At 65.3% G+C, this 56,702-nt stretch carries 50 protein-coding genes, 1 tRNA gene, 1 other RNA gene and 1 pseudogene (1 of these 53 only partly in view); 25 read left to right on the top strand and 28 right to left on the bottom strand.

The genetic code is table 11. From position 1 onward, the window contains the following. Window positions 1-1,683: hypothetical protein (locus tag MSIMFI_RS28900; protein ID WP_191496773.1), on the top strand; the 1,683-nt coding region annotated here is incomplete at its 5' end. Between the two features lie 43 nt (window positions 1,684-1,726). On the opposite strand, the gene glpK is transcribed toward MSIMFI_RS28900, so the two are convergent. Further along, entirely contained in the window at window positions 1,727-3,244 is a 1,518-nt protein-coding gene (gene glpK, locus MSIMFI_RS07710; RefSeq protein WP_191496772.1) for a glycerol kinase GlpK, read from the bottom strand. Window positions 3,245-3,351: 107 nt separating this feature from the next. On the opposite strand from glpK, the gene MSIMFI_RS07705 reads away from it, so the two are divergent. Both MSIMFI_RS07705 and MSIMFI_RS07700 read left to right on the top strand, forming a co-directional pair. Further along, window positions 3,352-4,824 (top strand): glutamate--cysteine ligase, encoded by a 1,473-nt coding sequence (locus tag MSIMFI_RS07705; RefSeq protein WP_191496771.1) that lies wholly within the window; start codon window positions 3,352-3,354, stop codon window positions 4,822-4,824. Between the two features lie 20 nt (window positions 4,825-4,844). Further along, window positions 4,845-5,537 carry a class I SAM-dependent methyltransferase gene (locus MSIMFI_RS07700; protein WP_191496770.1) on the top strand — a complete coding sequence of 231 codons (693 nt, stop codon included), beginning with the start codon at window positions 4,845-4,847 and terminating at the stop codon, window positions 5,535-5,537. A 190-nt stretch (window positions 5,538-5,727) separates the two neighbouring features. On the opposite strand, the pseudogene MSIMFI_RS29975 reads toward MSIMFI_RS07700, so the two are convergent. The 13 genes and pseudogenes from MSIMFI_RS29975 to MSIMFI_RS07635 form a co-directional block, all read right to left on the bottom strand. Next, window positions 5,728-5,850 (bottom strand): annotated as a pseudogene (locus MSIMFI_RS29975) (PPE domain-containing protein); the annotation flags it as partial. A 345-nt stretch (window positions 5,851-6,195) separates the two neighbouring features. Then, complete coding sequence (gene egtE / locus MSIMFI_RS07690; RefSeq protein ID WP_191496768.1) at window positions 6,196-7,368, bottom strand: ergothioneine biosynthesis PLP-dependent enzyme EgtE; 1,173 nt, start codon at window positions 7,366-7,368, stop codon at window positions 6,196-6,198. Beyond that, window positions 7,365-8,330: an L-histidine N(alpha)-methyltransferase gene (gene egtD / locus MSIMFI_RS07685; RefSeq protein WP_191496767.1), complete on the bottom strand. Its 966-nt coding sequence runs from the start codon at window positions 8,328-8,330 to the stop codon at window positions 7,365-7,367. Before egtD ends, egtE begins: the two co-directional genes overlap by 4 nt. Beyond that, window positions 8,327-9,049 carry an ergothioneine biosynthesis protein EgtC gene (egtC, locus tag MSIMFI_RS07680; protein ID WP_191496766.1) on the bottom strand — a complete coding sequence of 241 codons (723 nt, stop codon included), beginning with the start codon at window positions 9,047-9,049 and terminating at the stop codon, window positions 8,327-8,329. The genes egtD and egtC overlap by 4 nt, the downstream gene beginning before the upstream one ends. Next, on the bottom strand, window positions 9,049-10,338 hold the full coding sequence (egtB, locus tag MSIMFI_RS07675) for an ergothioneine biosynthesis protein EgtB (RefSeq protein ID WP_191496765.1): 1,290 nt from the start codon (window positions 10,336-10,338) through the stop codon (window positions 9,049-9,051). Before egtB ends, egtC begins: the two co-directional genes overlap by 1 nt. Next, window positions 10,335-11,642 carry an ergothioneine biosynthesis glutamate--cysteine ligase EgtA gene (gene egtA, locus MSIMFI_RS07670; RefSeq protein WP_191496764.1) on the bottom strand — a complete coding sequence of 436 codons (1,308 nt, stop codon included), beginning with the start codon at window positions 11,640-11,642 and terminating at the stop codon, window positions 10,335-10,337. Before egtA ends, egtB begins: the two co-directional genes overlap by 4 nt. 150 nt (window positions 11,643-11,792) lie before the next feature. Beyond that, complete coding sequence (locus MSIMFI_RS07665) at window positions 11,793-12,440, bottom strand: sensor domain-containing protein (protein ID WP_191498072.1); 648 nt, start codon at window positions 12,438-12,440, stop codon at window positions 11,793-11,795. Between the two features lie 92 nt (window positions 12,441-12,532). After that, a complete protein-coding gene (locus MSIMFI_RS07660; RefSeq protein ID WP_191496763.1) occupies window positions 12,533-13,981 on the bottom strand; it encodes a catalase in 1,449 nt (482 codons plus the stop codon). Between the two features lie 172 nt (window positions 13,982-14,153). Further along, entirely contained in the window at window positions 14,154-14,564 is a 411-nt protein-coding gene (locus MSIMFI_RS07655; protein ID WP_191496762.1) for a hypothetical protein, read from the bottom strand. A 115-nt stretch (window positions 14,565-14,679) separates the two neighbouring features. Beyond that, entirely contained in the window at window positions 14,680-15,024 is a 345-nt protein-coding gene (locus MSIMFI_RS07650; protein WP_191496761.1) for a hypothetical protein, read from the bottom strand. Window positions 15,025-15,088: 64 nt separating this feature from the next. Next, window positions 15,089-16,201 carry a DUF4185 domain-containing protein gene (locus MSIMFI_RS07645; RefSeq protein WP_396820164.1) on the bottom strand — a complete coding sequence of 371 codons (1,113 nt, stop codon included), beginning with the start codon at window positions 16,199-16,201 and terminating at the stop codon, window positions 15,089-15,091. 23 nt (window positions 16,202-16,224) lie between these two features. Next, window positions 16,225-17,274, bottom strand: coding sequence for an aspartate-semialdehyde dehydrogenase (locus tag MSIMFI_RS07640; protein ID WP_191496760.1), 1,050 nt, complete (start codon window positions 17,272-17,274; stop codon window positions 16,225-16,227). Then, window positions 17,275-18,540 (bottom strand): aspartate kinase, encoded by a 1,266-nt coding sequence (locus MSIMFI_RS07635; RefSeq protein ID WP_191496759.1) that lies wholly within the window; start codon window positions 18,538-18,540, stop codon window positions 17,275-17,277. A 281-nt stretch (window positions 18,541-18,821) separates the two neighbouring features. Between MSIMFI_RS07635 and leuA the strand changes: the two genes are divergently transcribed. After that, window positions 18,822-20,867, top strand: a complete 2,046-nt coding sequence (gene leuA, locus MSIMFI_RS07630) for a 2-isopropylmalate synthase (protein ID WP_191496758.1) — start codon at window positions 18,822-18,824, stop codon at window positions 20,865-20,867. Between the two features lie 83 nt (window positions 20,868-20,950). Here the strand turns inward: leuA and MSIMFI_RS07625 are convergent, their stop codons facing one another. From MSIMFI_RS07625 to MSIMFI_RS07615, 3 genes are read right to left on the bottom strand one after another with little or no spacing between them, the layout of a single operon-like run. Next, window positions 20,951-21,514 carry a TetR/AcrR family transcriptional regulator gene (locus MSIMFI_RS07625; RefSeq protein WP_191496757.1) on the bottom strand — a complete coding sequence of 188 codons (564 nt, stop codon included), beginning with the start codon at window positions 21,512-21,514 and terminating at the stop codon, window positions 20,951-20,953. Then, window positions 21,514-21,963: a hypothetical protein gene (locus tag MSIMFI_RS07620; RefSeq protein WP_186245188.1), complete on the bottom strand. Its 450-nt coding sequence runs from the start codon at window positions 21,961-21,963 to the stop codon at window positions 21,514-21,516. Before MSIMFI_RS07620 ends, MSIMFI_RS07625 begins: the two co-directional genes overlap by 1 nt. A gap of 38 nt (window positions 21,964-22,001) precedes the next feature. Then, entirely contained in the window at window positions 22,002-22,991 is a 990-nt protein-coding gene (locus MSIMFI_RS07615) for a DEDDh family exonuclease (protein WP_191496756.1), read from the bottom strand. A gap of 105 nt (window positions 22,992-23,096) precedes the next feature. On the opposite strand from MSIMFI_RS07615, the gene MSIMFI_RS07610 reads away from it, so the two are divergent. Then, the gene (locus MSIMFI_RS07610) at window positions 23,097-24,326 is read left to right on the top strand and encodes a Mur ligase family protein (protein WP_191496755.1); all 1,230 of its coding nucleotides are present in this window, start codon (window positions 23,097-23,099) and stop codon (window positions 24,324-24,326) included. Beyond that, window positions 24,319-25,026 carry a type 1 glutamine amidotransferase gene (locus tag MSIMFI_RS07605; protein ID WP_191496754.1) on the top strand — a complete coding sequence of 236 codons (708 nt, stop codon included), beginning with the start codon at window positions 24,319-24,321 and terminating at the stop codon, window positions 25,024-25,026. The genes MSIMFI_RS07610 and MSIMFI_RS07605 overlap by 8 nt, the downstream gene beginning before the upstream one ends. Here the strand turns inward: MSIMFI_RS07605 and MSIMFI_RS07600 are convergent. The 3 genes from MSIMFI_RS07600 to MSIMFI_RS07590 form a co-directional block, all read right to left on the bottom strand. After that, on the bottom strand, window positions 25,012-25,830 hold the full coding sequence (locus MSIMFI_RS07600) for an endonuclease domain-containing protein (RefSeq protein ID WP_224770111.1): 819 nt from the start codon (window positions 25,828-25,830) through the stop codon (window positions 25,012-25,014). The genes MSIMFI_RS07605 and MSIMFI_RS07600 overlap by 15 nt on opposite strands. Window positions 25,831-25,927: 97 nt before the next feature. After that, window positions 25,928-26,539 carry a recombination mediator RecR gene (recR, locus tag MSIMFI_RS07595; protein WP_186245197.1) on the bottom strand — a complete coding sequence of 204 codons (612 nt, stop codon included), beginning with the start codon at window positions 26,537-26,539 and terminating at the stop codon, window positions 25,928-25,930. 11 nt (window positions 26,540-26,550) lie between these two features. Next, window positions 26,551-26,949 (bottom strand): YbaB/EbfC family nucleoid-associated protein, encoded by a 399-nt coding sequence (locus MSIMFI_RS07590; RefSeq protein WP_191496753.1) that lies wholly within the window; start codon window positions 26,947-26,949, stop codon window positions 26,551-26,553. 98 nt (window positions 26,950-27,047) lie between these two features. Between MSIMFI_RS07590 and MSIMFI_RS07585 the strand changes: the two genes are divergently transcribed. Continuing rightward, the gene (locus MSIMFI_RS07585; RefSeq protein WP_186245201.1) at window positions 27,048-27,809 is read left to right on the top strand and encodes an Rv3717 family N-acetylmuramoyl-L-alanine amidase; all 762 of its coding nucleotides are present in this window, start codon (window positions 27,048-27,050) and stop codon (window positions 27,807-27,809) included. Between the two features lie 5 nt (window positions 27,810-27,814). On the opposite strand, the gene MSIMFI_RS07580 is transcribed toward MSIMFI_RS07585, so the two are convergent. Then, window positions 27,815-28,252 (bottom strand): SRPBCC family protein, encoded by a 438-nt coding sequence (locus MSIMFI_RS07580; protein ID WP_191498069.1) that lies wholly within the window; start codon window positions 28,250-28,252, stop codon window positions 27,815-27,817. 82 nt (window positions 28,253-28,334) lie between these two features. Here MSIMFI_RS07580 and MSIMFI_RS07575 point away from each other — a divergent pair, with 82 nt between their 5' ends. Continuing rightward, window positions 28,335-29,711, top strand: coding sequence for an FAD-binding oxidoreductase (locus MSIMFI_RS07575; RefSeq protein ID WP_191496752.1), 1,377 nt, complete (start codon window positions 28,335-28,337; stop codon window positions 29,709-29,711). Further along, window positions 29,708-31,015, top strand: coding sequence for a class I SAM-dependent methyltransferase (locus MSIMFI_RS07570; RefSeq protein ID WP_191496751.1), 1,308 nt, complete (start codon window positions 29,708-29,710; stop codon window positions 31,013-31,015). The genes MSIMFI_RS07575 and MSIMFI_RS07570 overlap by 4 nt, the downstream gene beginning before the upstream one ends. Before the next feature lie 18 nt (window positions 31,016-31,033). Here the strand turns inward: MSIMFI_RS07570 and MSIMFI_RS07565 are convergent, their stop codons facing one another. From MSIMFI_RS07565 to ffs, 3 genes are all read right to left on the bottom strand, one after another. After that, window positions 31,034-32,782 (bottom strand): DNA polymerase III subunits gamma/tau, encoded by a 1,749-nt coding sequence (locus MSIMFI_RS07565; RefSeq protein ID WP_191496750.1) that lies wholly within the window; start codon window positions 32,780-32,782, stop codon window positions 31,034-31,036. Between the two features lie 107 nt (window positions 32,783-32,889). Beyond that, window positions 32,890-34,179 (bottom strand): aminotransferase class I/II-fold pyridoxal phosphate-dependent enzyme, encoded by a 1,290-nt coding sequence (locus tag MSIMFI_RS07560; protein ID WP_191496749.1) that lies wholly within the window; start codon window positions 34,177-34,179, stop codon window positions 32,890-32,892. Window positions 34,180-34,225: 46 nt separating this feature from the next. Then, window positions 34,226-34,322, bottom strand: an RNA gene (gene ffs, locus MSIMFI_RS07555) — signal recognition particle sRNA small type. A gap of 58 nt (window positions 34,323-34,380) precedes the next feature. On the opposite strand from ffs, the gene MSIMFI_RS07550 reads away from it, so the two are divergent. Together MSIMFI_RS07550 and MSIMFI_RS07545 are read left to right on the top strand one after the other, a co-directional pair. After that, window positions 34,381-34,466, top strand: a tRNA-Ser gene (locus MSIMFI_RS07550). 92 nt (window positions 34,467-34,558) lie between these two features. Next, a complete protein-coding gene (locus MSIMFI_RS07545; protein ID WP_191496748.1) occupies window positions 34,559-35,437 on the top strand; it encodes a hypothetical protein in 879 nt (292 codons plus the stop codon). Here MSIMFI_RS07545 and MSIMFI_RS27920 read toward each other — a convergent pair whose 3' ends face one another. Further along, on the bottom strand, window positions 35,438-36,178 hold the full coding sequence (locus MSIMFI_RS27920; protein ID WP_224770110.1) for an enoyl-CoA hydratase/isomerase family protein: 741 nt from the start codon (window positions 36,176-36,178) through the stop codon (window positions 35,438-35,440). A 150-nt stretch (window positions 36,179-36,328) separates the two neighbouring features. Here MSIMFI_RS27920 and MSIMFI_RS27915 point away from each other — a divergent pair, with 150 nt between their 5' ends. The 3 genes from MSIMFI_RS27915 (at window position 36,329) to MSIMFI_RS07530 (ending at window position 39,944) form a co-directional block, all read left to right on the top strand. Then, entirely contained in the window at window positions 36,329-36,769 is a 441-nt protein-coding gene (locus tag MSIMFI_RS27915; RefSeq protein WP_224770242.1) for a lipoprotein LpqH, read from the top strand. Window positions 36,770-36,867: 98 nt separating this feature from the next. Beyond that, window positions 36,868-38,586, top strand: a complete 1,719-nt coding sequence (locus tag MSIMFI_RS07535; protein WP_191496746.1) for an ATP-binding protein — start codon at window positions 36,868-36,870, stop codon at window positions 38,584-38,586. Beyond that, complete coding sequence (locus tag MSIMFI_RS07530; protein WP_191496745.1) at window positions 38,583-39,944, top strand: CHAT domain-containing protein; 1,362 nt, start codon at window positions 38,583-38,585, stop codon at window positions 39,942-39,944. Before MSIMFI_RS07535 ends, MSIMFI_RS07530 begins: the two co-directional genes overlap by 4 nt. A 4-nt stretch (window positions 39,945-39,948) precedes the next feature. Here MSIMFI_RS07530 and MSIMFI_RS07525 read toward each other — a convergent pair whose 3' ends face one another. Next, window positions 39,949-40,338, bottom strand: coding sequence for a hypothetical protein (locus MSIMFI_RS07525; protein WP_191498068.1), 390 nt, complete (start codon window positions 40,336-40,338; stop codon window positions 39,949-39,951). Between the two features lie 45 nt (window positions 40,339-40,383). On the opposite strand from MSIMFI_RS07525, the gene MSIMFI_RS07520 reads away from it, so the two are divergent. The 6 genes from MSIMFI_RS07520 (at window position 40,384) to MSIMFI_RS07495 (ending at window position 47,772) form a co-directional block, all read left to right on the top strand. Next, window positions 40,384-41,712 carry a hypothetical protein gene (locus MSIMFI_RS07520; RefSeq protein ID WP_191496744.1) on the top strand — a complete coding sequence of 443 codons (1,329 nt, stop codon included), beginning with the start codon at window positions 40,384-40,386 and terminating at the stop codon, window positions 41,710-41,712. Continuing rightward, entirely contained in the window at window positions 41,709-42,851 is a 1,143-nt protein-coding gene (locus MSIMFI_RS07515; RefSeq protein WP_191496743.1) for a hypothetical protein, read from the top strand. Before MSIMFI_RS07520 ends, MSIMFI_RS07515 begins: the two co-directional genes overlap by 4 nt. Before the next feature lie 17 nt (window positions 42,852-42,868). Next, complete coding sequence (locus MSIMFI_RS07510; RefSeq protein ID WP_191496742.1) at window positions 42,869-43,924, top strand: NAD(P)H-dependent amine dehydrogenase family protein; 1,056 nt, start codon at window positions 42,869-42,871, stop codon at window positions 43,922-43,924. Window positions 43,925-43,958: 34 nt separating this feature from the next. Then, window positions 43,959-45,770: a PPE family protein gene (locus MSIMFI_RS07505; RefSeq protein WP_191496741.1), complete on the top strand. Its 1,812-nt coding sequence runs from the start codon at window positions 43,959-43,961 to the stop codon at window positions 45,768-45,770. Between the two features lie 326 nt (window positions 45,771-46,096). Further along, window positions 46,097-46,726, top strand: coding sequence for a cutinase family protein (locus tag MSIMFI_RS07500; protein ID WP_224770241.1), 630 nt, complete (start codon window positions 46,097-46,099; stop codon window positions 46,724-46,726). A gap of 62 nt (window positions 46,727-46,788) precedes the next feature. Further along, window positions 46,789-47,772, top strand: a complete 984-nt coding sequence (locus MSIMFI_RS07495) for an SDR family NAD(P)-dependent oxidoreductase (protein ID WP_191496739.1) — start codon at window positions 46,789-46,791, stop codon at window positions 47,770-47,772. Here the strand turns inward: MSIMFI_RS07495 and MSIMFI_RS07490 are convergent. Beyond that, complete coding sequence (locus tag MSIMFI_RS07490) at window positions 47,769-47,915, bottom strand: hypothetical protein (RefSeq protein ID WP_191496738.1); 147 nt, start codon at window positions 47,913-47,915, stop codon at window positions 47,769-47,771. The genes MSIMFI_RS07495 and MSIMFI_RS07490 overlap by 4 nt on opposite strands. 724 nt (window positions 47,916-48,639) lie before the next feature. Between MSIMFI_RS07490 and MSIMFI_RS07485 the strand changes: the two genes are divergently transcribed. From MSIMFI_RS07485 to MSIMFI_RS07465, 5 genes are all read left to right on the top strand, one after another. Continuing rightward, a complete protein-coding gene (locus tag MSIMFI_RS07485) occupies window positions 48,640-50,445 on the top strand; it encodes an FAD-dependent oxidoreductase (protein ID WP_191496737.1) in 1,806 nt (601 codons plus the stop codon). Beyond that, window positions 50,442-53,645: an MFS transporter gene (locus MSIMFI_RS07480; protein WP_191496736.1), complete on the top strand. Its 3,204-nt coding sequence runs from the start codon at window positions 50,442-50,444 to the stop codon at window positions 53,643-53,645. Before MSIMFI_RS07485 ends, MSIMFI_RS07480 begins: the two co-directional genes overlap by 4 nt. Window positions 53,646-53,776: 131 nt before the next feature. Further along, complete coding sequence (locus MSIMFI_RS07475) at window positions 53,777-54,592, top strand: TIGR04255 family protein (protein ID WP_191496735.1); 816 nt, start codon at window positions 53,777-53,779, stop codon at window positions 54,590-54,592. Beyond that, window positions 54,589-55,266: a hypothetical protein gene (locus tag MSIMFI_RS07470; protein ID WP_191496734.1), complete on the top strand. Its 678-nt coding sequence runs from the start codon at window positions 54,589-54,591 to the stop codon at window positions 55,264-55,266. The genes MSIMFI_RS07475 and MSIMFI_RS07470 overlap by 4 nt, the downstream gene beginning before the upstream one ends. A 188-nt stretch (window positions 55,267-55,454) precedes the next feature. Then, on the top strand, window positions 55,455-56,270 hold the full coding sequence (locus MSIMFI_RS07465) for a hypothetical protein (RefSeq protein WP_191496733.1): 816 nt from the start codon (window positions 55,455-55,457) through the stop codon (window positions 56,268-56,270). A 73-nt stretch (window positions 56,271-56,343) separates the two neighbouring features. Here the strand turns inward: MSIMFI_RS07465 and ligD are convergent, their stop codons facing one another. Continuing rightward, window positions 56,344-56,702, bottom strand: partial view of a non-homologous end-joining DNA ligase gene (gene ligD, locus MSIMFI_RS07460; protein ID WP_191496732.1) — the end only. The gene runs 682 nt beyond the window's last position; only the last 359 of its 1,041 coding nucleotides appear in the window; its start codon lies off the right edge, out of view; the stop codon is at window positions 56,344-56,346.

The following is a 56,702-nucleotide window of genomic DNA, read 5'->3' as shown; positions in this document are numbered from 1 at the left end:
GCCGTGACCGCCGGCGGGCAGATCTACGGTCGCGGCGGCGACGGCGGCTCCGGAGGTGTCGGCGGCGCTGGCGTCCCCGGGGTGGACGGCACTGGCGGCGGCACCGGCGGCGACGGCGGACATGGCGGCTACGCCGGGCTGATCGGCGACGCCGGCGCCGGCGGCAACGGCGGCGCCGGCGGCACCGGCGGCGACGGGAACAACGCCATCTTCCCCCTCGGCAACGGCGGCAACGGCGGCAACGGCGGCCTCGGCGGTCGAGGCGGCGCTGGTGGGCAACTGTACGGTCTCGGCGGCGACGGCGGCATGGGCGGCGCCGGAGGCGTCGGCGGCGCCGGCGCCGGCGCCGGTCAGAGTGGCGACGGCGGCAACGGTGGTGCCGGTGGTGGAGGCGGCAACGCCGTGCTAATCGGTAGCGCCGGCGCCGCCGGCCACGGCGGCGCCGGAGGTATTGGAGGCGACACTAGCTCGGGCACAGCCGGCGACGCCGGCAATGGGGGTTCCGGAGGCACGGGCGGCGCTGGTGGGCGCCTCTTCGGCGATGGCGGCAAGGGCGGCGACGGCGGAGACGGCGGCGACGCCGGACTGGCAGTTACCGCTGGCGGTGGCGGCAGCGGCGGCTCCGCCACGGTCGGTGGAACCGGCGGAGACGGCGGCAGTGCCGGACTATTCGGCTACGGGGGTTCCGGCGGGTCCGGTGGGATCGGCGGCAAGGGTGTCTCAGGTGGCGGTCTCGGCGGTAACGGCGGTCATGGCGGCAGTGGCGGGTCGCTCTACGGCAATGGCGGCTCCGGCGGCAGCGGTGCGAGCGGCGGAAGCGGCGGCGACGGCGGCAGCGCCGGACTAATCGGCCACGGGGGTTCCGGCGGGGCCGGTGGGATCGGCGGCAAGGGTGTCTCAGGTGGCGGTCTCGGCGGTCATGGCGGTAACGGCGGTAACGGCGGCAGCGGCGGGTCGCTCTACGGCAATGGCGGCTCCGGCGGCAGCGGTGCGAACGGCGGAAGCGGCGGCGACGGCATCTCAAACGGCGATGCTGGTGCCGGTGGCGATGGAGGTACCGGTGGCAACGGCGGCAACGCCGGGCTACTTGGCAATGCCGGCGCCAGCGGCGCGGGGGGCAACGGCGGCGCCGGCGGCGGCCCGGAAATGCCTGGCAGCGGCGGTAACGGCGGCAACGGCGGAAACGGCGGCAACGGCGGAAGCGGCGGCAACGCCGGACTGCTATTCGGCGGCGTCTCCGGCGGCGGAAACGGCGGCAGTGGCGGCAATGGTGGACACGGTGGGGTGTTCGACAATGGCGGCAACGGCGGTACTGGCGGCATCGGCGGCAACGCCGGCAACGCCGGACTGCTCGGTGACGGCGCCCGTGGCGGCGATGGCGGCCACGGTGGCGGCGGTGGACCCGGAGCCTTTGGCGGAAACACCGGCACCGGTGGCGGTGCCGGCGCGGGAGGTAACGGCGGCATCGGCGGGCAGATATACGGCAATGGCGGAGCCGGCGGCGACGCCGGCGTTCCCGGGATCGGGGGCAACGGCGCCACCGGCGGCACGGGCGGTAACGCCCAGCTGATCGGCAACGGCGGCAACGGCGGTAACGGCTCGGGCGGCCAGCCCGGAGGCGCCGGAGGCAGGCGTGGGCAGCTGGACGGCCAGGATGGGCTGAGCGGGTTGACGTTGACGTAGCCGGTGGGCTCGCCGCCAATCGGTGCCGCCGTCGGAATCGGTACTAGGAAACGTCGACCCAATCTAGGGTCCGCTGCACCGCCTTGCGCCAGCCGGCGTATCCCGCGGTTCGCTGCTCGTCGTCCCACGTCGGCGTCCACCGCTTGTCCTCTTGCCAGTTGGCCCGCAGGTCGGAGGGATCGGCCCAGAAACCAACGGCCAAACCCGCCGCGTAGGCGGCACCCAATGCGGTGGTCTCGGCAACCACCGGGCGCACCACGTCCACGCCCAACACGTCTGCCTGGATCTGCATACATAAGTCGTTGCCGGTGATACCGCCATCGACCTTCAGTACCTCAAGGCGCACACCGGAATCCGCCTCCATGGCGTCCACCACGTCACGACTCTGGTAGCAGATCGCCTCCAGCGTCGCGCGGGCCAGGTGTGCGTTGGTGTTGAACCGCGACAGCCCGACGATCGCGCCGCGTGCATCGGATCGCCAATACGGGGCGAACAACCCGGAGAACGCCGGTACGAAATAGACCCCGCCGTTGTCGGCAACCTGACGCGCCAGCGACTCGCTCTGGGCCGCGCCGCTGATGATGCCCAGCTGATCGCGTAGCCATTGCACCGCCGACCCCGTCACCGCGATCGAACCCTCAAGTGCGTACACGGGTTTGGCGTCTCCGAATTGGTAACAAACGGTGGTCAGCAGGCCGTTTTTCGATCGCACGATCGTTTCGCCGGTGTTGAGCAGCAAGAAATTGCCGGTGCCATAGGTGTTTTTCGCCTCGCCTGCGGCCAGGCACACCTGACCGACCATAGCCGCATGCTGGTCGCCCAGGACTCCGGTAATGGGTACCTCGCCCCCGACGGGCCCGGAATCCACCGTGACACCGTAGGGCTGCAGCGGCGACGACGGCTCGATCGCGGGCAGCATCGCGCGTGGGATGGAGAAATAGGACAGCAGCTCGTCGTCCCAGTCCAGCGTCTCGAGGTTCATCAGCATGGTTCGGCTGGCATTGGTCACATCGGTGACGTGCACGCCACCGCGCGGGCCGCCCGTCAGATTCCACAACACCCAGGTATCCGGCGTGCCGAACAGAGCCTCGCCGCTTTCAGCGGCCGCGCGCACTCCATCGACGTTCTCCAAGATCCACTGCAACTTCCCGCCCGAGAAGTATGTGGCCGGAGGCAACCCGGCCTTACGGCGGATCACATCGCCGCGTCCGTCTCTGTCCAGCGCCGAAGCGATGCGATCGGTGCGGGTGTCCTGCCAGACGATCGCGTTGTAATACGGTCTTCCGGTACGCCGATTCCATACCAGCGTGGTCTCACGTTGGTTCGTAATGCCCAACGCCGCAATATCTTTCGACGAGAAGTTGGTCGTGTTCAGCACCGTTGTCAGCACCGAGGCGGTGCGCTCCCAGATCTCGACCGGATTGTGTTCAACCCACCCCGCGCGAGGCAGGACCTGCTCATGCTCGAGCTGGTGACGGGCCACCTCGGCACCGTCGTGATCAAAGATCATGCAGCGCGTGCTGGTGGTGCCCTGGTCGATTGCGGCTATGAATTCGGCCAACTGCTCTCCTACGAGGTGAGATCGGACACTGCTGCTACTTAATCGTCCATCATGGTTTACCCGAGACCTACTTGCGTAGTGGACGGTAAACCTGTTGCATCGGCTGTGTGGGCGAAGAGGTAAAGCGCACCACGTATAGCCGCGCACATCGGCGGGAATACCGGCGCAAGGTACGGCTGTGCTTAGACGTCTTCGAAACGATGCTTGCCGAGTCCAGCTTCGACGCCGACCAGCCGCTCACGGGCATGGAGATCGAATGCAACCTCGTCGACGCCGACTATCAGCCCGCCATGTCGAATCGGTACGTGCTCGACGCCATCGGGGATCCGGCCTACCAGACCGAATTGGGCGCTTACAACATCGAATTCAATGTGCCGCCCCGGCCGCTCCCAGGACACACCGGCCTCGACCTCGAGAAGGAAGTACGCGCCAGCCTCAACGATGCCGAGCGCAAAGCTAGCTCCAGCGGAGCTCACATCGTGATGATCGGCATCCTGCCCACGCTCATGCCGAAACATCTGACCCAGGGCTGGATGAGCGAATCAACACGGTACACCGCGCTCAACAAATCCATCTTCAGCGCACGCGGCGAATATATCCCTATCAACATCTCCGGCCCGGAACCACTGAGCTGGCAAGCCGCGTCCATCGCGCCCGAATCCGCCTGCACCAGCATGCAATTGCATCTGCAGGTAGCACCGGCGGATTTCGCCGCCAATTGGAACGCCGCCCAAGTGCTGGCCGGCCCACAGCTTGCGCTCGGCGCCAACTCGCCTTACTTCTTCGGCCACCGGCTATGGTCGGAAACCCGAATCGAATTGTTCACCCAATCCACCGACACCCGGCCCGAGGAACTCAAGACACAGGGAGTGCGACCCCGGGTCTGGTTCGGTGAACGGTGGATCACTTCGGTTCTCGATCTGTTTCAGGAGAACATCCGCTACTTCCCGTCGCTGCTACCCGAAGTGTCCGACGAGGACCCGGTCGCCGAATTGGCCGCCGGACGCACCCCTCAGCTGTCCGAATTGCGCCTCCACAACGGCACCGTGTACCGATGGAACCGGCCGGTGTACGACGTTGTGGACGGGCGCCCCCATCTACGGTTGGAGAATCGGGTGTTGCCGGCCGGACCGACCGTCGTTGACATGCTGGCGAATTCGGCCTTCTACTACGGCATGGCACACAGCCTGTCCCGAGCCGACCCACCGCTGTGGACAAGGATGAGTTTCGCTGCGGCACAGGCAAATTTCCTGACAGCGGCCAAGCAGGGTATTGATGCTCGGCTGGCCTGGCCGGGCCTGGGCGAGGTGACCGCTAGGGAACTGGTGTTGGGCACATTGCTGCCGCTGGCCCACGAAGGATTGCGGCGACGGGGTGTCGATGCTGAGGTACGCGACCGGTTTTTGGGCGTCATCCAGGGCCGCGCTCAGACCGGCCGCAACGGCGCGAGCTGGCAGGTATCCACCGTGCAGACCCTGGAAGACCGCGGACTGAGCCGGCCCGCAGCGCTGGCGGAGATGCTGCGCCGCTACTGCGAACACATGCACGCGAACGAACCGGTCCATACTTGGCCCCTCTAACCGTGAGTAGGTTGGGAGACATGTCACCCGAACTACTGGACTGGGACGAGGTCTATAAGGGGCAGGGCGCCTTTGCAGGTCCACCGCCGTGGAATATCGGTGAGCCACAGCCCGAGCTGGCCGCGTTGATCGCGGCCGGAAAGGTCCGCAGCGACGTGCTGGATGCCGGATGCGGGTTCGCTGAATTGTCGTTGGCGCTGGCCGCCGACGGCTATACCGTGGTGGGCATCGATATCACGCCCACGGCCATTGCGGCGGCCACCAAGGCGGCGCGGGAGCGTGGGTTGACCACGGCCAGCTTTGAGCAGGCTGACATCACTGAATTTTCCGGCTATGACGGACGCTTTTCCACGGTGATCGACAGCACGCTGTTTCACTCGCTGCCAGTGGAAGGACGCGATGGCTATCTGCGTTCGGTGCACCGTGCCGCGGCCCCGGGCGCCAGCTACTTCGTGCTGGTATTCGCCAAGGGCGCCTTTCCCGCAGAGATGGAAACCAAGCCCAATGAAGTCGACGAGGACGAGTTGCGCGCGGCGGTCAGCAAGTACTGGGAGATCGACGAGATCCGGCCGGCATATATCCACGCCAAGGTTCCCGAGATTCCACCGCAGGCACCCGGCGCGCCGGCCGTCGAATTTCCGCCGCACGACCGCGACGAGAGGGGCTGGATCAAGCTCCCCGCCTACCTGCTGACGGCGCACAAGGCCGACTGAAACCGGCAGCTGCAACGAAATCAACGGCGTTACACTGCCTTACAGCGGAGCTGGCCCACAAGAACAAGCCCGCGACGTTGAATCCGGCATTCCCGATGCCCAATACGACGCAGCTCAGTGCGAGGGGCACTGTGTCTATGCTGCCGAAGCCCGAGCCGTTACGGGGCCCGGCGTCGAACGCGCTCACCACACCGGCCAGCCCTGACGTCTCAGAGCCGAAAGAGGCTGGTGCCGAAACCAACTCGCCCGCCAGCCCGTCCCAAGCCGCCGCCGCTGCCAGCATTGAGACCGGCCCTGCATCCGTGAATACCATGTCGCGAGAGGCTATGTGACTCGGCGCTCTCTATGGCGGGACAAAGCTACCCCACACCAGTGTCATGGGTTCACGATTGATTCGCATCGCGTTCTTCCGGAGTGAGGGGCGCAACGGCATTGTCCCGCTTACATTTTGGAATGTCGGCGACTCAACATGGCGAATGGGCGCCAGACGCGCGGGTCCAACGGAGGCGGTTCGGGCTCTACTCGCACCCCGCCAACCTAAAACAAGCCCTAGCACGAAGGCCGGCGAGCGGCACCCATGCCGAGCCGCCGAATGTCACGCCAGCGTGACGCACCGTGGCCACCGTCACTCTGACGTGACGCTCGGGTGGCGGCGACCTCAATCGGAGGTCGCCGCGGTCGCTTCGATTAGCGCTTCCGCGAAGGCCTCCAAGTCTTGTGCGGTGGTGTCCACGTGCGGCGAGATCCGCAGCACCGGACCAGTGAGCTGCAGGGGCGCTCGCTGTATTCCCGCGCAGGTGGTCACGATCCGCCGCTCCGTCAGCAGCCAGTCCCGCACCGCTGCGGGTTCGGCTCCGTCGGTCGGAGTCATGGTGGTAATCGCGCTGGGTTCTGCGACCTCTTCGACCACTCGCCAGCCGTCGAGGTCGGCCAGCACGGTGCGGGCAAGGCCGCCCAGCTCTGCCAGGCGTGCTCGCACCGACTCGGGCCCGCACGCCAGGTGTTCGCCCAACGCCACCGAGTATCCGACGCGTGCCGCGACATTGGCTTCGCCGAATCCGAGTTGTTCGGCAACCGACAAGGATTCCGGGGCCCAATCCGGCGCTGGAAGCCTTGGCGTCAATCGCTCCATCAGTTTGGGTCGCACGGCCAGGACCCCGACACCGCGCGGCCCGGCCATCCATTTGCGTGACGACGAATAGGTGACGTCAGCACCCACCGCGCAGTCCACCTGTCCCAGGGCCTGGGCAGCGTCAACGACCAGAGGCAGTCCCAGTTCATCGCAGAGTTTCGCCACCAGCGCCAGCGGTTGCACGGTGCCGCAATGACTGGCTACCGGAGTCAGGTGCACGAAGTCCGGCGGGTCGTCGTCCAGCTGGAACGCCGCGTCGTCGAGGGCCAACCTGCCGTCGTCGAGGGTCGGCAGCGGACGCGCGGTGAATCCATGTGCGGCCATCATGGCCAGGTTGGGACCGTATTCGCCCGGCAGGCAGGCCACCGTCCGGCCTTCCCCGGGCCAGCTCCCCAGCAGCAGATCGAGCGCGTGTAGCGAGCCCGTGGTGAACACCACCTCCGCATCGGGCATGCCGCACAACGTCGCAACCGCGGCTCGTCCAGCCTCGAGCACCGGTGTGGCAGCGTCGGCGGCGACGTAGCCGCCGACCTCGGACTCATGCAGCGCATGCTGGGCCGTGGCCTGCAGTACCGCGAAGCTCTGGCGCGAGCATGCCGCGCTGTCCAGATGCAGCCCGGCAACGGGCGGGCGGGGTGCCCGCCACCGGTCCGCCAGGGTGTCGCCTTGGCGCTCTGCACCGTCGCCGGCGCGCCTCACTTGGTGGCCAGCGACAAACCGAAGTCTCCGGCGTCGTCGGTCCACCAACGGATGCGCCGCAGTCCGGCCCCGGCCAGCTCGGCACCCACCGCGTCCGGCCGGAACTTACACGAGACTTCGGTGAGCACCTCCTCGCCGGCGGCGAAGTCGACGGTCAGATCCAGCGCACCAACCCGCACTCGCTGGCGACGGTCGACCCGCAACCACATTTCGATCCGCTCCTCATCGGCATTCCAGCGTGCCACATGCCGATACGCGTCGACGTCGAAATCCGCGTCGAGTTCCCGGTTGATCACGGCCAACACATTGCGGTTGAACCGCGCCGTCACGCCGGCGGCATCGTCGTAGGCCCGCACCAGCCGACCGGCGTCCTTGACCAGGTCGGTACCCAACAACAGACCGTCCCCCGGACGCATCACCCCGGCCAACGTCGCGAGAAATTCCGCACGCGGCCCGGGTGTGAGGTTGCCGATCGTCGACCCCAAGAACACGAACAGCCGACGCCCGCCGGCGGGAATCTCGTTCAGATGTTCCTCGAAATCGCCGCAGACGGCCTTGATTTCGACGCCTGCGTATTCGCGCTGAATCGCACTCGCGGTCGCCGACAGCACGCTGGCATCGACGTCGAACGGCACGAATCGGCGCAGCGAACCGCGGTCGCGCAGCGCATCCAGCAGCATCCGGGTCTTTTCCGAGGTGCCGCTGCCCAGCTCAACCAGGGTGTCGGCGGCGCTAGCCGTTGCAATTTCGGCCGACCGGGCACGCAGGATCGCGGCCTCAGCGCGTGTCGGGTAATACTCCGGCAACCTGGTGATCTGGTCGAACAGATCACTGCCCACCGAGTCGTAGAACCACTTGGGCGGCAACGATTTCGGTTCCTGCTGTAGGCCTTCGAACACGTCGCGGCGCAACGCGTGGTACGCGGAGTCCTCGGCGAGATGGTTGGACAGCGACAGTGTCATCGGGCTCCCTTCGGGTGGTCGAGTGCGGTCAGCTTGACACCATCCGCGGAGACTTCCACAAGGTGGCGGTCCGGCACGTCTTCCCAATCCGGGTCGTCGTCGTAAGGTTCGCTGGCCAGTACCACACCGTCCTCGCGGCGCAGGATGCACAAGGTGTCACCCCAGGTGGTAGCGACAAGCCGGGAACCGTTGGCCGCCAGTATGTTTAGCCGGGCAAGCGGGTCGGCTGCCCCCAGCTCGATGATCGTGTCGCCCAGCGCGTCCATCCCGCGGTCGAAGATAGTGGCTGCCAACATTGCGCTGTCGCAAACTGATTCGGCCCTGGCACCAATAGCGCTCGCCGGCAACAGCGCGCGATCGACCAGACCGTTGTGCGACAACAGCCAGTGACCGTCTGTGAACGGCGCGGCCGCACTGACTTCGATCGGCATGCCGACGGTCGCCGAACGCACGGCCGCTACCACGCAGTGGCTGCGCAGGGCCGGCGCGACCGATTCGAACGAAGTCTCCCCCCACAACGGCGCCGAGCTGCGCCAGCGCCTAGGCACGTCACCTCCCGAAGAGGCGTCGAAAAACCCGACACCCCAGCCGTCGGCGTTCATCAACCCGTGCTTCTGCCGACGCGGGGCATACGACTGCACCCGCAGGCCCTGCGGCGGCTCCAGTACGAGCGAGGAAAGCGTGACCTCGGCCCCGAGCCATCCCAAGTGACGGCACATCAGGTGGCGTCCTCAACCGACCAGGCCAGGCGAACACCGGAAAAAATTTGACGACGGTACGGGTGATCCCAGTTTCGGAAGCTGGGCCGCAGTATGGCCGGCTCCACCGCCCACGATCCACCGCGCAGCACCCGGTAATCGCCGTCAAAGAATGGCTGCGAATAGCGCTCGTAGATCATCGGGACGAACCCGGGCCAGGGGCGCAGCGGTGAGCTGGTCCATTCCCAAACATCGCCGAGCATCTGCTCGGCCCCATACGCCGAAGCTCCGGCCGGGTAGGCGCCAACGGTCGCGGGCCGCAACCCCGCGCCACCCAGGTTGGCGTGCGCGTCCGACGGCTGCGCATCACCCCACGGGTAGCGACGCCTGGTGTTGGTCGACGGATCCCACGCGCAGGCCTTCTCCCATTCCACCTCGGTGGGCAGCCGGGCACCGGCCCACGCCGCATACGCCTCGGCCTCGAAGTAGCTGACATGCTGCACCGGCTCATCGGCGGGAAGGTCCTCGACATGGCCGAACCGGGTACGCATGCGCGCGTCGGAACTCCAGAACTGCGGCGCGGTCAGACCCGCGGCCTGGCGGTGCTGCCAGCCACGGGTGGACCACCACCGCGGCTGCGTGTAGCCGCCGTCAGAGATGAAGTCTTGCCACTCGCCGTTGGTGACCGGCACCCGGCCAATCCGGAATGCCGGCACGTCCACGACGTGAGCGGGACGTTCGTTGTCCAACGAGTACGGCTCGCTCGCCGCGTCCACGCCCAGCACGAACGGGCCGCCGGGCACCAACACCGAGGTGCCCGCCACTCCCGGCCGACCGGGGGGCAGGGCCGAGGTCTCACGCAACAGCGGCGGGCCGGAACGCAGATTCAATGCTTGCAGCATGGTCTCGTCGTGCTGGTTTTCGTGGCTGATGACCAGCGCGAATTCGAAGTCGCCGGCATCTTCGGGCAACGCGTCGAGCGCGTCCAGCGCGGCGGAGCGCACCGTCAGGCAATACGACCGGGCCCGCTCCGGTGACAGCAGCGGCAAATCGATCCGGCTCGCGCGGGAATGCTCGAACGCGTCATAGAGACCTTCGACGGCCAGCGGTAACAACCCGGGCCGACCCGGATCCCCGCCGCGTAGCAGCCACAACTCTTCCTGCTGCCCGATGTGCGCCAGGTCCCACACCAGAGGGCTCATCAACGGGTCGTACTGCCGACAAAGCTCGGCGTCGTCGAAATCGACCAGGCGCAACGTCCGCTCGCGCGCCCGCTCCAGGTCGCACGCAACCCTTTCCCGTGAGGTCACGACCCCCCTTGCGCTAGCCGTGCGAGCCGCGAAACTGTAGCCGCAATGCCATATTCGAACACCCGGTCGGAGAAATCGTCCGCGGGACATCGGCCTTGCTCGACGCGTTGCATCAAGCGTTGCATCGGGTCGGTCAGTTCGGGCGGCATTCGCCGCGCGGCGATGGCCAGACATCGGTTGGCCGCCGTGTAGAGACGTCTGTCGTCCAATCCGATCCGGGCGGCGATATCCCAGGCCGTGGCAACCGGCGCGACTGCTTCGGCCGCCAGGTCGGCCGCATCCGGATCGTCGAGCAACGTCACCAGGGTGAACACCACGGCGGGCCACACGGCGTCAGGCAGGCTGTCGAGGTAACGGACTTCCAGCCACTGCCGTGGTCGCACCGGAGGGAACAGTGTGGTCAGGTGGTATTCCAGGTCCGCGGCGGTAGGGCGGCGATCGCCGAGCGGAACCAAGCCGTCGACCCAGTCGGTGAAGGGCACGTGGTGCGTGACCGCAAACGTGTCTTGGCCGTCCGGGCTGCGCACCATCATCACCGGCGCCTTCAGGGCGTACCTCGCCCAGTCCGTACCTGGGTCGTCGCCGCTGGCACCGAGAATTGGCCCGCAGCGCGCCGAGTCCATCTGGCCCCACACCCGCTGCCGGGTGGACTGCCAGCCGGAAAACTCGCCGGTCAGCATGGGGGAGTTGGCCGCAATCGCGATCATCGTCGGCCCCAGAGCATGCGCGAGCCGCACCCGCGCCGCCCAGCCGGGTTGCGGTCCGGCGTCCAGATTGACCTGGATTGACGCCGTCGATGTCATCATCGCCGCGCCCGCGGCGCCGCTGTGGCTAGCCGCGAAGAACTGCTCCATGGCGCGATAACGCGCACCCGGATTGACCCGCAACTGCGGCCGCAGGGGGTCCGCTCCCAGAAAGACCAAGCCCAGCCCGGCGTTGGAGAACGCCGATCGCAGCACCGTCTGGTCGCGGTTCATGGCATCGATCGCCGGCACAACGCCGTCGACAGGCGGACCGGACAATTCCACGGCGCCGCCGGGTTCTACGCTGACCACGCTCCCGCCTGGTAACGGGCTTAGCCACTCGAGGACATCGGTGATTTCATCCCAGCTCGGCCTGCGAAACGGATCGGCCGGGTCGAAGCAGTGCGCCTCCATTTCCAGACCGACGCGCCCCAGCGGGCCGTCGACGAGGCAGCCGTCTGCGATATACTGCGCCGCCGCCGACGAATCGACTATCTCCGCTTCGAGCGGACGAACGCGATCCAGTTGCGCGGCCGCGGCTGTGATGGCGGCGAACGTCATATCACGATCCCTCCGGGCGCAGCCTCTGCGCGGCTATCGGGAACGATAACCGCCAACACTTCATCTTCCAGATCGCACCGACATATTCCCGAACGTAGTGGCCGCACGGGGTAGACGAATACCCAAATTCCCGCCCACTACGTAGCCCAGTTACTGGCCCAGAGTGTTCTGCATCGCGCCAGCCAGCACGTTCACCGCGGGACCGGCGTTGCCCGACTGGCAGACCTTGGCCTGCAGCAACACATTTTCGCGCAGCCGGGTTTGATCGAAGCAGCGACGATCGGTGCCCGCCTCCTGCTTGGTCCACGCCATATCGGTGCCGGTCGCCGGTCCACCGGCGAACGACCACACCTGGGTGATTCCGTTGTCCAAGTGCATCGCGGTGGTCTGCCCTGAGCAACCCACGGTCCGGTCGACAACACGGTGGAAGGCCCGGTCGGCGGCGTCTGCGGTAGCGAACACCCCAACCGCCTGCTTGACGTAGTGGGTTTGGTCGGTGGCCGACGTCTGCGTGGTGGCTCCGTTGAACGACGCGAGGTCGGGATCGTTGTACACCTCGGGCAGCCCGATGTCCGCCCAGTTGTTGCACACCGGCTCGTCGACCCAAAACGCCTGGAAGGGCTCGGTGAACACCGACTCCCACCCCATTGGGCCGCCGACGATATTGCCGACCGATCCTCTGCCTAGGACCGCGTAGTTCACCACTCCCGGCTCCGACGGGTTCGCAGCGGCGACCGGCACTGCGAGCATTCCGGCGATACCCAGGCCGCAGCTCAACGCCGCGACGGTGACGCGCATCGTCATGGCCCGATCATGCCAGGCGCGACGAACGTCGAGTTGTCAGGCCGAAATGCGTCGTCCAAACCGCCCAACAACTCGACGTTGGATGCCTAGCTCAGATTGGCCCGAACCCCCTCCTCGACTTTCTTGCCAAGATCGGCGTCTACGTTGCGCCAGTACTCGAACACCCGTGACAGCACCGGCTCGTTCACGCCCTTGGAGACATGTCCAACGATGTTGTGCACCAAGCGTTCCCGGGCGGCATCGTCGAGAACTTCGCGCACCAAGGTGCCGGCCTGTCCCCAATCGTCGTCCTCGGCCCGCAGCGTGTACGCGGTCCGGACCATCTCACCGTCGGCGTACCAGCGCACCTCGGCGGCGCGTGCCGGGTCGGCTTGCGGGCCACCGTAGGAGTTGGGCGCATAGACCGGATCCGAGACGTTGTGGATGCGCATTGCCCCGTCTTTGGAGTAGCTGTGCACCTCTACTTTCGGCGTATTGACCGGTATCTGCTTGTAATTGGTTCCTAGCCGGGCACGGTGTGCATCGGCGTAGGAGAAGCCGCGAGCCAGCAACATCTTGTCGGGGCTCAATCCGGTGCCCGGCACGATGTTGTTGGGCTCGAAGGCGGCCTGCTCGATCTCCGTGTGGTAGTCGGTGACGTTGCGGTCCAGCGTCAGCTTGCCGACATCGATCAACGGATAGTCGCCGTGCGGCCACACTTTGGTCAGATCGAACGGGTTGAAGCGGTAGGTCTTGGCCTCCTCGAACGGCATGATCTGCATCTTGAGCGTCCAGCTCGGAAACTCACCACGCTCAATGGCCTCGTAGAGATCGCGCAGGTGGTAGTCACCGTCTTCGCCGGCCAGGCGGTCGGCCTCCTCCTGTGTCAGGAAGTCGACGCCCTGATCGGTCTTGAAGTGGTACTTCACCCAGAAGACCTCGCCGCCGGAGTTGATCCAGCTGTAGGCGTGGCTGCTGTAGCCGTTCATGTGCCGCCAGCTCTTGGGGATGCCCCGATCACCCATTAGCCACGTCACCTGATGCGCCGACTCGGGCGAGAGAGTCCAGAAGTCCCACTGCATGTTGTGGTCGCGCAGATTGGTTGCGGCCATGCGCTTCTGCGACCGGATGAAGTGCTGGAACTTCAGCGGATCGCGTACGAAGAAGATCGGCGTGTTGTTGCCGACCATGTCGAAGTTGCCCTCCGACGTATAGAACTTCAGCGCGAAACCGCGCGGATCCCGCCAGGTGTCTGGGCTGCCACGCTCACCGGCGACGGTGGAGAACCGGATCAGTGTGTCGGTCTTGGTACCCGGCTGAAAAACCGCGGCGCTGGTGTACTTGCTGACGTCGTTGGTCACCTCGAAGTGGCCGAACGCGCCGCCGCCCTTGGCGTGCGGTTGACGTTCCGGGATGCGTTCCCGGTTGAACATCGCCATCTGCTCGATGAGGTAGTGGTCCTGCAGCAGAATCGGGCCGTCGGGTCCGATGGACAACGATTGGTCGTCACTTGGTGCGGGGCCGCCGCCGTCAGTGGTGGTGTAGCGTTTCGTCATTCGCTATCTCCTCCTTGCCGAATAAGGTTAGGTATCAAGCGCTTTCAGCGCGCTACCGCGCAGCAGGCATCCCGCGGCAGAGCCCAGGCACGTGATCACCCGACACAGCGGTCACGCCAACCAGTATCCGCCTTTTCTGGAACGAGTCGAGAAACGGATGAAAGTCCAGCCGCTAGCGTCCGGGAGGACTAGTGGGGAGTGTTGCAGGACCCGATGTCGGCGGTGGAAGAGGAACGGGACCACCGGGACCGCCCACCCCAGGCGGCGGTGGGCCGGGCAGGAAGCCAGGACCGATACCCGCAGGGGGAGGTCCTCCCTGGAACCAGTACCACCCGGCCCCCGGGCCGGGGCCTCCAGGACCGCCAGTTCGGAAAATGCCGTAGTGGTGGCGGTGGTGATGGCACTTGCCGCCGCCGGCCACTATGGCGCCGGCGAAGAATATCGTCGACACGATGAAAACGATCCCGGCGATGATCACCACCCATGCTGCGACCCGGTAGAGCCGGGCCGGCTTCTCCCATGCCGGCGGCGGCGGAGGCGGAGCTGTTGCGACGGGGGCTGGGGTTTCCGGTGTTTCGCTCATATCTTTGAATATCCGCTCAGGCCGGCATAACCGTAAAGGGTTCCGACGACAAAGTTGTCATGAATTGACGTAGCCCGGTGCTCTGCTGAACACCGGGCTCGTAGGTGTGGGTGCGCTACCGACCGGGTGTCGGCGAGGGCGCGATCGATGGCGCCACCGACGTCGGCACCTGCCCGGGTCCGGCCGGCCCGGTACCAGGATTGACCGCCGGCGCCCCACTGTTTGGAAGACGGTGCATCATCCCATGCTTGAAGTGATGCCGGTGGTGATGGCCGCCGCCGTGCCCGGTGAGCATGCCCAGCCGGAAGCCGGTGAAGAAGATGACCGAGACGATGAACACGATCCCGGCGACGATGGCTACCCAGGCTGCAGCTTTGAAGACTTTGGGGATCTGGTACGCCGGTGGGACTGCCGGCGGCGGTGGGGCTACTGCGGTAGAAGTTTCACTCATGAGACGCATGATGCCTGGGCAAACAATAGTCGCGGCTATGCGTTACTTATGTAGCAGCTGTGAGCTAAGGACCCTATTCCGGCTTGAACGGGTTGACCGCGAACTGAATCACCCGGTAGGGCGCGCTGGCACGCGGATCGGTGTTATTCCACTGGCTGACGAAAATCCGTAGCTCATCAAGCGTGGATCCGGGCGAAATGTAGCCTCCGTACGGCTGCGCGAGCCGGTTGTCGTACGGTGGCGGCAGGCTGTCCGCCGGGTCGGGCCAGTCGTCGTGTTGCACCACCGTGGTCACCGGCGCGTCACCCAGCAACGTAGGGTCGTTCGCCACCCGAACTTCCATGTCGCCGGTGCTGGCGTTGAAATACGACAGCACGGTCTGGCCGTCGATCTGTCGGATGCTCATCTCGCCCACCTGGTCGGGCCACAGCGGTGTCGGTGGCTTGTTCCATCCGCCGTTGGGGCCGGCCGCCCAGCCCTGCCAGCGGGAGCGGTCGGTGAACGTTTCCGGAGTCGCCCGGTAGAGCACCACTGGTTCTCTACGGGTGAAGCTGTTGGCCACGATGTACACCCAGCCACTCTGCGAATCCGGTTTGGGCACGGGGTCGTAGTACCCGCTGATCTGCGTCTGACGGGCTCCCTGGTAGGAGGCCTCGCGCCGTGATCCCGGAACGGTCTGCCAGCCGCCGCGCGCCGGTTCGGCAACCACTAGCCGCGAGTTCAACGGCTCCAGGTCTTTCGTCGTTGCCACCATCAGATAGTTGCGCCGGTTGATCTGCACCACCCCGGCGGGCAGCTGCGAATCCCCCGGCGGCGTGGGATCGGCCAGCAACGGCTTGCTCACACCGGTGACGCCGGTGTAGCGCACTCCGGCAGGGTCGTCGACCGACTCGGTGTCGACGTGCAACGCGACCGGCGAGTACCAGCCACCGAATCCGACGCCCTGACCGGCGAAGCTGTCGCCGCAGACCTGCAGCAGTTGGCTGGGGAATTCGACGAACTCGCACAAGTCGGTGGCGCCGATGCCGTAATCCCCGGTGGGCGTTCCGGTACCGGCCGTCGGGCCGATCCGCAATACCTGACCTGGCGCCAGTGGCTGCAGGATCGGCTCCGGCGCGGGCGCCGCTGGATCGGCGTGTGCGGTCCAAGACGCACCCCAAACAAATTGGGGCACAACCAAACACAACAAGACCGCGGTATGCCCGCGGATCACAATTCAGAAGCCAGCAGTTCGGCGATCTGAATAGTGTTCAGCGCCGCCCCCTTGCGCAAGTTGTCCCCCGAAACGAACAACGCCAGGCCACGCCCGTCGGGGACTCCGGGGTCCTGGCGGATGCGGCCGACCAGTGATTCGTCGACTCCGGCGGCGGCCAGCGGTGTAGGTACATCGACGAGTTTCACGCCGGGGGCTCCGTCGAGAAGTTCGCGGGCCCACTCCGGCGAGAGCGGCCGGGCGAATTCGGCATTGATCGACAGCGAGTGGCCGGTGAACACCGGGACCCGCACACAGGTGCCGCTGACCAACAGGTCGGGAATGCCGAGGATCTTGCGGCTCTCGTGCCGCAGCTTCTGGTCCTCGTCGGTTTCGCCGGAGTCGTCGTCGACCAGCGATCCGGCTAGTGGCACGACGTTAAATGCAATCGGCGCAACGTATTTGCTTGGCGCCGGGAAATCCAGAGCGTCGCCATCATGCACCAGCTGCTCGGCGTCGCCGATGACAGCACGCGCCTGCGTGGCCAATTCGTCCACCCCGGCCAGGCCGCTGCCCGACACCGCCTGATAAGTCGACACAACGATCCGCACCAGTTGGGCCTCGTCGTGCAGCACCTTCAGCACCGGCATGGCGGCCATGGTGGTGCAGTTCGGGTTGGCGATGATGCCTTTGGGTCGCTTGGCGGCGTCGCGCTGGAAGTTCACCTCCGACACCACCAACGGCACGTCCGGGTCTTTGCGCCACGCCGACGAGTTGTCGATCACCGTCACTCCGGCCGCGGCGAACCGCGGCGCCTGCACCCTCGACATCGACGCGCCGGCGGAGAATAACGCGATGTCCAGCCCTCTCGGGTCGGCGGTTTCGGCGTCTTCGACCTCGATCTCTTGGCCGCGGAAGGTCAGCTTGCGACCCTGGGAGCGGGCCGAGGCGAAGAACCGCACGGATTCGGCCGGAAAGTCGCGCTCGTCGAGCAGGGTGCGCATCACCTGGCCCACCTGTCCGGTGGCCCCGACTATCCCTATTGACAAGCCTGTTGACGCACCCATTTACCGCCCCGTCCCCGCATACACCGTCGCCTCCTCCTCGCCACCGAGACCGAACGCCTCATGCAACGCGACGACGGCCTTGTCCAGTTCGGTGTCACGGCACAACACCGAGATGCGGATCTCGGAAGTTGAGATCAGCTCGATGTTGACCCCGACCGCGGCGAGCGCCTCACAGAACGTCGCCGTAACCCCGGGATGGCTGCGCATGCCCGCCCCGATCAGCGACACCTTGCCGATGTGGTCGTCGTAGAGCAGTTGGGTGAAGCCGATCTCGTTCCTGAGCGCGTCCAGCTTGGCCACCGCGGTGGGCCCGCTGTCGCGGGAGCAGGTGAAGGTGATGTCGGTCTTGCCGTCCTCGACCTTGGAGACGTTCTGCAGCACCATGTCGATATTCACGTCGGCGTCGGCGACAGCGCGAAACACCTTGGCGGCGTACCCCGGTATGTCGGGGAGCCCGACAACGGTCACCTTGGCCTCGCTGCGGTCGTGCGCGACTCCGGTCAGGATGGGGTCTTCCATGGCTATGTCCTTGATTGATCCGACGACGATGGTGCCTGGTTTGTCCGAGTACGACGATCGGACATGCACCGGAATGTTGTGACGGCGTGCGTATTCCACGCAACGCAGCATCAGCACCTTGGCGCCGCAGGCCGCCATCTCGAGCATTTCCTCGAAAGTCACCGTGTCCAACTTGCGTGCGTTGTGCACGATTCGTGGGTCTGCGCTGAAGATGCCGTCCACATCGGTGTAGATCTCGCAGACGTCGGCGCCCAGGGCCGCGGCCATGGCGACCGCCGTGGTGTCCGACCCCCCGCGCCCCAGGGTGGTGACGTCGCGGGTGTCCTGGCTGACGCCTTGGAAACCGGCGACCAACACGATCCGGCCTTCGTCGAGCGCCGTTCGCAGACGTCCGGGGGTGACGTCGATGATCTTCGCGTTGCCGTGAGTGCCCGTAGTAATCACGCCGGCTTGCGAACCGGTGAATGACCGGGCATGCGCGCCCAGCGATTCGATTGCCATGGCTACCAACGCGTTGGAGATGCGTTCGCCGGCGGTCAGCAGCATGTCCAATTCCCGGGGCGGTGGGGCTGGGCATACTTGCTGAGCCAGGTCCAGCAGGTCATCGGTGGTGTCGCCCATCGCCGAGACGACTACGACGACGTCGTTGCCCTGCTTTTTGGTCTCGACAATGCGCTCAGCGACGCGGCGGATCCGGTCGGCATCGGCCACCGAGGATCCGCCGTACTTCTGCACGACGAGCGCCACTGAATCCCTTCCCGGCTTGGCGATAAGTCCACAACAGAATACGTTGTGGCCGAGTGTGGGTTCTAAGCACGGAAACTGCGACGAAACCGTCCATAAGCCCACGCTCGGCGGCTCAGACCGCGGGTTTTGGTCGAGGCGCCACTAGCGGTAGAGTTCAGCACGTGCAGCGGGTGCTCCTCCTCGGACGCCGCGACGGGGTCTGATCCAGACCGGCTTCCCGTCGCGGGTCGTTCGCGATGCGCCGGTCTGAGGTTCCTTCTAACTTCCCCGGAGCAACTACCGTGACAATTTCCGATTCACCCGACGCCTATCGGTCAGCCCGCACCATTGTGAAACCCGCGGGCCCACCCAGACCCGGTCAGCCCGTCTGGAATCCCCAGCGGGGTACCTCGATGCCGGTCAACCGGTACCGGCCATTCGCCGATGAGGTCGAGCCCATCCGGCTCGCCGACCGTACCTGGCCCGACCGGGTCATCGGCCGCGCGCCCCTGTGGTGCGCGGTCGATCTGCGCGACGGCAACCAAGCGCTGATCGATCCGATGAGCCCGGCCCGCAAGCGCCGCATGTTCGACCTGCTGGTCCGCATGGGCTACAAGGAGATCGAGGTCGGGTTCCCGTCGGCGAGCCAAACCGACTTCGACTTCGTCCGCGAGATCATCGAGCAGGGCGCCATTCCCGACGACGTCACCATCCAGGTGCTGACCCAATGCCGCCCCGAGCTGATCGAGCGCACCTTCGCGGCGTGTTCGGGTGCAGCCCGAGCAATCGTGCACTTCTACAACTCGACGTCGATCCTGCAGCGCCGCGTGGTCTTTCGAGCCGACCGCACCGCCGTACAGGCCATCGCGGTGGATGGGGCGCGCAAGTGTGTCGAGGAGGCCGCGAAATATCCGGACACGCGGTGGCGGTTCGAGTACTCGCCGGAGTCCTATACCGGCACCGAGCTCGAGTACGCCAAGCAGGTGTGCGACGCCGTCGGCGAAGTCATCCAACCGACGCCGGACAACCCGATCATCTTCAACCTGCCCGCCACCGTCGAGATGGCAACCCCCAACGTCTACGCCGACTCCATCGAATGGATGAGCCGCAACCTGGCCAACCGCGAGTCGGTCATCCTGAGCCTGCATCCGCACAACGACCGCGGAACCGCCGTCGCCGCAGCCGAATTGGGCTACCAGGCCGGCGCCGACCGGATCGAGGGCTGCCTGTTCGGCAACGGCGAGCGAACCGGCAACGTGTGCCTGGTAACGCTGGGCATGAACCTGTTTTCCCGCGGCGTGGACCCGCAGATCGACTTCTCCAATATCGACGAGATCCGGCGCACGGTGGAGTACTGCAATCAGCTGCCGGTGCATGAGCGTCACCCCTACGGCGGGGACCTGGTCTATACCGCGTTCTCGGGTAGCCACCAGGACGCCATCAACAAGGGCCTGGACGCGATGAAGTTCGACGCCGACGCCGCCGACACCGACGTGGACGACATGCTCTGGCAGGTGCCCTATCTGCCGATCGACCCCAAGGACGTCGGGCGCACCTACGAGGCGGTGATCCGGGTCAACTCGCAGTCCGGCAAGGGCGGGGTGGCATACATCATGAAGGCGGACTACGGCCTGGCCCTGCCGCGACGGCTGCAGATCGAGTTCTCCCGCGTGATCCAAGAGATCGCAGAGGGCACGGCGGGCGAGGGGGGTGAGGTCTCGCCGAAGGAGATGTGGGATGCGTTCGCCGAGGAGTACCTGGCCCCGGTGTGGCCGCTGGAGCGCATGAAGCAGCATGTCGATGCGTCCGACGAGGACGGCGGCACTACCAGCATCAAGGCGACCGTCAAGGTCAACGGGGTCGAGACCGAGATCAGCGGTTCGGGCAACGGCCCGTTGGCTGCGTTCGTCCATGCGCTTGGCGGCGTCGGGTTCGACGTGGCGGTCCTGGATTACTCCGAACACGCGATGAGTTCCGGCGACGATGCTCAGGCGGCTGCTTACGTTGAGGTTTCGGTAGCCGTGCCGATCGCGAGCGCGGCGGAGCCGGGCGAAGCGGGTCGGCACGCAGACAGCCCCGTGCCGATCGCGGGCGCGGCGGAGCCGGGCGAAGCGGGTCGGCGCGCAGACAGCCCCGTGCCGATCGCGAGCGCGGCGGAGCCGGGCGAAGCGGGGCGGCCCGCAGACAGCCCCGCGCCGATCGCGAGCGCGGCGGAGCCGGGCGAAGCGGGTCGGCACGCAGACAGCCCCCGCCGAACGGTGTGGGGCGTGGGCATTGCGCCGTCGATCACTACCGCGTCGCTGCGCGCCGTCGTTTCAGCGGTCAATCGGGCCAGCAATGGACGGTGAGAACGCCGATACCGGAGCGGGGTCAGGCGCAGGGGAAGTCGCGCCGCGGACACCCGCGCCAGGCACGTGGGCGGCTGACAGTGCTAAGCCTCGAAAAACACGCGCAGTAATCGGTCGACCAGCCCGGCCGGGTTATCGGCACCGGGAATCGTGAGGTTGCTGAACGCATATCCGTTGAGCAGGCGGCTCAGCTCGTCCATTTGTTGGGCCGTTGGCGTGAAACCCGCCGCCTCGATGATGAGCGTGGCGGACTTCACCGCAGCGGCCTGTAGGTCCTTCAAGAATGGCAGCAGCTCGGGCCGCCGCGTGCCCTCCATGAACAGCTCGAACCGCGCCAGCGTGAAACGACGAAACTGCTCATCAGGATCGGAGAGCAGCCGCGTCATGAGCGTCTTGACGCCGTCGCGGGTGAGCGATCCGATCCCGGCCCGCAACGCCTCGACGCGTTGCCAATGCAGATCCACGGTGCGGGCTGCCGTGGCTTCGAGCAGGGCCTGGCGTGTCCGGTAGTAGTTCGATGTGGTGCCCGGAGGTAGACCCGCCCGGTCATCGACCTGGCGATGCGTCAGACCCCCGACGCCCGTGTCGGCGAGTATGCCGATGGCGGCGTCGAGGATCTGAAGGCGACGTTCGGGATTTGAGGGCATCAGTATTTGTAGCGCAGCCGCCAGAACAGCGTGAGAAACACCGGGTAGAGCACGAGCAGCAAGAAGTAGCTGAACCACATCGGGAACCAGGTCACGACCGAGGTGTCCATGATCACGTAGGAGCAGTACACGTGTAGCGGCACGCTGCCCGCGATGTAGACGACCGATCCCGTGAACAGCGCCCGATGCCGATTATTGGCGAACGCAATGCGGCGCCACACCAGGATGCCGGTAATGCCCGCGTATGTCATCGGGATGAGCAGGATCCTGTCGTTGGTCACTGTCACCACGTGTTGGAGGGTAAGCGCGTCGCCGAAGATCACCCGATAGACGTGCATTGCGACGCCAAGCGAAATGGTCAGCAGGGCCGCTTGACGGAAGAAGTAGCCATGTTTGCGGTAGGTCGTCCACCAGGAATCCTGGTCTACTACGTTCGTAGTGCTAATCATGCTGCCCAACGCTGCCACTACTACTGTAGTAGTGCAAGTTAGAAAAGCGCGAACTGCTCGTCGACCAGGGTGGCGTCGGCGAACTCCTCCATGCTTCTGCCACCGATTACCGAACCGACACGGTCCATGAACAGCGCGTCGGAAACCACGGGTACCCCTAGCTGCAATGCGTGGTAGCCCTTGCCCTGCTCGGGGGTGGCGTCGTTGCAGACCACCAGGGAGGTGTCGCGGTCGACTGCATCGGTGTAGGCCAGCCCGGCGTGCAGGATCCGCTCGACGAGTTCGTCGTGTGTGCGTGCCACCTCGGCGGCCAGCGCCACCCGCATTCCCTGGACCAGGGGCCTGCCCGTCACATAGCGGCCCGGGTTGAGATACGGGCAGGGCATCCGGGAGGCCAGCGCCTTCAGCGGTCGCAACTCGTCGTGGGTCACCCGACCGTTGGGCCACCGCCGCCGGGTCACCGGATGCACCGGCAGCCAGACGTCACGTTCGCGAGCGCGCCCGAGGGAAGCTGCCAGGATGCCGGTCAACACTCGCGCGTCGTCGAACGCATCGTGCGGCCGTTCCTGGGTCACGCCCCAATGTGCGGCCAGGGTCTCCAGGCGCAGATTGTCGATGCCGAGCTCTAGCCGTCGGGCCAGCTCAACCGTGCACATGACGGTATCGACCGGAAGTTCCGCTTGAGCGAACTCCGCTTCCGCAGCCAGAAAGGCATAGTCGAACGCGACATTGTGCGCCACCAGCGTGCGGCCACGCAGCACCTCCACGACGTCGCCGACGATGTCGGCGAATTGCGGCTGATCTTCCAGCATGGCGGCGGTCAGGCCGTGCACGTGGGTGGGGCCGGGGTCCACGCCGGGATTGAGCAGGCTGACCACGGATTGCTCCACCCGGCCGGCGGCGTCCAGGCCGAGTACGGCAAGACTGATGATCCTGGCCTGACCGGGGCGAAAGCCGGAGGTCTCGACATCGATCACGGCCCAACCCTCGTCCGGGTGACTGGCTGGCCGTCCCCAGATGTGGCTCACACGATGAGGATGACATGTCCAACCGACATCTCCGGCGCCGCCGCGCATCGTGTCGGCAGTTGAACTAAATGAGGTGACCGCAGCCCTCGCCTTTAAACTGCCCGGGTGGTTACCGCCCGCGCACGCCTGGCCCTCGCCGCGGGGGCGAGTGCGCGCTGGGCGTCGCGGGTCACCGGTCGTGGGGCCGGGGCCATGATCGGCGGACTGGTCGCGATGACCCTGGACCGCTCCGTGCTGCGTCAGCTCGGGGCGGGCCGGCGAACGGTCATCGTCACCGGTACCAACGGCAAGTCGACTACCACTCGGATGACAGCGACCGCCCTGGGCACCTTGGGGCCGGTGGCCACCAACGCCGAAGGCGCCAATATGGATGCCGGCCTGGTGGCCGCGCTGGCCGCTGATCGCCGGGCCGCGCTAGCGGCGCTTGAGGTCGACGAGATGCACGTACCGCACGTCTCAGATGCGGTTGAACCGAGCGTCATCGTCTTACTCAACCTGTCACGCGACCAGCTGGACCGGGTCGGCGAGATCAACGTCATCGAACGCACGCTGCGGGCCGGGTTGGCCAGACATCCCAATGCCGTCGTGGTAGCCAACTGCGACGACGTGCTGATGACCTCGGCTGCCTACGACAGCCCGAAGGTGGTGTGGGTGGCCGCGGGCGGCGCGTGGTCGAGCGACTCGGTCAGCTGCCCCCGCAGTGGCGAGGTCATCGTCCGCGACCGGGGCCACTGGTATAGCACCGGCGCCGACTTCAAGCGCCCCAGTCCGCATTGGTGGTTCGACGCCGACACCCTTTACGGGCCCGACGGTCTGGCCCTACCGATGCAGCTGGCGCTGCCTGGCGCGGTCAATCGCGGCAACGCCGCCCAGGCAGTCGCCGCGGCCGTCACGCTGGGCGCTGACCCGACATTGGCGGTTGCGGCCGCCTCCGGGGTCGACGAAGTCGCCGGGCGCTACCGGACCGTCCGCATTGGCGCGCACGAAGCACGGATCCTGCTGGCCAAGAACCCGGCCGGCTGGCAGGAAGCGCTGTCCATGGTGGACAAGCACGCGGCCGGTGTGGTCATCTCGGTCAATGGGCAGGTGCCCGACGGCGAGGACCTGTCGTGGTTGTGGGACGTGCGGTTTGAACACTTCGAAGAGACTCCGGTGGTGGCCGCCGGGGAACGCGGCACCGACCTGGCCGTTCGCCTGGGCTATGCCGGTGTGCAGCACACCCTGGTGCACGACACCATCGCGGCCATCGCATCCTGCCCACCCGGGCGGGTTGAGGTCGTCGCCAACTACACCGCGTTCCTGCAGCTGCAACGAGCATTGGAACGACATGGCTGAATCGAGCGTGCGGATCGGGCTGGTGCTGCCCGACGTGATGGGCACCTACGGCGACGGTGGCAACGCCGTGGTGCTGCGCCAACGGCTCTTGCTAAGGGGAATCGCCGCCGAGATCGTCGAGATCACGCTGGCCGATCCGGTGCCGGACTCACTTGACCTCTACACGCTGGGCGGCGCCGAAGACTACGCACAGCGGTTGGCCACCCGGCACCTCATTCGATACCCCGGGTTGCAGCGCGCGGCCGAACGTGGCGCACCCGTGCTGGCAATCTGTGCGGCCATTCAGGTGCTCGGGCACTGGTACGAGACGTCGTCGGGCGAACGGGTTGACGGCGTCGGCCTGCTGGATGTGACTACCGCACCGCAAGATGCACGCACCATCGGCGAGGTAATTAGCAAGCCGTTGCTGGCCGGCCTGAAGGCGCGATTGACCGGCTTCGAGAACCACCGAGGCGGCACCGTCCTCGGCTCGGCGGCGTCGCCACTGGGAGCGGTGGTCAAGGGCGCGGGCAACCGGGCAGGTGACGGCTTTGACGGCGCGGTTCAGGGCAGCATGGTCGCGACCTATATGCACGGGCCGTGCCTGGCCCGCAACCCGGAGCTTGCGGACCTGCTGCTGACCAAGGTGGTGGGGTCGTTGCCGCCGTTGGATCTGCCCGAGGTGGACTTGTTACGCCGCGAGCGACTAGCGGTGCGCTAGGGCCTCGCGCACGCGCTGCAGGACATCCTCCGGCCTGTCCTCGGCGATCACTCGGATAACGATCCAACCCAGTTGCTCCAGCTTGCGTAGCCGCCACTGGTCGTGCGCATATTGGCGGCGGTCGCTGCGATGGTGATCCCCGTCATATTCGACGGCCACCTTCAATTCCTCCCAGCCCATGTCGAGGACGGCCACCGATCGCCAGTTCGCGTTCACCGGAATCTGCGTCTCCGGAGCCGGCAATCCGCCGTCGACGAGCAACAGACGCAGCCATGTCTCCTTGGGTGACGCCGCACCGCCGTCGACAAGCGGCAACACCGAACGCAGCCGCTTCAGACCCCTCGCACCTGCGTGGCGCTTGCCGAGGAGCATCACGTCTTCGGTCGAAAATGGGGTTGCCCTCATCAGCGCGTCGAGCCGCGCCAAAGCCTGACCACGTGGCAGATGCCTACCGAGGTCGTATGCGGTACGCGTCAGTGTGGTGACGGGCAGCCCGGCGACCTGGGTGATCTCGTCGTCGCGCAAGGTTTCGTGACGCACGACGAGACCTTGAGGCGGCCTGGTGTTGGACCAGATCAACTCGATCGGGGTGTCGTCGTCGACCCACCGCGCGCCATGCAGCGCCGAAGCGGCGACGCCGGCGATGACACCCCGTCGCCCAGACCACAACCATGCCCCGGCCGTGCGGTCTCGCAATGACATGTCATGTCGCTTCGGGGCGTAAACCCCTGGATACACCGGGCGGTACCACCGTTGCAGCTCGTGCCGAGTCACATCACCGGTACCGACGAACACCGCCGCCACACCGGAATGTTGGCATCGGAGACCGACAATTCACCGAGGCTGTAAATCTGCAGGAAAAGTGCGAGAAGGGGCCTGCAGAATTACAGTCTCGCGAAAATCAGACCATGGCGCGGCGGCCGGTCAACGCGCGGCCCAAAGTCAGCTCGTCGGCGAATTCCAGGTCACCACCCATGGGCAGCCCGGACGCGATCCGTGTCACCGTCAGACCGGGGATGTCGCGCAGCATCCGCACCAGGTACGTGGCCGTCGCCTCACCCTCGGTATTCGGGTCGGTCGCGATGATCACCTCGGTGATATCGACATCGTCGACCCGCTCACCGATACGGCTCAACAACTCACGAATTCGCAGCTGATCGGGCCCAATACCGGACAGCGGATCGAGTGCCCCGCCCAGAACGTGATAGCGGCCGCGGAATTCGCGGGTGCGCTCGACGGCCTGGATGTCCTTCGGCTCCTCGACGACACACACCACAGATGCATCTCGCCGGGAATCAGAACAAATTCGGCAACGCTCGTTGTCGGAGACGTTGCCGCAGACCGCACAGAACCGCACACCGTCACGGACCTTGGCCAGCACGACGGTCAGGCGGTCGATGTCCGACGGTTCGACCGACAACAGGTAGAACGCGATGCGCTGCGCGCTCTTGGGTCCGATACCCGGCAGCTTGCCAAGTTCATCGATCAGATCCTGGACAGGTCCCTCAAACATGGTGGTGCAGGTCAGACCCCCGGCGCGGGCGCCCCAGGCGGCGCAGGGGGCCTGGGCGGCATCCCCGGCGCTCCGGGCGCGCCGGGCGTACCGGGCGCACCGGGCGGGCGCATCCCCCCAGCCAGCGCCCCCAGCCGCTCCTGCGCCATCTTCGTCACTTGCTGGGACGCGTCGCGCATCGCACCGACGATCAAGTCCTGCAGGGTCTCGACGTCGTTGGGGTCGACGACCTTGGGGTCGATCGTCACCCCGATCACCTCACCGCTGCCTTTGACCACCACCTTGACCAAGCCGCCACCGGCTTGACCGTGCACCTCCGAATTGGCCAGCTGGTGCTGAGCCTCCAGTAGCTTCTGTTGCATCTGCTGCGCTTGAGCGAGCAGAGCCGACATATCGCCTCCGGGTTGCATGACAGTCCCCTAGCATCTTGGTCTCGAGTTGGTTTCGCCTGCGGTTGTCGGGCGATTTGAAACACCCAGCGTAGACCGCGCCGCGTTAGCTTTGCGCCGTGGACCTACGAGTGAGCCTGCGTGTCGGAATCGCCACGGTCGTCGGGGTGCTCGTCGCCGCTTCGATGCCGACCATCCCAACAGCGACCGCAGTCCCCTCCAACATCGCCGGCATGGTCGTGTTCATCGACCCGGGTCACAACGGAGCCAATGACGCATCCATCGGCCGTCAGGTGCCCACCGGTCGCGGCGGCACCAAGGACTGCCAGGCCAGCGGAACGTCGAGCAACGGCGGCTATCCCGAGCACACCTTCACTTGGGACACCGCATTGCGATTGCGCGCCGCGCTGAGCGCGCTGGGGGTACGCACCGCCATGTCCCGCGGCAACGACAACGCCCTGGGACCGTGCGTTGACGAGCGCGCCAACATGGCGAATTCGCTGCGGCCCAACGCCGTCGTCAGCCTGCACGCCGACGGCGGCCCCGCAACCGGCCGGGGATTCCACGTCAACTACTCATCTCCACCGCTCAACGCCGCGCAAGCGGGACCATCGGTGCAGTTCGCCCGCGTCATGCGCGACCAACTGCAGGCGTCGGGCATCCCGCCGGCGAACTACATCGGCCAAAACGGCCTTTACGGACGCTCGGATTTGGCCGGCCTGAACCTGGCGCAGTATCCGTCGATCCTCGTCGAATTGGGCAACATGAAGAATCCCGCAGACTCGGCGCTGATGGAGTCCCCCGAGGGTAGGCAGAAGTACGCCGACGCCCTGGTTCGCGGCATCGCAGGTTTCCTGGCCACTCAGGGCCAGGCGCGTTAGCGGAGCTAGCTTTCCAGTTCGTTCTTCAGATTCGCCAGAACCTCGGCCTGGATCTTCTTCAGTCCCAACGGTGCAAACGTCTTTTCGAAAAAGCCCTTGACGCCGCCCGCGCCGGTCCAGGACGTCTTTACAGTCACGCTGGATCCGGGTCCCGCGGGAGCCACCGTCCAGTTGGTCACCATCGACGAGTTCACGTCCTTCTCGATCACGGTGTGTCCGGCGACGTCGACGTTGACCTGCACGTCACGAACACGCGATTCGGTCGCCTGCAATCGCCATTTGGCAACTGTGCCCTGCCCGTGGCCGCCCTGAAGCACTTGGTATTCGCTGTAGTGCGAAGACAGGATTTTCGGGCGGACGTTTTCATAGTCGGCCACCGCGTCGAGTGCGGCCGCGGGCTCAGCATTGATCAAGATTGTGCTGGCTGCGCTTACCTGTCCCATCAGCTGCAACTCCTCTGCTGTGATCACGATTCAGCCCGCGCTCCCAATGCACGGTCTGTTGTCGAGGACTAGGGTATATGTGATGCCTGTCCCCGGATCCGCACTGGCTGCACACACGACCGGCGTCCAGCGGCTGCTGGCGAGTTATCGATCCATCCCCGCGACCGCATCTGTCCGGCTCGCCAAGCCCACCTCAAATCTGTTCCGCGCGCGCGCCAAAAGCGATGCACCCGGCCTAGATACGTCAGGATTGACGGGCGTAATCAGTATCGATCCGGACGCGCGCACCGCGGACGTGGCCGGCATGTGCACATACGAGGACCTGGTCGCGGCGACACTGCGTTACAGCCTGTCGCCACTTGTGGTTCCGCAGTTGAAGACCATCACTATCGGTGGCGCGGTTACCGGCTTGGGCATCGAGTCGGCATCGTTTCGCAACGGTCTGCCACATGAATCGGTGCTCGAGATGGATATCCTCACCGGCGCAGGCGAATTAATCACCGTATCCCCCGATCAGCACGCAGACCTTTACCGTACCTTCCCCAATTCCTATGGAACACTGGGCTATTCGACCAGACTCCGGATCCAGCTGGAACCGGTGATGCCGTTTGTGGCGTTGCGCCACATCCGATTTCGCTCGTTGACAGAGATGATCGCGACCATGGAACGCATCATCGACACGGGCGGATTGGATGGCGTAGCAGTGGACTATCTCGACGGAGTGGTGTTCGGCGCCGACGAAAGCTACCTCTGCGTCGGCAGGCGGACCACAACGCCCGGACCGGTCAGCGACTACACCGGACAAGACATCTACTACCGGTCCATCCAGCATGAGACGGGAATCAAGGAAGACCGGTTGACCATCCACGACTACTTCTGGCGGTGGGACACCGACTGGTTCTGGTGCTCGCGCGCGTTTGGCGCACAAAACCCGAAGCTGCGGCGCTGGTGGCCGCGACGCTACCGGCGCAGCAGCTTCTACTGGAAGTTGGTTGCCTTGGATCAGCGCTTCGGCATCGCAGATCGGATCGAGCACCGATACGGCCGTCCGGCCCGTGAACGGGTGGTGCAGGACGTCGAGGTGCCGATCGAACGGACCCGCGACTTCCTGGAGTGGTTCTTGGCCAACGTGCCTATCTCGCCAATCTGGTTGTGCCCGTTACGGTTGCGCGATCACCACGGCTGGCCGCTGTATCCGATCCGGCCCGACCGCAGCTATGTCAACATCGGGTTCTGGTCATCGGTGCCCGTCGGCGCCACCGAGGGCGGAACCAACCGGGCGATCGAGGAGAAGGTGGGTGAGCTGGACGGTCACAAGTCGCTCTATTCCGACTCGTTCTACACCCGCGAGAAGTTTGACGAGCTCTACGGCGGGGAGTCTTACAACACGGGGAAGAAAACTTATGACCCCGACTCTCGTCTTCTCGATCTCTACGCAAAGGCGGTGCAACGACGATGACGACCACCACGCCTCCGCACCCGTTCGGGAGCAAGCTCAGCATGGCTGAGATCCTGGAGATCTTTACCGCATCCGGGCGGCAGCCGCTGAAATTCATCGCGTACGACGGCAGCACCGCCGGACACGAAGACGCCGTTTTGGGCCTGGAACTCAAGTCCCCCCGCGGCGCCACCTATCTCGCCACCGCCCCCGGCGAACTCGGTATCGCGCGCGCCTACGTGTCGGGCGACTTGCAGACGCACGGCGTACATCCCGGCGACCCGTACGACCTGCTCGTATCGCTGACCGATCGGGTCGAATTCAAACGGCCGTCGGCACGGGTGCTGGCCAATGTCGTGCGCTCGATCGGCGTCGAGAATTTGTTGCCGATCGCCCCACCGCCGCAGGAGACGCCGCCCCGGTGGCGTCGGATTGTCGACGGCGTGATGCACAGCAAGACCCGCGATGCCGAGGCCATCCACCACCACTACGACGTGTCCAACACCTTCTACGAGTGGGTGCTTGGTTCGTCGATGACCTATACCTGCGCGGTCTATCCCAACCGCGAGGCGACGCTGGAAGAGGCCCAAGAAAACAAATACCGGCTGATATTCGAGAAACTGCGGCTGAAGCCGGGCGATCAGCTGCTTGACGTCGGCTGCGGCTGGGGCGGCATGGTGCGCTACGCCGCCCGACGAGGTGGCCGCGCCATAGGCGCCACGCTGTCGGCCGAGCAGGCCAAGTGGGCGCAGAAAGCCATCGAAGACGAAGGACTGAGCGAACTAGCTGAAGTGCGGCACTCCGACTATCGGGACGTGGCCGAGACCGGCTTCGACGCGGTTTCGTCGATCGGGCTGACCGAGCACATCGGCGTCAAGAATTACCCCACGTACTTTGGATTCCTCAAGTCGAAATTGCGCACCGGCGGCCTGCTGCTCAACCACTGCATTACCCGTCCCGACAACAAATCGACTTCCTTCGCGGGCGGGTTCACCGACCGCTATGTGTTTCCAGACGGGGAACTCACTGGCTCCGGACGCATCATCACCGAGATCCAGGAGGTCGGTTTGGAGGTGCTGCACGAGGAGAACTTCCGGCATCACTACGCGATGACACTGCGCGACTGGTGCCGCAACCTCGTCGAGCACTGGGATGAGGCGGTCGTTGAGGTCGGTCTGCCGATCGCCAAGGTGTGGGGTCTGTACATGGCAGCTTCACGGGTGGCCTTCGAACGCAACAACATTCAGCTGCATCACGTGCTGGCCGCCAACGTTGACACCTGGGGCGACGACAAGCTGCCGCTGCGGCCCTGGTGGACGCCCTAGCCCCAGCCTGAGCTGTCGCTAGCCGTCGATACGCCGGGCGCCGAGTTCGTTCTGCAATAACTCAAGCGCGACCTCTTCGGGGTCGCGACGCGGAGTTGACGGGTCGCTGCGGCCCGCTTCGGCCAGCATGCTTTCCTCTTCGTCGCGCCGAACGGAATCCACTTCGGGGGCGGGTTCTTCCACCTTGGGGACCGGAGCGCTTGGGGGCTCGGCCGTACCGGTCTCACACCGCACTCGCCAGTTGACGCCCAACGCGTCTTTGAGCGCTTCGGCGATAACGTCGGCGTTGCGCTGCTCGGACAGCCTCTTGGCCAGCGGCGCCGAATCGTGGGCCAGTACCAACGTATTGCCATCGAGCGCACGAACGGTCGCGCCCGCCAGCATCACCTCCGTGGTGCGGCTGCGCTGACGCACCTTGTCGCGCACTGTCGGCCACATGGTCCGAACCGCGGTCGCGTTGAGTTCACCCGGAGCGGGAGCCGGTTCGGGTGCTGGCGCCGCAGCCGGTTCCGGCACGGGCTTGGGTTTCGGTTCTTCGGGCGGCGCGGGTGCCCGCTGCTGGGTTGGTGGCTCGGCGGCAGCGGGCCGAGGCGTATCCGAAACAGGGACCGACATCGCCAGCCGGGTCTCGATCCGCTCGACACGTTGCAGCAGTGCCGATTCGGCGTCGCTGGCCGAGGGCAGCAGCAATCGCGCGCAGACCACCTCGAGCAGCAGCCGAGGCGCCGTGGCACCGCGCATCTCGCCCAGCCCGGCCTGTACCACCTCCGCGTATCGGGTCAGGGTCGCCGGCCCGGTCCGAGCCGCCTGTTCCCGCATCCGGTCCAGCACGTCCTCTGGGGCGTCCACCACGCCGCGGGATGCAGCGTCGGGAACCGCTTGCAGCACAATCAGATCCCGGAACCGCTCCAACAGATCGGTGGCGAAGCGCCTCGGATCGTGACCGGCATCGATCACCGATTCGACCGACCGGAACAGCGCGGCGGCATCTCCGGCGCCCAACGCATCGACCGCGTCGTCGATCAGAGCGACGTCGGTGGCGCCGAGCAGTCCCAGTGCGCGTTGGTAGGTCACGTGACCACCCTCGGCCCCAGCCACCAGCTGATCGAGCACCGAGAGGGTGTCTCGTGGCGAACCTCCGCCGGCCCGGATCACCAGCGGATACACCGCGTCGTCAACGACGACGCCCTCCTGCTCAGCGATCCGCGTGATCAACGCCCGCATCGTGCGGGGCGGCAAAAGCCGGAATGGGTAGTGATGGGTGCGCGACCGAATCGTCGGCAGCACCTTCTCCGGTTCGGTGGTGGCAAATATGAAGATGAGGTGTTCGGGCGGTTCCTCCACAATCTTGAGCAGCGCATTGAAGCCCGCCGTGGTCACCATGTGGGCTTCGTCCACGATGAACACGCGGTATCGCGACTGGGCCGGCGCGTAGAAGGCGCGGTCGCGCAGCTCACGGGTGTCGTCCACACCGCCATGGCTGGCGGCGTCCAGCTCCACCACGTCGATGCTGCCGGGTGCGTTGGGTGCCAACGACACGCAGGAGTCGCACGCACCACACGGCGTGGCCGTGGGTCCCTGTGCGCAGTTCAACGACCGCGCCAAAATGCGCGCCGACGACGTCTTTCCGCAGCCCCGCGGCCCGGAGAACAGGTACGCGTGGTTGATGCGGCCGGCCTCTAAAGCGATGGACAGCGGCTCGGTGACGTGCTCCTGCCCGACCACCTCGGCGAAGGTTGCCGGTCGATACTTGCGGTACAGAGCCACCTCAGCAGGCTACTTGGGCTGGGTGACAGCGGCCCGTCAGGGCATCGAGTGTGCGTCCACGGCATCTCGCGTGAACGCAGGGCGGGAATTCGACGGATTTTCCGGCCTCACCGCACGTTCGATGCCAGGTTGAGCGCTGACTCGGTTGCCGCCAGCAGCGCGCAGGTCGCCAGGCCGTCGACGGCGTTCCGCAGGTCCGGTAGTGACGGGAACGTGGGCGCGATGCGGATATTTTTGTCGTCCGGATCTTTTCGGTAGGGGAATGAAGAGCCCGCCTCGGTAACCGCGATACCCGCGTCCTTGGCCAGGGCGACGGTCCTACGCGCGGTGCCGGACAACACGTCGAGGCTAACGAAGTAGCCGCCCTTCGGCTCGGTCCAGGAGGCGATCTTGGAGTCGGTCAGCCGCCGATCCAGAATTTCGAGCGTCAGAGCAAATTTTGGCGCCAGTATCTGCTGGTGGCGCAGCATGTGCAGGCGTACGCCGTCGGCGTCGCCGAAGAAGCGCAGATGCCGCAGCTGGTTGACCTTGTCCGGACCGATCGTTTTCTTGCCGGCGTACTGCAGATACCACGCGATGTTGCCCAGCGATCCGCCGAGGAAGCTGACGCCGGCGCCGGCGAAGGTGATTTTCGATGTGGACGCAAACACATACGGCCGGTTGGGGTTGCCCGCCTTGGCGGCAAGCCCGAGTACGTCAATCTGGCGGACGAAATCCAGCGTCAGGGTGTGCACGGCATACGCGTTGTCCCAGAACAACCGGAAGTCGGGTGCCGCGGTCCGCATCTGGACGAGCCGTCGAACCGTTTCCCAGGAGTACGTCACTCCGGTGGGGTTGGCGAATACCGGTACCGCCCACATCCCCTTGATGGCTGGGTCCACAGCGACCAACTCTTCGATCAGGTCGACGTCCGGCCCGTCCGCCACCATCGGCACCGGGATCATCTCGATGCCCATCGTCTCGGTGATCGCAAAGTGCCGGTCATACCCGGGGACGGGACACAGGAATTTGACGCTCGGTTCGTCTTTCCAGGGCCGCGGCGAGTCGACGCCGCCGTACAACATCGAGAAGGCCACCAGGTCGTGCATCAACTCCAGGCTGGAGTTGTTTCCAGCGACCAGGTTTGGCACCGGGATGCCAAGCAGCTCCCCGAAGATGGCACGCAATCCGGGCAGGCCGTGCAGGCCGCCGTAGTTGCGGGTGTCGGCGCCCTCGGGGTCGCGGTAGTCGTCCCCGGGCAGGCTCAGCAGCTGGTTGGACAGGTCGAGCTGCTCCGGGGCGGGTTTGCCGCGGGGGAGATCCAGGGCTAGCTTCTTGGCCTGCAGCTCCGCATAGTCCTGCTGATGGCGGGCGTGCAGCGTCGCGAGCTCTTCAGGGCTGAGGGAATCGAACGCCACCACACGGCCTTTCGGTCCTACGCACAAGTACTGGCTCTGCCCCCCGACTAAGGGGACCCCGCGCACCCGACAGAGCCCATTGACCCTTGCTGCCTTCCGGCCCTGGGGGAGTTCACAGGATAAACGCCGCGCGGGGTCCATCGCGAGTGTAATACGGCGACTGAAAGACACCTGGCGGGGCTCAGCGGCTACCATGGCCACGGAGGATTCGCCTAGTGGCCTATGGCGCTCGCCTGGAACGCGGGTTGGGTTAACAGCCCTCGCGGGTTCAAATCCCGCATCCTCCGCAACCGGGTTCGCCCTGCCTTCAGGCGTGGGCGACCATGATGTGGGTTCTGGTGGCCTAGGCTGGCTTGATCTCACCAGCACAAGGAGGGGTATGGCGCGCAAGTGGGCCATCCTGTGGCACGCGTGGTTTTCGATTGGCGCCGGCATCCTCTTCTTCTATTTCGTATTGCCGCGCTGGCCTGAGCTGGTAGGCGACACGTCACACACGCTCGGGACGGCGCTTCGGATTGTGACGGGCGCGGTGGTCGGCCTGACCGCGCTCCCGGTGGTGTTCACGCTATTGCGCACCCGCAAGCCCGAGCTCGGAGTTCCGCAGCTGGCGCTTTCGATCAGGACCTGGTCGATCGTGGCCCATGTGCTGGCCGGGGTGCTCATCGTCGGCACCGCGATCAGCGAGATCTGGCTGAGCCTGGATGCTGCCGGACGGTGGTTGTTCGGGATCTACGGGGCCGCGGCCGCGGTCGCGGTGCTCGCGTTTTTCGCGTTCTACCTGTCGTTTGTCGCAGAACTGCCGGCGCCACCGCCCAAACCGCTCAAGCCGAAGAAGCCCAAGAGGCGGCGTATTCGCGGCAAGAAGCGCAAGGGCACCGACGAGACCGCCGAAGCTGCGGCCGAAGAATCCGAAGAATCCGAAGAATCCGAAGAGACCGAAGAGACCGAAGAGTCCCAAGATGCCGCAGAGACCGCGGAGTCCGAAGAGATCGAAGCGGAGGCCGGCGACACTACTTCGGAAGCCGAAACAGTAGCGCGGGCCGAGGAGACGTCCGACGAGCCAGCGGAGACAGAACCCGAATCGGCTACCGAAGAAGCACCGACCCCGGCCGAAGACGACGCGGAAGAAGACAAAGAGCCCCCTAAGGAGACCCCGGTCGCCGAGCAACCCCGACCTGCCTTGCGCAACCGTCGCCCAACCGGCAAGACGTCCCATCGGCGTCGGCGTACCCGCGGCGGAGTCGCTGTCGAGGAGTGACTAGCGGCGCCGCAGACGCTCCAGGTAGTCAGCGATTAGCTGCTGCGTCTGGTCGGCGCCCCAGAGTTCGCGGACTTCGCGATCGATGTCGGCAGAGTCACGGATCCGCGCCAAGGTTGGTCCGCGTAGCTGGGCCTTGGTGTGCCGGTAGGCATCGGCCGGAATGTCACCGAGGTCGGACGCCTCCGCTACGGCCGCCTCGATGAGACCCTCGGCGACGACGCGGTGCGCAAGTCCCCTGGCGACCGCCTCAGCTCCCCGATAATTGCGGCCACCGAGCAGCACTTCCTCGGCCTGGTCAGCGCACGCGTAGCGCATGACCTCCAACGCGGCGACGGGAAAAGGAACTCCGACACGTACCTCGGAAGCTCCGATCTGGGCATCGGGGCTAACAATTCGCCGGTCGCAGGCGCACGCAAGCACACACCCGCCTGCGATGGCGGCACCGTTGATCGCGGCCACCGTCGGCCCCGGATAGCCGAACATGGCCTCGAACGCATCCGAGAGCGCCGGGACCAGCCGATCGGTGTATTCGGCGCCGCCCTCGAGAACGCGGTTAAGGTCGACGCCGGCGCAGAACACCCGGCCGGCGCCGGTGATTGCCAGCGCACCACCCCCCGACCACGCCCGTTGACGGATGGCGTCGGTCAGCTCCCCCAGTAGCTCGACATCGAGGGCGTTCACGCGCCCCGATGAAAGGGTCAACACGGTCACCGATTGCACGGTCTGAATCTCAATCACACTGACAGCCTGGCACCGCGATATTTCGGAGATATTTGGGATCGGTAGCGATACGTGCGGTCTGTACTTACTCCCATGACGACGCCAACGGGGCGGCGCATGACGGAAGGAACTCCAGTGAATCGTGTTCTCGCGGCTGCGATCGGAACCATTGGCTGCGCATCGGCGCTGGTGGGTTGCTCCAGCGGCGGCCACACAGCCAGCCCGGCATCGAGCGTTTCCACCGGCGGTGGCGGCACTGTTGTCCAGGTTGGCGGAACTGACCTCCCAGGCTTGAACCCCGCGTCGGTCACCTGCGTCAAGCAGGCCGGCAAAATCAACATCGGCAGTGGCTCCACTGGAGGCCAGCAACAGGCGTTGGCGGTGGTGATGACCGACGCGAATCCTCCAACGGTCGATTCCCTGGCACTCGTTGTCGACGGCAACGCCCTGTCGGTCGCCGACAACATGGGCGCCAAGGTTGGCTCGGCGAAGGTGTCGGTGGATGGCAAGACCTACACCATCACGGGTCAGGCCCAGGGCGCCGACTTGAAGAACCCGATGGCGGGGATGATCACCAAGGACTTCAACATCAAGGTGACCTGCGGTTGATTGAGGGGTACTCCGGGCGGCGGGCATGCAGCGCATGTCCGCCGCTTCGGACTAGATCGACCGTCTGCGCGCCAGCCAAGCGGACTTATGATGCAGCGGTGTCGATCGCCGGCGACCTCGAACGTGCCCGCCGCCTTGCGTTCGCCGCCGACGAGGGCGGGGCTCGGGATCTCCTGCTGTCCCTGATCCCACAAATCGAGCGAGCCGATCGAGACGATCTGCTGCTGGAAGTCTTCGCGCAACTGGGCGAGATCTATCTGGCCCGAGGCGCGAATGATGGAGTGCAAGAATCCATCCGGCGCATTCGCGATTGTTTGGCCATTTACTCGGAAATTCTTGCCGGCAACATGGCTCATCCGGACAACCGGGCGGCCAGTCAGGTGCAGATGTCAGACGCCGAGATCGCGCACATGATCTGTCGATATTCGCGGCGGGCCCAGTTCCTGCAAACCGGCCTGGCCGCAGCTCAGGGTGACCATGAAGGCGCCGAGGCGGCACTGGCGGCGCTGGCCGACGACAGCGCATTACCGGAACTCGCCGACGAACACGCCTACCTGCTCACCTACGCGCGGATCCTGTGCGCTTCCGCGCTCTGCGACGACGACCTGCACGTGCGGTCACTTCCGTTGTGGCAGCAGGTACTCGACGTTATCGAAGACAACAAATCCGCCGACTTCCTTCGGGTTACCGGAGCCACCGCATACGGCAGATTCTGCGTCGAGACCGGACGACTGACCGAAGCCGAGCCCTGGCTGCGTCGGGCGGGCGCTCGTGCAGAGGCGAACGGGTGGGAATTGGCAACCGCTAGAACACAATTAGAGCGAGCGGCGGCACGATGGTCCGCGGGCGACCACGTAGCGACCGAGCAACTGGTGTCGCAGGCCTATCCCGTCATCGCCAAGTACGCCCGGGCTCACGACGTCTCCCGGTGCTGGCTGTATCTCGGTCTCACCCGGTTGGGAAGCGGCGCTTTGGAGGCCGCAGACCAGTGCTGGGAACAGGCCGAGAAGCATTGGCGCGAACTCGGCAAACCACTGCACCTGCACCGTATTCTGCTGCAACGCAGCTGGATAGCCATCTTTTGGGGTCGCTTTGCGGAAGCGGTGGAGATGATCGCCCAGGCACGGGAATTGCTCGACTCATCGCCACGCAGCAGTTGGCTGCAGTACGCCCAATTGGACAATCACCTTGGAACCGTCTGGCGCGCGGACGCTTTGACGGACTTGGGTTTGGATAGCGCAGGTGACCCTGACGAGACATTGCAGGAAACCGAAGCGCGGCACGCCGAATCGCTTGGCATCCTGCACGGCGCAGTCGGAACGCCGGAGTACTGGCGCGCCATGACCAAGCTCGAACAGGCCGCTGAACTCAAGGTGCCCGCAGCGCTGGCGGTCGATTCGGTGCGGTACTCGATAGCCGACGCCGACGCCAGATCGCGTTGGGCGGCCCAGGTTTCGGCGCCCATCCTGGCGAGCGCCTTCGCCGTCGCGTGGGAGTGGGAGAACACCGAACTGGTCAGCGAGCTCGTCGAATATCACAGCGCACGAGGTACTTTCAACACCGAACCGACGAGGCAGGAAGCAAGCGAGTGGGCATCGACGGCCACCGCACAGGTGATCATCGATACCACGCAGGCTTTGGCCGCCGCCGGACCGTTGTCGCGGGGAGGCAGTTCGCTAACGCGGCTCGGTCCGCTGCCACCGTTACAGATGCAACCGGACGCCGGGCCAATCATGAGTCACTATCGCGCACTGGCGTTTCAGCGATACGGCCGTGACGTCACTGCGGCTGAGCCCGCCTGGTCGACTTGGCCATGAGCGACCCGGACCGACCGACTCTGGTCCTGCGCTACGCCGACGTCGGCATCGCCACGTACGCCAGTTTGCGGATCGTCGGGCAGCCAGCAAGAACCGTCACCTGGCTGGTGGAGGAACCAATCCTGCTGGCGGCCATACAAGAACTGACCGGCGCCCTGCCCGAACCCCACGGCGGCGAGAGCCGGCGCGACGCCATCGAACGAGCCCTGGCCAGGGGGCCATTCGCAGCGCCGGACACCGAACTCACGGTCGCCTACATCCTGGGTGTGCTGCTGATCGGTCCGGCTGGGTGGCAGCTGCTGGCGGAGTGCGTCGCATCGCCGCGACCGGCCCTGTTCGTCTCCCCCAGCGCCCGGCTGGCACATGTCCCCTGGGGACTATTGGCGATGCCCAAATCCGGCCCGAGCAAAGAAGAATTGGTGCGAGCGCGCCACGAAGCCATTACTGCCAGCGGTACCGTTGCCGCCCGGATCCCGTGGCAGCTTGCGGATATCGGGGCACACACCGACGGCCATCGGCTGATGGAGTTGGTCGACGTGCTGATGGGGGTGCCACAGAACATCGTGCACGCGCCGCGAGCATCGGCGCGATGGGAAGCCCGGCACGACGGTCCACCGGTCCTGGTCCTGGATCCTCGGGTGCCAGGCCAGCGCCCGGACTCAGCGCTCGGGTCGGTGCTCGGCAGGCCGTCGGAGCAATCGCGATTGGCTCGCCACTTCGCCGAAGTGATGCAACACCGAGCGGTGCTACCCCAAGTCGACCAAGCGGTCGAGTTGTTCCGCCGCCAAGACGCCGACCGACGCTGGCTTGCTGAACTGCTGGCTCGGCATCCCAGCCGGCTGATGTATGTCGGGCACGCGAGTTCGGCCGACGGCGAGCTCGCCCAGGCGGATCGAGCTGCACTACATCTGGCTTGTACCGCACAGATTCCCGGAGACGCCGACGCCGTCGGTGACCACCGTCCGCTCACCGCGTCGGATCTGATGTCGCTGCAACTACCCATGCCACCGCGAGTAGCGTTGCTGGCGTGCGCATCCGGTGGCGACTACCGTTTCGACGAAGCGACCGGTCTGGTGGCGGCGATGATCCTAGGGGGCGCACAGTTGGTGACCGCCACCCTGTGGTCGTTACCCACCACGGCGGCCTATCGACAGTTCGCCACTGCTGGTGTCGATCTGACTGATCCCATGGCCGAGGTCGTTATCGCGGTGGATCGCGCACACGAGGCCGTCCAGGCCGGGTGTGCGGTGAATCGTTGGCAACGCGAGCAAATGCGGCGCTGGCGGGACGGGGCACTCACCGCCAGCCCGCTGTATTGGGGTGCGCTGGTCACCTTCGCTGTCGACGGCGCACGATGATGAATCAAACCAAAGTCAGACTTCTCGCGCGAACGGCCAAGACGTCGTCGGGTAGCGAAAGCCGTTCACGGGCAGCAGGATCGAACGCAACCAGCACGACCAACCCGGGGCGCAACATCGATGCCTCCGACTCTCCGTCGTCGTGCACCAACCGGCCCACGAACGTGTCTCCGTGCACACTGGCAACCTCGATCCAGATCTCCCGCTCGCCCGCCGTGCTGTCAGATTCTTCGGTGTCGACCACGGTGCCAACTCCAACGACAGGGCCGGTGTCGGCCGGTTGGCGGGGACCGCGGGTAAGCCGGCTGACGAAGAACACCGAGGCGGCAACCGCAAACAGCTTCAACTTGTTCATGCGACAAGCTTCGCGGTGTCGATTGGCTACCAAACCCAACTTTCGGGGTGTCACTAATTTCATCGTTGCCCCTATCCTGTGGAGATGAGCCTGGGTCCGCAGCTAGCGAGCGCCGAGAACATCGCCGCGGTCGGGCATGCCCGCCGGGCGGTGATCGACCAGGCGTGGCGCGCAATCGGTCCCGGCGTCGAGGTGCTCAGCAGCGATGACGGCGGCCCGCTGAGCCGGACGGTCAAACGCATCATCGATCCGCTGGTGCTGCGGTTGCGATCGAATCCCCCGTATTCGGCACCGGTCGTAGCCGCCGAGACGGCATCGGCGATGCACGATCTCATCGTTGCGAGCGGTCCGCAATTGCGTTTCGCCGCAGCGTGGTTCGAGGTTCTCAAACTCGAGCGTCGCAGGCAGCGGATTCGCAGCGGTAATGCCCAGGAGCTGTACTTCCCGGTGTGCTTCGAGCTCGCGGTGACCAAAGGCGCACCCGCGCCCCAAGATCGCGACACACCGGCCGAGGTACTCCACGAGATTCACCACGGCCGCGACCGCACCGCAATCGAGGTACTGAACGAGTACGTGGCCAGTCCCGAGGTCGTCGCCGCACTGAGCGAACAACTCGACCGCAGCTGGCACGACGTGCGGGCCAGCAACACGGTAATCGAACCATTCCTGGCCGAACTGACCACCGTGCTCGGGACCGCCACCACCCACAATGCTGCTACAGCGCGGCAACGCGTCTGGTCGGCCATGATCGCCGACGCCACACCGTACAACCTGGGCGCACTCGCACGCACCGATGCGGCGGAGCTGCCCTGGTCGATTGTCAAGCTTGGCTTGAGTTCTGCTGCGCCGCAACGGCAACCGAAGATCAACGGGGGTTCCGACAGCGACCGTCCACTGGATCGCAGCGTGGTGGACCGGGTGCGCGCCACCTTGCGACGTGCCCTGGATCGCGCCGCGTTGCCCGACATCCCGCTGCTGTGCGCGGAAGAGGTCGACCGCGCCAGCGCACCGTGGGGACTGCTGGCGGAGGACAAACAGGCCACGCTGGTGGCCGGCATCGAGGTCGCGATCGAGCTTGCTCCGTTGGACCGATCCGTCACCAGCCGTTACGCCTTGGCCGCCCAGGTCCAGGCCCGGCTACGCAAGGAGGCCTATGTCCTGCACGCGCGGCGCTACCTCGCCGACGGTGGCCCAATCCATCCCCGGCAACGCCAGGTGGTCGACGACCTCGCCGCCTACGCACAGCCGTACCTCAGCCGGCTGTGGGCGCGGCTGCATGGACGTGACGTCTGGCAGGAGCCGTGCGACGACGTCGAAGACGTGCGGTCGCTGCTCGAGGGTGTGGCCAGATCGGTGAGCCTCGACCACCGGCAACGGATTAAGGCGATGCTGGAATTGCAGGTCGCGGGATGAGATTGGTTGCCGAATCCGGTCTTTGGACCACGGGACGCTCCGCTGCCGCATCGCCATTGGTCGCGGTGCTGGAGGTCAGCGGTGCGGTGCTGTCCTGGACGATCGACGAGCCAGCCGACACAACCCAGATCACCTTCACCGATTTGTCTCGCGCCGACTGGCTTTGGCGCGTTGTCGGTGAGGCTGGGCATGTGGCCCTGGCTTCGGCGGTGGCGGAGGCCGCCGGGTCCGGCCCCGACGAGCCGGGGGCCATCGAGCTCACCGGAGTCGACATCGTGCCGGGATCGGTGGGCCCGCTGCACAGGTTGGCTGTGGGTCATTGGCTGCGGCGCTGGTGGCCCGCCAGTCAGCGGGACGGCATCGCCGGTCTGGACCGGGCGCTGCTCGACGTCGAGATCGCAACGCTGACCGTCGGCGCTCAGGGCTTTTTCACTGACGACACCCTGGACTCCGACGTGGCCGAGCTGCTGGCGCCGCACGCCGCGACCCTGATCACCCACGCCCGTACTGGCGATCCCCGAGTCCGAGACCTAGTGCGTGCCGGTGCCGAGCTTGCCGACGAATTCGGCGTAGCTGGCATTGGATGGCCGGAACTGTCGATGGCAGTTCATGATTCGAGCGCGGCCCCGCCGCAGCCGACCGGGCGACAGGACGACTACGCGCTAGCCGCTGGCGCTGACGGGAGTCCGATCGGTTCGGCCGCAATCGCCCGGGGCGTCGCGTCCATCAACTGGGCCGCGGTACCACCCGGAATTTTCGATGCCGCCGAGGACACGGTCTCCTGGCGTGTCGAGGCGGCCGGTCCGGCGGTGGTCGCCGTCGTGCGCGCCGCCGTCATCGGACCGGATCCGGCCACCGGCGTGCCGGTGCAGGTCCGTTCCGGCGACGTCAGGGGCACGGGCGCCCTGGAATCCAACGGCCGTGCCACGCTGCCAATGGTCGACGCTGCGCAGCGGCCGGTAACGGAATCGGCGGCATGGAACCACGACTGGCCGACGACGTCGGTGGTCATCGGGGCCGACCTAGCCGAATCACGCCTGACCCGGGATCGGATCCGCAGCTGGGCGCGGGCACGGTTGCACCGGCCACCGGACGACGCCTTCCTCACCGAGATCCTGGCTGCCGAATCCGCCTATTGAGCGCCTATGCTGAGCGAGTGCCCAACAACTATCGCGTCGTCCAGTGGACCACCGGAAATGTCGGCAAGAGCTCGGTCCAGGCAATCGCTGCCAACCCCGCGTTGGAATTGGTGGGGTGTTATGCGTGGTCGCCAGAGAAGGCCGGACGCGACGCCGGCGAACTGTGCGGTATTGAGCCGCTAGGCGTGGCCGCCACCAATGACGCCCACGCTCTGCTCGCCTTGAAGCCGGACTGCGTGGTCTACAACCCGATGTGGATCGACGTCGATGAGCTGGTCCGCATCCTGTCGGCGGGCGTCAACGTGGTAACCACCGCCGCCTTCATTACCGGGCACAACCTGGGCGACGGCCGCGACCGCATCCTCGAAGCCTGCCGGAAGGGCGGCTCGACGATCTTCGGATCTGGCGTCAGTCCCGGCTTTGCCGAGCTGTTGGCCATCGTGTCGGCTGTGGTGTGCAACCGCGTCGACAAGGTCACCGTGAATGAGGCCGCGGACACCACGTTCTACGACTCGCCGGCGACGGAGAAACCGGTGGGCTTCGGGCAGCCGATCGACCACCCGGAGCTGCAAACGATGACCGCCCAGGGAACGGCCATCTTCGGCGAGGCCGTCCGGTTGGTCGCCGACGCGCTGGGCGCCGAACTCGACGACGTGTGCTGTGTAGCCGAGTATGCGAAGACCACAGCCGATCTCGACCTCGGATCGTGGACCATACCCGCGGGATGCGTCGCAGGCGTCTACGCAAGTTGGCGTGGAGTGGTTGGAGACAAGACCCTCGTAGAGCTCAATGTCCGGTGGCGTAAAGGACAGACGCTCGAACCTGACTGGAAGATCGACCAAGACGGCTGGGCCATCCAGATCGACGGGCAGCCGACCGTAACAACGAAGGTCAGCTTCTTGCCACCGCCATACTTCCAAGCCGAGACGATCGCCGACTTCATGGTGCTCGGGCACATCATGACGACGATGCCCACCATCAACGCGATCCCGGCCGTTGTTGCCGCCGCCCCCGGCATCGTCACGTACAACGACCTGCCGTTGACACTCCCCAGCGGATTGGTCCCAAACTAGATAGAGTTCTGGGCGGGGAGGAAGACCGCAAACCATGAACTTTCTGGTATTGCCGCCGGAGATCAATTCGGCACAAATTCTTGCCGGCGCGGGGTCGGGTCCAATGCTGGCCGCGGCGGCGGCCTGGGACGAGCTGGCCAATGAATTGACCTTGGCGGCAACCTCATTCAGCTCGGCGACGTCGAACCTTTCGCAGCAGGCCTGGCAGGGTGCAGCCGCGGCGGCGATGGCCACCAGGGCGGCCGAGTATGTGGGGCGGCTGAACGCGGCGTCCGTCCTAGCTGGGGCCGCGGCTGCCCAAGCAAAGACGGTGGCAGCGGTCTACGAAGCGGCGGTTGCAGCCACGGTCCATCCAGCGATGATCACGGCCAACCGCACGCGGCTGGTGTCGCTTGTCTGGTCGAATCTGTTCGGGCAGAACGCCCCTGCGATCGCTGCCACCGAAGCCCACTACGAGCAGATGTGGGCCCAGGACTTGGCGGCAATGTCCGAGTACTACGCCGGGGCTTCGGCCGTGGCCACACAACTGACACAACAGGGGCTGCAACACGTCAACCTGGGCATCGGCAACATCGGCAATCTGAACCTGGGCGGCGGAAACACCGGCAACACCAACCTGGGTAGCGGAAACATCGGCAATACCAACGTGGGCAGCGGAAACACCGGCAACACCAACCTCGGCAGCGGAAACTACGGCCACACCAACCTCGGCAACGGAAACGGCAACGCGCTCGATGGCGTGGCGTCCAATTTCAACATCGGCAGCGGAAACCTCGGTGACTACAACATTGGCTTCGGAAACTCTGGTCCCGGAGGTGGGCCGGGTAACGGAAACATGGGCAACGGAAACCAGGGCAGCCAAAACATCGGCAGCGGCAACACCGGCAACGCCAACGCCGGCGCCGGCAATACCGGCAACGGCAACGTCGGCTCCGGCAACGCCGGTAATCAAAACTGGGGATTGGGCAACACAGGAAGCAACAACATCGGTTTCGGCAACACCGGAAGCAACAACATCGGCATCGGGCTCACCGGCAACAACCAAATCGGCTTCGGTGCCCTGAACTCGGGTAGCGGGAACGTCGGCTTCGGTAACTCAGGCACCAACAACATCGGCTTCTTCAATTCGGGCAGCGGAAACTTCGGCGTAGGCAATTCCGGGGTCAACAACACCGGCGTCGCGAACTCCGGTGCCACCAACACCGGCTTCTGGAACTCAGGCGACATCAACACCGGCATCGGAAACTCGGGCACCAGCGCCTACGGCGGAGTCAACACCGGCTTCGGAAACGGCGGATACCACAACACGGGCTTCGGGAATGGGGGCGCGTTCAACGCGGGCAACTTCAACTCGGGCAACCACAACACGGGCAGCTTCAACTCCGGCTTCCTTAACACGGGCGCATTCAATTCCGGCCCGGTCAACACCGGCTTCGCGAACTCGGGGAGCATCAACACGGGCCTGTTCAATTCGGGCGAACTGAACACGGGGGTAGGCAGCTCGACCGACCAACCCGCCGGTAACTCAGGGTTCGGCAACTCGGGTGCCAACACCTCGGGCTTTTTCAACGGCACGGGCGCCGATAGTTCGGGATTCGGGAACACGAGCGGTTTCGGTTTGAACTCCGGCTTCTTCAACACGGGCAGCGGTGGCCGCGCGACCGGCTACCTGAACTCGGGTGCCGGCTTCGGTGTCACCGGCTTCTTCAACTTCGGCAGCGGCGGATTGAACTCGGGCTTTTTCAATTCTGGAGACGCCGGCGGGAACTCGGGCCTGCACAACTCCGGTGGCGGTAGCTCGGGTGGGTTCAACACCGGAATCGGGCAGTCGGGCTTCTTCCGCTAACTGCCTCCTGCGGCGACAGAAGCGACCAAACCCGTTGAGTAAGATGGAAACTGGCGATTCGTATCGACCCCGGCGGACGAGGGTTTGGCGTCCGCACCTTGTCGGGTATCCATCGTCGCATGAGACACTCGCTGCGAGTTTACGGTTCCTCGTGAAACACGTTGCGGCATAAACGGACTGCTACCCTGCGTGCACGAATTTGCGGCAACCACTGGCCAATCAATAACCAATCAGGTAAAGGTTTTCGAATGAAGCGACACGTCATTGCAGTGGCACGCCGCGTTGCGTTGGCCGCAGGTCTGGCGGCGGCGGTAACAACTCCCCCGATGCTGAGCATGCCCGTCTGGTCGGCAGCTGCCGAACCATGTCCAGACGTTGAGGTGGTGTTCGCCCGCGGCACCGGCGAACCACCGGGCCTTGGGGGCATTGGAGGGTCGTTCGTCGACGCACTGCGGCCGCAAATCGGATCCCGGTCGCTGGGGGTTTACCCGGTCAACTATCCAGCCAGTACCGATTTTGGCAGCCCCGATTTTCCCAAGACGGTCATCGAGGGGATCCGTGACGCGAGCTCGCATATCCAGTCCATGGCGGCCAGCTGCCCCAATACCAGACAGGTTCTCGGCGGCTACTCCCAAGGCGCCGCCGTTGCAGGCTACGTCACCTCGGCTGCCGTGCCACCCGGCGTACCCGCTGCCGCGGTGCCCGCGCCGATGGCACCCGAGATAGCAAACCACGTCGCCGCGGTCGTTCTTTTCGGAACACCTTCGCCGCAATTCCTCGGGCAGTATGGTGCACCGCCGATCGCCATCGGTCCGCTGTATCAGCCCAAAAGCATCCAATTGTGCGCTGACGGCGACCCGATTTGCGGTACCGGCGAAAGCGCCGCCACCCATACCCTGTACGCGGTGAACGGCATGACGAACCAAGGCGCCGATTTCGCCGCGAGTCGCCTCTAGCCTCCCAGCCGTGTGACACACCCAACAATCAGTCGGGTGGTACACCGTTGCACAATCTCAGGATGCGTGTTCTGGTAACCGGCGGGACAGGATTTGTGGGAGGCTGGACCGCCAAGGCAATTGCTGACGCGGGTCACTCCGTCCGGTTCCTGGTCCGAAATCCCAAACGGCTCACTACGTCTGTCGCCAACCTGGGCGTCGACGTCTCGGATTTCGTTGTCGGGGATATCAAGGACCGCGACTCGGTACGCGAGGCGCTCAGCGGATGCGACGCCGTCGTGCACAGCGCTGCGCTGGTCGCCACCGATCCTCGCCAGGCTCAGCAAATGCTGTCCACGAACATGAAGGGTGCGCGAAACGTTCTGGGTCAAGCCGTTCAACTAGGCCTGGATCCGATCGTGCATGTATCAAGCTTCACCGCGCTTTTTCATCCCGACTTGGAGACGCTGACGGCGGACTTGCCCGTTGTCGGTGGAACCGATGGGTACGGCACATCCAAAGCGCAGGTTGAAATTTATGCCCGCGGTTTGCAGGACGCTGGGGCACCGGTGAACATCACCTATCCCGGCATGGTCCTGGGTCCGCCCGTCGGCGACCAATTCGGCGAAGCCGGCGAGGGCGTCAAGGCCGCGCTGCAGATGCACACGATTCCCGGACGGAATGCGGCGTGGTTGGTCATCGACGTCCGCGATGTGGCCGCGCTGCACGCCGCCCTGTTGGAACCCGGACGGGGACCACGTCGCTACATGGTGGGAGGACACCGGATTCCGGTGGTCGAGCTTGCGAACATGCTCAGACAAATCGCAGACACTCCCATGGTTGCCGTTCCGATTCCCGACACATGGCTGCGGGTGGCCGGCAGCTTGTTGGATCTCGCGGGGCCGTATCTTCCGTTCGAGAATCCATTCACCGCCGCGGGGATGCAGTACTACACGCAGATGCCGGAATCCGACGATTCGCCGAGCGAGCAAGAACTCGGTATCGCCTACCGGGATCCACGTGACACCGTGGCCGATACGGTCGCGGCCGTTCGCGCGACCCGCTAATCCGCCTCAGGGGGTTCCGCGTCACCTCCAGCCGGGGGCGAGCGCTTCAGCCACTTCTTCAGCCGAAGAAGCTCATTGATCACGATGCCGATTCCCAGAAGTACCAGCGTCGTCACCACGATCGCGGTGGTCACATACTCCATGGTGACAGGTCGACACGTCGGCAGGTGGAAACGCCCCACACTATACGGATGACGCCGTGAGCCCACACGCTGCCGGATCCGATCGCCGAGGTGCGTCAATTCTGCTCGGCATGAACAAAACTCGACGCACGCTGCCAGCGGCGGGCATGTCAGATCTCGCCGGGACCAAGGTCGAGGCTGTCACTTCGATTGCAGAAGACTTCCGCTTTTCCAATGCTCGTTCGATGCCGAATGTGTTGGTAGTAGCTAGAAGTCGTACGGCTCGGGTTTGCAGGGGGTGCCTCATCGCGTCGGGCACGAAGCCCGGATGGGGGTTGGCAACGATGCCCATGCCATTCCGTACGGGGGTATAGCATGTAGCCGGATGATTTGCAAAGTCGTTGGAGGCCTTGCTGTCTCGCGTGACAACCACACAGCATTGGAGTCAATTCGCGGCAGACCACATGTCGGACAAGCCCTGTCCACCGACAGTAGGACAGAATTTCATCCAGTGGACGACTAGGCGCAGCACATCGTGCTGGTAGACACTTTGTGCTGGTAGCTCTGGGAAGCCGGCGGACGCTCCGAGCGGTCGCCTGGAACCAGGGAACCTCCTACACCGCGAGTCCACCGTCGAACTCACGAACCTGCCGCCGCACAGGTTGATTCGACTAGTCGCATCCCCGATTCGCACTAGTTAGCCCCCAGAGAAATTGGAGCCACGACAACCGTGTCAGAAGACGGGATGAAACCACCGATGCCTGCCGAAACACATGTCGTCATTGCCGGTGCCGGAATCGCGGGGATGGCTGCCGCCATGCTCCTGGCCGAGGCCGGAATGCGGGTCACGTTGTGCGAAGCCGCACCCGAAGCCGGGGGCAAGGCCAAGAGCTTTCGCCTCCCGGATGGTCACCCGACCGAGCACAGTTTGCGGGTTTACACGGATTCGTACCAGACCCTGCTCACGCTGTTCGCGCGCATACCCACCAAGAATGGCATGACGGCGCTCGACAATCTGGTCGGCGTAAGTCTCGTCTCGACTACCAAGCGCGGCGTGATTGGCCGAATGACTGCGCCCGTTCTTTTGCGACGCCGGCGGCCGACCTTCGCACAGCTCGTTGACAAGGTGGTCGAACCGCTCCGGCAACTTGGCCGGATCGCATTGCGGAGCCCAATGGTGATTGTCGGTCTGGCCCAAAGAGGACTGGCGCCCACCGAGGTCATCCACTATCTCTACGCGCATCTGCGCCTGTTGTGGATGTGCAGGGAGCGACTCTTCGCGGAACTGAGCGATATCTCGTATGGGGACTATCTACAGCTAAGCCGCAAGTCTTCCCAGGCGCAGGAATTCTTTGCGGCCTTGCCGCGCATTTACGTCGCAGCGCGCCCGAGCGCGGAGGCGGCAGCGATTGCTCCTATCGTTCTCAAAGGGCTGTTTCGCCTGAAAAGCACGTGCCCGCCGGCCCTCAACGACACAAAGTTGCCCTCAATCATGATGATGGATGGGCCGACGAGCGAGCGCATGATCGATCCCTGGGTTCATCACCTCCGAAATCTCGGCGTCGACATCCAATTCGACACGCGCGTCGGCGATCTCGAGTTCGCGGATGGCCGCGTCACCGCACTGATATCGGCCGATGGCCGCAGGTTCGCTTGCGACTATGCCATCCTCGCCGTGCCCTATCTGACGCTGCGCGAGATGGCCAAATCAGATCACGTCAAACAGTATCTTCCTCAGCTCACTGAGGTGCATGCCATTGCGCTCGAGGCATCAAACGGAATCCAGTGTTTTCTGCGCGACGTTCCCGCGTCGTGGCCAACATTCATCCGCCCCGGAGCGGTCGCTGCGCACGTGGAAAGCGAGTGGTCTCTAGTCTCCGTTCTCCAGGGCGAAGGCTTCTGGAGAAACGTCTGTCTGCCCGACGGAACCAAATACGTTCTGTCGATCACCTGGAGTGATGTGGACAAGCCCGGTCCGATTTTCCATCGGCCGTTGAGCGAATGTACTCCAGAGGAGATCTTGACCGAGTGCCTGGCGCAGTGCGGCCTCGATCGGTCGCCCGTCCTGGGGTGGCAGATTGATCAGGAACTGAAGTTCCTGGGCGAGGCCGACTACCAAACGCAGGCGGACGAACTGCCGCCGCATCTTGTCTCGGAGCCAACGGCCGGGAATCGCATGGTGAATTTCTCGCCGCTCAACATATTGATGCCGGGCGCTCGCAACCGATCTCCGGGCATATGCACGGAAGTGCCCAACCTCTTCCTGGCCGGTGAAGCCATCTATTCGCCTGACTTGACTTTGTTTGTTCCCACCATGGAGAAGGCAGCAAGCTCCGGTTACCTGGCCGCCCACCAGATCATGAGCGTGGTTGCTCCCCACGTCCCACCTCATCTGCGGATCGACTTCCGCGATCCCGCCCCCTTCGCGATTCTCCGGCGCGTGGATCGATGGTTTTGGCACCGCCGCCGGCCGCCCGACCAATCGACAACACCGACCAGAGCCATTCCCCTGACCAGCACCAACCCTCGCAGAACCTGGAGCTCACCATGACCGCTGACACCGTCGCCGCCAACAATGCAGTGCCCGTTATCGACACCGGGCCCGTCCGACCCGGCAGACGGGGCCTTGGCCGCCCGGCCACCCCGCTGACTCGACGCCGACAGCCCTCCCCGGCGTCGGTGCTGCTGGTATCGGGTTTCGGCGCCTTCCTCGCTTTCCTCGACTCCACGATCGTCAACGTCGCGTTTCCCGACATCCAGCGGTACTTCCATAGCGGCATCAGCGACCTGTCGTGGGTGCTCAACGCTTACAACATCGTCTTCGCGGCGTTCCTGGTGGCCGCGGGCCGGCTCGCCGACTTGCTAGGGCGCAAGCGGGTCTTCATCTATGGCGTGGTGTTGTTCACAGTCGCGTCCGGGTTGTGCGCGGTCGCCGACAGCGTCGGGCAGCTGGTCGCATTTCGGGTGCTGCAGGGCATCAGCGCAGCGGTTCTGGTCCCGGCTCCCCTCGGGCTGGTGGTCGGGGCCTTCCCAGCCGAGCGGCGCGCGCATGGGGTGACCCTGTGGGGCGCGGCGGGCGCCATCGCCGCAGGCCTCGGCCCGCCGATCGGTGGTGCCCTCGTTGAGGCATGGGGCTGGCGGTGGGTGTTCCTGGTGAACCTACCGCTGGGGGCTGTGGCCGTGCTGGCGGCTCGGCGAGCGCTGGTGGAGAGCCGAGCCTCCGGACGCCGGCGCGTGCCCGACGTGCGTGGCGCGGCGCTGCTGGCCATCGCGCTGGGGTTGCTGACCCTCGGGTTGATCAAGGGCCCGGACTGGGGTTGGGCCAGCCTGGCGGCGAGCGGGTCCTTGGTGGCCGCGGCGGTCGCGATGGTCGGATTTGCGATGAGCTCACGACACCACCCCGCACCACTGGTAGAGCCCGCGCTGTTGCGGATCCGCTCGTTCGTGGCCGGCAGCGGGCTGACCGCCGTCGCCAGCGCCGGTTTCTATGCCTATCTACTGACACACGTGCTGTTCCTGAAGTACGTGTGGGGCTACACCCTGCTGGAGGCTGGCCTGGCGGTCGCCCCCGCGGCATTTGTCGCCGCCGTCGTCGCAGCCCTGCTTGGCCGCGTCGCCGACCGACACGGCTACCGCGTCATCGTCGGCGTCGGCGCGCTGATCTGGGCTGGCAGCCTGTTGTGGTACCTCGAGCGTGTCGGTTCCAGTCCCAACTTCCTGGGCGAGTGGCTGCCCGGCCAGATACTGCAAGGAATAGGCGTGGGCGCGACATTGCCGCTGCTCAGCAGTGCCGCCCTGGCCGGGCTGGCCGCAGGCGGCAGCTACGCCACCGCTTCGGCGGTGATCGGCGCCATCCGCCAGGTGGGCGCCGTGATCGGCGTCGCGCTGCTGGTTGTCCTGGTTGGCACACCGGCACCGGGCGAAGCCGAAGAGGCGTTTCGCCGCGGCTGGGCGATGGCCGCGATCTGCTTTGTGGCGGTTGCGATAGGGGCGGTGTTGCTGGGTCGCATCCGCCCAGCCCGCACAGCGGCGGTTGCGCCCGAACCCGCGCCGCCGGCCGATACGACGGAATCGCAGCCGCCGGAATCCGCACGGATGTCCTCATCGGCCGCGCAGGTGACCCCGATGCTCAAGACTTCCCACGGTGTCGACCTGCTGGACGCGCTGCGGGTTGCCCGGCCGAACGCCGAGCAGGTTGAGCTGGAGGCGGGCTCGTATTTGTTCCACGCGGGCGATGTGTCCGATGCGCTCTACGTGGTGCGCCGCGGCCGCCTACAAGTCCTCGCCGGCAACGGCGAGAAGGAAGTGGTTGCCGAGTTGGGTCGCGGCCAGGTGGTCGGCGAACTGGGGGTGCTACTCGACGCGCCCCGCTCCGCGACCGTGCGGGCCGTGCGCGACTCGACCCTATTGCGACTGACCAAGGCGGAATTCGACGACATCGCCGACGCCGGCGTGCTCACGGCACTGGCGGGGGTGCTGGCCAGCCGGCAGCACCAGACACGGGTGGCCTCCCAGCGGACAACGCCCGAGGCCGTAGTCGCGGTCATCGGTGTCGACGCCACCGCGCCCGTAGCGATGGTGGCCACCGAGTTGTGCGCGGCGCTGTCGACCCGGCTACGCGCAGTTGCCCCCGGCCGAGTAGACCGCGATGGATTGGAACGCGCCGAGCAGGCCGCCGACCGGGTGGTAATACACGCGACGGTCGATGATGCGCACTGGCGGGACTTGTGTTTGCGCGTCGCCGATCGCGTGGTGCTAGTCGCCAGCGACCCAGCTCCGCGTTCAGCACCACTGGCGGCCCGAGCGACCGGGGCCGACCTGGTGCTGGTAGGACCAGCCGCCGGCCGGGAGCACCGACGTGCCTGGGAGGAATTGGTCACGCCGCGGTCAGTTCACGCTGTCCGCCCCCGAACGGTTGCCGACGACCTGCGGGTGCTCGCCGCGCGCGTCGCGGGGCGTTCTATCGGACTGGTCCTTGGCGGTGGGGCCGCGCGGGCGTGTGCCCACCTCGGCGTGCTCGAGGAACTGGAGGCCGCCGGGGTCACCGTCGACCGGTTCGCCGGCACCAGCATGGGGGCAATCATCGCTGCTCTGGCGGCCAGCGGTAAGGACGCCGCCGGTGTGGATGCGCAAATCTACGAGCACTTCGTGCGCAAGAGCCATGGCGACTACACCCTGCCGAGCAAGGGACTCATCCGCGGGAAACGCACCCGGGCCTCCTTGCGCACGATCTTCGGAGACCAACTGGTGGAGGAACTGCCCAAGCACTTCCGCTGTGTCAGCGTCGACCTGCTGGCCCGACAGCCCGTCGTGCACCGCCGAGGCCTGCTCGCCGATGTCGTCGGCTGCTCGATGCGGCTGCCATTTTTGTACGCGCCAATGCCCTACAACGGCACGCTGCACGTCGATGGTGGCGTGCTGGACAACGTGCCGGTCACCACGCTGGTGGGGAAGGACGGCCCGCTGATCGCGGTGAACGTGGCCGCTGGCGGAAATCCAAGCCCCGCGTCCAGCAGCAAACGCCACGGCAAACCACGGGTGCCGGGCCTCACCGACACCCTCCTGCGCACCATGACAATCAGCAGCGCGATGGCGTCGGAAGCGGTGCTGGCACAGGCCGACCTCGTGATCAAACCCAACCCAATCGGTGTCGGCCTTATGGAGTACCACCAGATTGACCGTGCCCGCGAAGCGGGCCGGATCGCGGCCCGTGAGGCGCTACCACAGATCATGGAGCTGGTGCAGCGCTGAACAGCGGGCGACATACTTACGTCCCAAGGAATCACCGCGCTGTGACGAACCCGCCGTCGATACGATAGCCAGTTAGCCGCCGCCTTTTCATTCTTAATGCAGTGTCAGCACTGTGAAGTAGAGTGTGAAGCATGACGACAATTACCCACCCTTTCGTCGTCGAAGAGCCAGGGAACATTCCGCTGCCCTCTGCTCCGCTCGTTCGTGCCATAGCGCAGGTCAAATTTCCGCACCTCACGCAATTCACGATCAACGAAGACGCGGTGGCTTCGGGTGTTGCCAAGGCTCTCGCTGACCAATACCCACTAATGGAGGTCGGTCACGAGGTCGCCATGATCATCACTGCAGATGGCGTCAACGAGAATCGCAGCGCTTCGCGGCTTTGGCGGCTGACGAGCGGCGACCGTGCGTGGCAGATCAGTTTCAGCGGGACCTTCCTCAGCATCGACACCACAAACTACGTTCGCCGCAGGGACTTTGCGCAGCGACTCGCTGACGCCTGGGCAGCTCTGAACCGGCAAGTCCCTGTGCCGTACGTTGCAAGACTCGGAGTTCGATACATCAACCAGCTGACTGACCGCGACCACCTAAAACGTCTCCCGACGTTCCTGCGAGCAGAGATGCTGGGCATCTCGATGGCCCAGGATTCAAACGAGGCAGCACTCGTCTCAGCCCTCAGCGAAGCCCAGTATGGGTTCCCTGACGGCGGTTCATTTCGCGCGCGCTGGGGACTACTTCCAGCAGACGCCAACATCGACAATTCAAGCCCGACCTACGGCTATCCGACGTGGATGCTCGATATGGATTCGTTCCGAGAGTTCGCACCCGGTTCTCAGAATGGCGAGAACCTCTACGAAGATGTTCGCGCATTGGCGCTTCGGGGCTACCAGTTCTTCCGTTGGGCAGTAACAGATGAGTTCCTCTCGACCTTCGGAGGGAACCAGTGACCTTTACAGACAACGTTATCGATTGCCGCGAGCCGGTCGCCGAGTACGTGTTCAGCGAGTTCGGAACCAGCACTGTGTCGTCCAAACCCTGGCCGCATGCGACGAAAGCCGGCGCGTCGCTCGTCTTGATGGGTACGGCCATGCTCGGCGGACTGGCGTCCACCTCAATTGGAGCCCAGCACGGCGCAATCGCGTCTTTTGTGGCGGTGGGGCGGGCTGACCGTGGCGAATTGGCACCACCGATTGCGCCGACGCCCACGGCTGTCGGTTCAGGCGAGGTCGGGAAGCCTGAGCCCAGAAGCGACCGTGAAGAGATCGCATGGATCAAGGAGCGCTCTGGGCTCACCTGGGACCAGTTGGGCAAGGTCTTTGGCGTATCGCGTCGTGCTGTGCACATGTGGGCTAACGGCGGGCGACTAAACGAATCGAACGCGCGCCGTCTGCGTGCGTTTTCGGCACTCATTCGGCGTGTCGAATCTGAGACGCCTCAGTCGACACCTGAAGCGGTTCGTGCGCGCCTCCTCCAGATCGAGCCGGACGGATTAAGCATCATCGACCGCCTTCGCCGCGAACGTTCCGCGGGCCCGACCTGGGGTGCCCCTTTCGGTCCCGAGCGCTTGGTGGATGCGGTCCGCGGGGCCCTGCGTACGCCGGTGGGTGAAGTCGGTCCGTAGCGGTGTGGGGTTTCGGGAAGATACGAACACGTCGTCATAGGACGGAAAGCGATTCGAATCAGCCGCGGCAACCACAACCCGCACCTGAACTAGGCGACTCGTGTCGCGATTGGCGGCAAGGGGATGTATTCCGAGGCGCTAGGACGTTCGTCTTCGACCATGCATGGGAGCCTCGCAACATCGACACTGTGCACGGCGCGGTTGTCGTGAGCCAGACCTGCGACGCTTGCCTGCCGCACCGGGAACGCATACAGATTGCCCCCGTCGTGCGTTTGGAACACCACGGTGATCTGAGTGAGGCTGCGGCAGGGAAACGTCCTCGGTACGTTGCCGTACCCCGACTTGGGCCAGAATTCTTTGCCGATCTGGACGGGATCACGACAGTTTTGAAGGTGGCGTTGCTCTCCTGTGAACGCGTGAAGGGAGTCGAAACCGACAGGGAGATTCGCGAGTTTGCCTTCTCGGTCGCGCGGCGATTCGGACGTTTCGCCTACCCCGATGATGTAGACAAATGCTTAAGGCCAGTCACGAAGGCCTTGCAATCGAAGGCACGTAGCGAACGGTCGCCACTTGGCCAGATCCTCACCCGCGTCCATTCGTTCAGGGTGCAGTGCGAAGACTGGTCGAAAGCGCCCTACGAACTGACCATTATCGTCATCCTGGAGCCCGACGTGGTTCCGTCGGATCTGGGTGATATCGGGGAGCCCCCGCAAGACCTGCCTAATGCGTCAGAGAGCAATTTGGCGAAGCTCATTGGCACCTATGTGACCTACCTCAATAACGACAAACACAGCACGACTGAGCACTACTTCGCCTGGCAGTACCTTGCGGAAGCCTGGGCACGCCAGTGCGAGGAGAGTGCGACACAGCAGGGGTTGACAGCCATCGTCGGCTCCGTCACGGCGGAACTAGCCGCGGTCGATGACTTCCCACTGTCGCGATATCTCACTAGTGAGAGTCTGGACCTCGACCACCTGTCTGACTCACGCAAACCGATCGCATAGCGCGGCAGGCAGATAACCATCGGTCGCGACAGTCACGTCGCCATCGCGGTCAATGGCTCGTTGGCGCACCGCGCTACTTCGACCCGTGTTCTGTCTTCCGATCCGTATCCCGGCTCGGCTGAACACGTTTCGGTTCGCCCGGCATCTTTGGATAGTTCGGTGGATAGGACATGTCGCCGAGTCCGCGCTCCTCGTCGGCAGCGACCATGTCCAGCAACGGGGCAATCGACTGGGCCACATCATCCATGGCGGCCCACGGGTCGGCTCGGACCCGCACGAGATCGGGGACGGTCGCCATCGTGTAGTCGTCCGGATCAGCGCCGGCCAGTTCCTCCCACGTCAGTGGCATGGACACGGTCGCGATCGGGGTACGACGCACCGAGTACGCCGACGCCATGGTGCGGTCGCGGGCGTTCTGGTTGAAATCGATGA

Source organism: Mycobacterium simulans (assembly GCF_900232995.1).
Taxonomy (GTDB): domain Bacteria; phylum Actinomycetota; class Actinomycetes; order Mycobacteriales; family Mycobacteriaceae; genus Mycobacterium; species Mycobacterium simulans.
The sequence above is the reverse complement of the archived record's forward strand: the minus strand, read 5'-3'. Positions and strand labels throughout refer to the sequence as shown.

What these genes read in the sequence shown, in the direction of transcription:
- MSIMFI_RS07700 (WP_191496770.1), top strand. Translation starts at nt 4,845, where the DNA reads ATGTCACCCGAACTACTGGACTGGGACGAGGTCTATAAGGGGCAGGGC.
- egtD (WP_191496767.1), bottom strand. Translation starts at nt 8,330, where the DNA reads ATGACACTGTCGCTGTCCAACCATCTCGCCGAGGACTCCGCGTACCAC.
- egtC (WP_191496766.1), bottom strand. Translation starts at nt 9,049, where the DNA reads ATGTGCCGTCACTTGGGATGGCTCGGGGCCGAGGTCACGCTTTCCTCG.
- egtA (WP_191496764.1), bottom strand. Translation starts at nt 11,642, where the DNA reads ATGACGTTCGCCGCCATCACAGCCGCGGCCGCGCAACTGGATCGCGTT.
- MSIMFI_RS07665 (WP_191498072.1), bottom strand. Translation starts at nt 12,440, where the DNA reads ATGCGCGTCACCGTCGCGGCGTTGAGCTGCGGCCTGGGTATCGCCGGA.
- MSIMFI_RS07660 (WP_191496763.1), bottom strand. Translation starts at nt 13,981, where the DNA reads ATGACGAAACGCTACACCACCACTGACGGCGGCGGCCCCGCACCAAGT.
- MSIMFI_RS07655 (WP_191496762.1), bottom strand. Translation starts at nt 14,564, where the DNA reads ATGAGCGAAACACCGGAAACCCCAGCCCCCGTCGCAACAGCTCCGCCT.
- MSIMFI_RS07650 (WP_191496761.1), bottom strand. Translation starts at nt 15,024, where the DNA reads ATGCGTCTCATGAGTGAAACTTCTACCGCAGTAGCCCCACCGCCGCCG.
- MSIMFI_RS07640 (WP_191496760.1), bottom strand. Translation starts at nt 17,274, where the DNA reads ATGGGTGCGTCAACAGGCTTGTCAATAGGGATAGTCGGGGCCACCGGA.
- MSIMFI_RS07625 (WP_191496757.1), bottom strand. Translation starts at nt 21,514, where the DNA reads ATGCCCTCAAATCCCGAACGTCGCCTTCAGATCCTCGACGCCGCCATC.
- MSIMFI_RS07620 (WP_186245188.1), bottom strand. Translation starts at nt 21,963, where the DNA reads ATGATTAGCACTACGAACGTAGTAGACCAGGATTCCTGGTGGACGACC.
- MSIMFI_RS07605 (WP_191496754.1), top strand. Translation starts at nt 24,319, where the DNA reads ATGGCTGAATCGAGCGTGCGGATCGGGCTGGTGCTGCCCGACGTGATG.
- recR (WP_186245197.1), bottom strand. Translation starts at nt 26,539, where the DNA reads ATGTTTGAGGGACCTGTCCAGGATCTGATCGATGAACTTGGCAAGCTG.
- MSIMFI_RS07590 (WP_191496753.1), bottom strand. Translation starts at nt 26,949, where the DNA reads ATGCAACCCGGAGGCGATATGTCGGCTCTGCTCGCTCAAGCGCAGCAG.
- MSIMFI_RS07580 (WP_191498069.1), bottom strand. Translation starts at nt 28,252, where the DNA reads ATGGGACAGGTAAGCGCAGCCAGCACAATCTTGATCAATGCTGAGCCC.
- MSIMFI_RS07575 (WP_191496752.1), top strand. Translation starts at nt 28,335, where the DNA reads ATGCCTGTCCCCGGATCCGCACTGGCTGCACACACGACCGGCGTCCAG.
- MSIMFI_RS07570 (WP_191496751.1), top strand. Translation starts at nt 29,708, where the DNA reads ATGACGACCACCACGCCTCCGCACCCGTTCGGGAGCAAGCTCAGCATG.
- MSIMFI_RS07545 (WP_191496748.1), top strand. Translation starts at nt 34,559, where the DNA reads ATGGCGCGCAAGTGGGCCATCCTGTGGCACGCGTGGTTTTCGATTGGC.
- MSIMFI_RS07530 (WP_191496745.1), top strand. Translation starts at nt 38,583, where the DNA reads ATGAGCGACCCGGACCGACCGACTCTGGTCCTGCGCTACGCCGACGTC.
- MSIMFI_RS07520 (WP_191496744.1), top strand. Translation starts at nt 40,384, where the DNA reads ATGAGCCTGGGTCCGCAGCTAGCGAGCGCCGAGAACATCGCCGCGGTC.
- MSIMFI_RS07515 (WP_191496743.1), top strand. Translation starts at nt 41,709, where the DNA reads ATGAGATTGGTTGCCGAATCCGGTCTTTGGACCACGGGACGCTCCGCT.
- MSIMFI_RS07505 (WP_191496741.1), top strand. Translation starts at nt 43,959, where the DNA reads ATGAACTTTCTGGTATTGCCGCCGGAGATCAATTCGGCACAAATTCTT.
- MSIMFI_RS07500 (WP_224770241.1), top strand. Translation starts at nt 46,097, where the DNA reads ATGCTGAGCATGCCCGTCTGGTCGGCAGCTGCCGAACCATGTCCAGAC.
- MSIMFI_RS07495 (WP_191496739.1), top strand. Translation starts at nt 46,789, where the DNA reads ATGCGTGTTCTGGTAACCGGCGGGACAGGATTTGTGGGAGGCTGGACC.
- MSIMFI_RS07490 (WP_191496738.1), bottom strand. Translation starts at nt 47,915, where the DNA reads ATGGAGTATGTGACCACCGCGATCGTGGTGACGACGCTGGTACTTCTG.
- MSIMFI_RS07485 (WP_191496737.1), top strand. Translation starts at nt 48,640, where the DNA reads ATGAAACCACCGATGCCTGCCGAAACACATGTCGTCATTGCCGGTGCC.
- MSIMFI_RS07480 (WP_191496736.1), top strand. Translation starts at nt 50,442, where the DNA reads ATGACCGCTGACACCGTCGCCGCCAACAATGCAGTGCCCGTTATCGAC.
- MSIMFI_RS07475 (WP_191496735.1), top strand. Translation starts at nt 53,777, where the DNA reads ATGACGACAATTACCCACCCTTTCGTCGTCGAAGAGCCAGGGAACATT.